Source organism: Bradyrhizobium sp. SUTN9-2, from assembly GCF_003122645.1.
Classification (GTDB): Bacteria; Pseudomonadota; Alphaproteobacteria; order Rhizobiales; family Xanthobacteraceae; genus Bradyrhizobium; species Bradyrhizobium yuanmingense.
Window position 1 is genome coordinate 5,351,005 of the sequence record NZ_LAXE01000001.1, and the last position, 56,325, is coordinate 5,407,329.

The window sequence follows — 56,325 nt, forward strand, 5'->3', positions numbered from 1 at the left end:
CGATGTCCCCGAGAAGAGTCGCATCGAGATTTCCCCGCGCAGCATCGAGCTGTTCGACCAGATCCGCGACGACGGCAAGCCGGCGCTGATCTTCGCCGCACATCTTGCGAACTGGGAATTGCCGGCGCTCGCCGCGGTCGCGCATGGCCTGGACACCGCGATTCTCTATCGCCGCCCGAACATCGCCTCGGCCGATCGCATCATCCAGGAGATGCGCCAGGTCAACATGGGCACGCTGATCCCGGCCGGCCGCGACGCGCCGCTGCGGCTCGCGCAGGCGCTGAAGGACGGCAAGCACGTCGCCATGCTGATCGACCAGTATCTGACAGCCGGCGTCGAGGTCACGTTCTTCGGCCGCAAGACCCGCGCCAATCCGATGCTGGCGCGCCTCTTGCGCCAGGTCGAATGCCCAATCCACGGCGTGCGCATCATCCGCCTGCCCGACGGCCGCTTCCGCGGCGAGCTGACCGAGGAGATCCCGCCGGTGCGCGATGCCGGCGGCAGGATCGACATCCAGGGCACCACGCAGGCGATCACGAGCGTGGTGGAAAGCTGGGTCCGCGAGCATCCCGAGCAGTGGCTGTGGCTGCATAGAAGGTGGCGGTAAATACTCCGTCATTGCGAGCGCAGCGAAGCAATCCAGAATCGTTCCACGGAAGCAGTCTGGATTGCTTCGTCGCTTCGCTCCTCGCAATGACAGGCGCTACTACCGCCCCGTCTTCACCTTCGTCCAGAGCCGGTTGATGATCCGTTGCGTGGCCGGCTCGCGCGCCGTGATGACGAACAGTTTTGCGAGCGTCGCTTCGTCCGGATAGATGTTCTTGTCGTTCAGGATTTTTGGATCCACCAGCTTCTGGCTGGCGAGGTTGCCGTTGGCGTAGGACAGGAAGTCCGAGTTCTTGGCGGCAACGTCCGGGCGATAGAGATAGTTGATCAGCTCGTAGGCTTCCCTAACATTCTTGGCATCCGCGGGGATCGCGAGATTGTCGAAGAACATCTGCGCGCCCTCCTTCGGAATGGTGTAGCCGATCTCGACGCCGCTTTTGGCTTCCGCGGCGCGGGCGCGGGCCTGCATGATGTCACCGGACCAGCCGACCACGAAGCAGATCTCGCCGGTGGCGAGCGCGCTTAGATATTCGGACGAGTGAAACTTGCGTACGGAGGGGCGGACTTTCGCCACGGCATCGGCGGCCTTTTCCAGGTCCGCCTGCTTGGTCGAGTTCGGATCGAGCCCGAGCCAGCTCAGCGCCGCCGGGAAGATGTCGTCGGCGGAGTCGAGCATGTGGACGCCGCAGTCCTTGAACTTGGCGAGGTTCTCCGGCTTGAAGACGATGTCCCAGCTGTCGATCTTGGCGTCGGGCCCGAGGATCTGCTTCACCTTGGCGATGTTGTAGCCGATGCCCGTCGTGCCCCACATGTAGTTGGCGGCGTAGACATTGCCGGGGTCGTAGGTGGCGAGGCGCTGCGTCACCACCGGCCAGGCATTGGCGAGGTTCGGGAGCTTCGACTTGTCGAGCTTCTGGAAGATGTTGGCCTTGATCTGGCGCTGCAGGAAATAAGCGGTGGGCACCACGACGTCATAACCGGACTTGCCGGCCATCAGGCGCGTCTCCAGCGTCTCGTTGGCGTCGAAGGTATCGTAGACGACCTTGATGCCGGTCTCCTTGGTGAAGGCCTCAAGGACGTCAGGCGCCATGTAGTTGGACCAGTTGTAGAAATTGACGACCCGCTCCTCGGCACCTGCGGGAGCGGAGAGCAACGTCAGCGCGGCGGCGATCGCGAAACCAAGGCCAAAGCCGGAGCGGCCGACGTTCGTCATCTCTGTCTACCTCTTGCGTCCACGCACCGCGTCCGACAGCCGCTCCAGTGCGGTGTCGAGCGTCTCGTCCTTCTTGGCAAAGCAGAAGCGCACCACTGATGTGACCGGGTCCTGCTCGTAGAACGCCGAGACCGGGATCGCGGCGACCTTGTAGTCTTTCACGATGCGCCAGCAGAACTCAGTGTCACTCTCGTTGAGCCCGAGCGGCGACAGGTCGACGGTGAGGAAGTAGGTGCCTTGCGACTTCAGCACGGGGAAGCCGAGGCTCTCCAGTCCCTTGGTCAGCCGGTCCCTGCTCCGCGTCAGGTCCTTGCGCATCGACAGGAAGTAGTCGTCGGACTTGCCGAGCCCATAGGCGACCGCGGCCTGCAGGTTCGGCGCGGTGGTGAAGGTCAGGAACTGGTGCACCTTGGCCGCGACGCGGAGCAGCGGTGGCGCCGCGCAGACGAAGCCGATCTTCCAGCCCGTCAGCGAGAAGATCTTGCCGGCCGAGCCGACCTTGATGGTGCGCTCGCGCATGCCGGGAATGGTGATCAGCGGGATATGCTTGTGCTCGTCGAAAGTGACGTGCTCCCAGACCTCGTCGCAGATCGCGATGACGTCGAACGCCTGGCAATAGCGCGCCAAGAGCTCGAGATCCTCGCGCGGATAGACCACCGCGCTGGGATTCAGGGGGTTGTTAAACAGCACCGCCTTGGTCTTTGAATTGAACACGCTTTTCAGCATGTCTTCATTCAGCCGCCAGTGCGGCGGCTCGAGACGCACCAAGCGCGGAATGCCACCGGCCTGGCGGATGATCGGCAGATAGGAATCGTACACCGGCTGGAAACAGACCACCTCGTCGCCGGGCTGGACCACCGCGAGGATCGCCGAGGTCAGCGCCTCGGTCCCGCCGGAGGTGACCATCACCTCGCTCATCGGATCGAGCTTGAGGCCGTGCCAATGGCCGTAATGGTTCGCAATCGCCTGGCGCAGCTCCGGCAGGCCCATCATCGAGGGGTACTGGTTGTAGCCGTTCAGCGAGGCCTCGGCCGCGGCGCGGCGGATGTCCTCGGGGCCGGGATCGTCGGGAAAGCCCTGGCCGAGATTAATCGCATTGTTGTCGCGCGCGGCCTGCGACATCGCCTCGAAGATGGTGACGGGAAGGTCGGCGAAGACCTTGTTCAGCGAAGAGCTCTTGGTCGTCATTGCGCGGTTAGCCACCGACCTTGCTGGGAAGCCCGGCCGCCTTCCAGCCCAGCATGCCGCCGGCCAGATGCTTGTCGTAAGGCAGGCCTGCCGCCTGCGCCGCCAGCGAGGCCGTCACCGAGCGCTTGCCCGAGCGGCAGGCGAACACGACCTCCTTGCCGGCGGGATCGGGGATCGCCTTCGGATCGAAGGTCGAGAGCGGAACCACGACGCCGTAAGGGTAAGCCTCGGCCTCGACCTCGTTTGGCTCACGGACGTCGACGAGCAGATAACGCCCTTCCGCGACACCCTTGGCGACCTCGTCCGGGGTCAGATCCTGCACTTGATTTGCCACATCATCCTCCAACGTCGCGGGCCGCGTACCGGGGCGATCCCGGCCGGCGGCAACCTCGCCTCTCGGGAGACGAAAATCAAGCGCCACAAAGGCTTGAGCCGCGCGGCGCAAGTTAAAGCTAAATCGCAGCGACTTGAAGTCCGCTTTGAATCCCAAGGCCTAGATCGTCTGCCCTAGATCGTCACCTGCGTGCCGACCTCGACCACACGGCCGGACGGGATCTGGAAATAGTCGGTGGCGTCGTTGGCGGAGCGGCTGAGCGAGATGAACAGCCGGTCCTGCCAGCGCGGCATGCCGGAATGGGCGGCGGGCTTGAGCGCCCTGCGCGACAGGAAGAACGAGGTCGACATGATGTCGAACTGCCAGCCCAGCTTGCGGGCGATCGCGAGCGCCTTCGGCACGTTGGGCGATTCCATGAAGCCGAACTTCAGCGTCACCTTGGAGAAGGTCGGTGAAATCTGCTCCAGCTTCACCCGTTCGGCCGGATCGATCCGCGGGGTTTGCGCGGTCTCAATGGTGAGAATGACGTTCTTCTCGTGCAGCACCTTGTAGTGTTTCAGACTATGCATCAGCGCGGTCGGCGCGCTGAGCGGGTCCGAGGTCAGGAACACCGCAGTGCCAGGCACCCGCTGCGGCGGCCGCTTCTCCAGCATCGCCACGAGATCGGCGAGCGGAAACTCGAGCTTGCGCGACTTTTCAAACAGCAGCCGGCTGCCGCGCCGCCACGTGTACATCAGGATGATCATGAGCGCGCCGAGCGCCAGTGGCACCCAGCCGCCCTCGAACACCTTCAACAGGTTCGCGCTCAGGAAGGTCAGATCGAGGAACAGGAACGGCGCAATCAGCGCGCCGGCAGCAAGCGCTGACCAGCGCCAGCCCTTCCAGACCACGACGAAGCCCATCATCGCCGTGACCACCATGGTACCGGTGACGGAGATGCCGTAGGCGGATGCGAGCGCGCTCGACGAGCGGAACAGCAGCACCAGCAGCACCACCGCGACCAGCAGCAGCTGGTTGATGCGCGGAATGAAGATCTGGCCGGAATGGGCTTCCGACGTATGGCGAATTTCAAAGCGCGGCAGCAGCCCGAGCTGGATCGCCTGACGCGTCAGCGAATAGGCGCCGGTGATGACGGCCTGGCTCGCGATGACGGTCGCCATGGTGGCGAGCACGACCATGCAGCCTCGGACGAAGCCTTGCGGGAACAGCTGAAAGAACGGGCTCACGATCGCGCCGGGGTCGCCGAGCACCAGCGCGCCCTGCCCCAGATAGTTCAGCGCCAGCGAGGGCAGCACGATGGTAAGCCAGGCGGTCTGGATCGGCCGCTTGCCGAAATGGCCGAGATCGGCATAGAGCGCCTCGGCGCCGGTCACCGCCAGGAACACCGCGCCCAGCGTCACGAAGCCGACGATGCTATGGTGCAGCATGAAGTTCACGGCGTAGAGCGGGTTGAGCGCAAGCAGCACCTGCGGCTGCTGGGCGATCTGAGGGATCGCCGCCACCGCCAGAACCGTGAACCAGACGCACATGATCGGGCCGAACAAGGCGGCAACGCGCGCCGTGCCGCGGGACTGCACGGCGAACAGGCCGACCAGGATCACAACCGTCAGCGGAACGATGTAGGGCTCGAACCTTAGCGTGACGTCCTTCATGCCCTCGATCGCCGACAGCACGGAGAGCGCCGGCGTGATCACGGCATCGCCGTAGAACAAAGCTCCGGAAATGATGCCGAGCAGGACGATGGTGGCCCCGCCGCGGCCGGTGCCAACCGCCCGCTGGGCCAGCGCCATCAGTGCAAGCGTGCCGCCCTCGCCGTTGTTGTCGGCGCGGAGCAGGATCACGACGTATTTGAGCGTCACCACCACGATGAGCGCCCACAGGATCAGGGAGAGCACGCCGAGGACCGCTGCCGGCGTCGGCAACCCGTCCGCGCCCGAGGCCGCCATCACCGCCTCGCGGAACGCGTAGAGCGGGCTGGTGCCGATGTCGCCGTAAACGACGCCGATGCTGCCGAGCGTCAGCGCGCCGAAACCGGCGGTGGTATGGGCATCGCCATGCCCATTTGCCGCCACCGTTTCCGGGGCGGGAACTGCTATGTCGCTTGTCATGGGAGAGCCCGATGGCCTCTAAAATGCTTCACTGCACAACGGCGGAAGAGCGCGCGGCTTATAGTCCTGCGCCACCGGCATGGCCTAGCCCGATTCCGGGCCATAGCCATGCAAATATGCATGGCTACGCCAGTTGCATTCTAGATGGTGACCTGGGTTCCGACTTCGACCACGCGGCCGGTGGGGATCTGGAAGTAGTCGGTGGCATCGTTGGCCGACCGGCTCAGCGCGATGAACACATGATCCTGCCAGAGCGGCATGCCCGACTGTGCCGAGGCCTTCAGTGACCTGCGCGACACGAAGAACGACGTCGACATGATGTCGAACTGCCAACCCTGCTTGCGCGCGATGGCGAGCGCCTTCGGCACGTTCGGCTGCTCCATGAAACCGAAGCGCAAGCGGACCTTGGAGAACTTTTCGCTGATCTTCTCCATCCTGAACCGCTCCGACAGATCGACCCGAGGCGTCTGCGCGGTCTCGATGGTCAGAATCACGTTGTGCTCATGCAGCACCTTGTTGTGCTTGAGATTGTGCAGGAGCGCGGTCGGCACGAATGCGGGATCGCTGGTCAGGAACACCGCGGTGCCCTTGACGATGTGCGGTGGCCGCTTCTCCAAACTGCGGATCAGATCGTCCAATGGCACCTCGATCCGGCGGGTCTTCTGGATCAGGATTGCGGAGCCCTTGCGCCAGGTCCAGATCGTCCCTGCCATGACGATGCCGAACAGCAGCGGCACCCAGGCACCTTCGAGCAGCTTGAGCAGGTTGGCGCTGAGGAAGCTCAAATCGACGATGACGAAGGGGACGATCACGGCTGCGGCCGTCGCGGCGCGCCAGTTCCACAACTTCCAGATCACGACGAAGCCCATGATGCCGTCGGCGACCATGGTGGTGGAGACGGCAATACCGTAGGCGGAAGCCAGATTGCTGGGGGTGTGGAACAGCAGCACCAGCAGCATCACGCCGATCAGCAGCAGGCGGTTGACGCGCGGCAGATAGATCTGGCCGGCATGGGATTCGGAGGTGTAACGCACCTCAAAACGCGGCAGGAGCCCGAGTTGCACGGCCTGGTGGACCAGCGAATAGGCGCCGGTGATCACCGCCTGGCTCGCGATCACGGTTGCGGCCGTCGCGAGTCCGACCAGCGGCAGGACCAGGCTCTCGGGCACCATGCGATAAAACGAATGCTCGATCGCGCTGGGATCGGACAGCACCAGCGCACCCTGCCCGAAATAGTTGACTAGAAGCGCCGGCAGCACGAAAAACATCCAGGCCGACTGGATCGGCTTGCGGCCGAAATGGCCGAGATCGGCATAAAGCGCCTCTCCGCCCGTCACCGCCAGGAACACCGCGCCGAGCGTTACGAGGCCGATCACACCGTGCGACAGCACGAACTGCACCGCATAGTACGGATTGATCGCCGCCAGCACCGTGGGATCGTCGGCGATGTGGACAGCCCCCATCACGGCGATGACGGTGAACCAGACCACCATCACCGGCCCGAAGGCCGAGGCGACCAATGCGGTTCCCTTGCTCTGCACGGCGAACAGCAGCACCAGAATGAGCACGGTGAGCGGCACGACATAGTGCTCGAGCGCGGGGGTCGCGAGCTTGAGGCCCTGCACCGCCGAGAGCACCGAGATCGCCGGCGTGATCATGGAATCGCCGATGAACATCGAAGCGCCGATCACGCCGAGCGCGAGCAGGACCCAGCTTCGCCGCCCGAGCGCGCGCTGGCCGAGCGCCATCAGCGAGAGCGTGCCGCCCTCCCCGTTATTGTCGGCGCGCAGCAGCAAGAGGACATATTTGGCGGTGACGACGATCAGGAGCGCCCACAGGATCAGCGAGAGCACGCCGAGCACGATGACGCGCGAGACGGGCTCGCCATGGGCGGCGGCCTTGACCGCCTCGTGGAATGCATAGAGCGGCGAAGTGCCGATATCGCCAAAGACGACGCCGACACTCCCGAGCGTAAGGGCCCAAAAACTTGCGGTGGGCCGACCGTCCTGGGTCTCGGCCTGTGTGATGCTCGCCGTCATGAAGGTGGAGAACGCTTCGTTCCTGAAATTGATCCGGCGCCTTTTGACGCTTCCGGTGCACCTGTCAATCGGCGCACCATCATAGCAGGCGCCGAGCCGGATGCTGTGACGCCACAGCCACGCTCATCGCCCGCGCGACGACATGCCTCAGGTAAGATGGTAGCGCAAGGGGGTTACGGCCTCAGATTCGGCGGCAGCGGCGGATCTTCGCGCATCAAGGTGATGGTCACCCGCCGGTTGGCTGCCAGCGAGGGATCGTCCGGAAACAGCGGCTGGGTATCGGCCTTGCCGGAGACGGCGAAGATGTGCGACGGCGGCAGGCCCTGGCGCTCGAGGATCTGGCGCACGGCGTTGGCGCGATCGGCCGACAGATCGAAGGCGCCATAGTCGCTGCGGGTCGGCACGAACCCCGCCGCGGTGTGGCCGGCGATGGAGACGCGGAGCGGCGTCGCCTTGAGCGGGATCGCGAGCTTCTCGACCAGGCGGCGGGTGCGGTCATAGGGCACCTTGGAGCCGTCGGCGAACATCGAGCGGCCGTCCTGGTCGACGATCTCGAGGTTCAGGCCCTGCTTGGTCTCCTCGAACATGATGTGCTTGGACATCTCGGTCAGTTCCGGCATGTCCTGCAACGCCTGGCGCAGCGAGGCTGCGGCCAGCGCGAAATTGCGGTCGACCTTGATCTTCGCGCCGGAGGTCTTTTCGCGGTCTTCCTGATCTGGCGTCGGCGTGTTGGAGGCATCTTCCGGCTGGATGTGGTCGACGTTCTTGAGCCGCGGGCGCGTCGGCAGGCCGTCGGATTCGACGATGCCGGAGTAGCGCGCCTCGGTCTGCACGCCGAACGCCTCGCGCATCGAGCCCGCGACGATCTTCAGCTTGTTGGCGTCTTGCGTGGAGAACGCGACCAGCATCACGAAAAACGCCAGCAGCAGCGCCATCAGGTCGGCGAAGGTCACGAACCAGCCGTGGCCGCCACCGTGAGCATTGCCGCGCTTCTTCTTGGCCATCTCTCAAAATCCAGGCGGCGGCCTCAAGCCGGCACCGGCTCGCCTTCGGTGTGACGATGCTTCTCCGGCAGATAGGCCAGCAGCATTTCGCGCACCAGGGTCGGGCTCTTGGAGTCGCGGATCATCAGGATGCCGTCGATGATCAAGGTGCGGTTGGTCTCTTCGTCCAGCAGCTTGCCGTGCAGCTTGTCCGCGATCGGCAAGCAGATCAGGTTGGCGACAACGGCGCCGTACAGGGTCGCCAGCAGCGCGGTGGCCATGAACGGGCCGAGCTTGGAGGGATCCGACATGTTGGAGAACATCTGCACCATGCCAAGCAGCGTGCCGATCATGCCGAACGCCGGGGCGCAGTCGCCGACGGCGCGGTAGATCTTGCTGCCTTCGTCGAGGTGCATCAGGAAGTTGTCCCGGTCGCGCTCCAGATTGTCGCGAATGAAATCGAGGTCGTAGCCGTCGGCAACATAGCGAATGCCCTTGGCGAGGAAGGGCTCGTCGGTCTCGACCTTTTCGAGTCCGACCGGGCCCTGCTTGCGGGCGATTTCCGCGATGCGGGCGAGCTCGTCGACAAGGTCGTGAGCCGACAGGCGGCTCAGGGTGAAAGCAAACTTCGCGCCCAGCGGCACGCCGTGGATCATCGCGGACAAAGGAAAGCGGATCATCGTCGCTGCGAACGAGCCACCGAAGATGACGATGACGGCGTGGATGTCGTAGAACATCCCGAACGTACCGCCCATCAGGATCAGCGACGACACAACAATGGCGCCTGCGACGAGGCCGACAAGTGTTGCGATATCCATGATCGACTCCAACGCCTACGCAACAACGGCCGTCCTGGCCGCTGGCGCGGCTCAACCCCGAACCGCATCGCAGACCCTAGAGCGCCGCCCTTAAAGGCGCGTAAAGGTTAAGTCTCGACGATGTGCCGCCTGCCGCCGCAATTTGTCCCGGTTGCCGTCCAGCGATAGGAATTTCAACCTTTCGCTAACCATAAGCAGGCGCCCACCACGTCACGTCGGCTGCGGCCCTCCGCCACATCGTGGACGGGGATCAGCTGGTGTCTGCTAGCGTTGCGACAGGGCCAATCGCGGAGCCAGCGCGATGTTGATGCTATTCGGTCTACTCACGGCGCTGCCCGCGGCGCTGGCGTTCCACCTGCTCGAGCCGGAACTCGTGCTTCCGGCGTTCAGCGTGCTGCTCTTTATCGAGGCCGCCTTCGCCGTGCTCGCGGCGCGGTTGATGCGCAGCGCCAACAGCGCAGACGATATCACCCTCTGGGACCTTGCCGGCGGCTTCACCCTGATCGGATGCGCAGCCGCCGTGCTCGGAGAACCGGATCAAGTCGCCCTGCTTCTGACCGAGCAAGGCGCCATTCGGCCGTCGCCCGGGCCGTAGATTGCCCTAAAACGCGATGCGATTAGGATCGATCGTCATCGCGCTTTAGGTTATTGTTTGAGCATGATCTTTTCGGAAAACCGCTACACACTTTTCCGGATCACGCTCCAGCAGCCGTCAATGGATCTCCGCAGAGCGCTTCAACGCGGCCTTGAGCTTCTCGAGCGAGAAGTCGGGACTGCGGGCGATCTCCAGGATCGGCGTCTCGCGGCGGCCGCACAGTTCGGCCGCCTCCGGCAGCTTTGCGGCAAGGTCGAGCGGGATCACGATGGCGCCATGCCGGTCGGCGTGGATGAGGTCGTCCGACTTCACGGTCATGCCGGCGACGCGCACCTCGCCGCCAAAGCTTTCCGCGTGCACCCAGGCGTGCGACGGGCCGATCGAGCCGGCTAGCGCCTGGAACCCTGGCGCCCATTGCGGGATGTCGCGGATCGAGCCGTCGGTGATGACGCCGAGGCAGCCGAGCGCCTTGTGCACGTTGCTCTGTACCTCGCCCCAGAACGCGCCATAGCCGACGTCGGGTCCGTCGATGTCCTGGATCACCGAGATACGCGGGCCATGGCCGGTGCCGACATATTCGTAATATGCGATTCGGCGCTTGGACTGCTCCTCGGCCGGAAGCGATGACTTCAGAACCGAGCGGATCGTCACCGTGCGGGCATAGCCGACGATCGGCGGCAGGTCGGGAAACGGACAGACCAGCTGCTTGGTGGTGTAGCCGATCAGCCGCCGCTCGGGCGCCACGATCTCCATGGCGTTGCAGATCGTCGGCGTATCGTAACGGCCCAGCGCTTCGAGGACGGAAGCGGGCAGCGGCCCGGTCGCGGAATTGGTCACGGCGTTCTCTCCCAGGTTGGCGGCGATTGATTGCGCGATGCCGCCGGCACAAGGGCGATATAGCCGAGATCGGACCTCGACCCAACTCAGGCAGGCTTCATGGCAGATATCCGCGAGGAGCGCTTTAGTGCAGTCGTCCGGGCCGATCGTCGTCTTGCGGCGGCTCCGACAAATTCGCCAGCGTCGGCGCCGAGGGCGGTGACGGGACCTCGCCTCCCGCCGGCGCGGTGGCTTCCATCGCGCGCGCCTGGTCGCGATAGGATTTGTAGCCGAGCGGCAGCGCGAGGAGGTACAGCACCGTGCCGATCGACAGCACGTGCCAGGGATAGGCGATCAGGAGCGCGATGAAGACGATCACGGCGACGAAGGCCGGCAGCACCAGCTCGGGCGGCACGCGCATCCGCTTGGTCTTGCCGGAGAACACGGGCAGGCGCGACACCATCAGAAACGCGATCAGAAGCGTGTAGGCCGCGGTCACCGCCGCAGGTGTGCGCCCGACGTCGAGGAACGCGACATAGATCGGCAGCAGCACTGTGATCGCACCGGCGGGCGCCGGCACGCCGGTGAAGAAATTGGCGGCGAAAGCCGGCTTGTTCGGATCGTCCATGGTGGCATTGAAGCGCGCAAGCCGCAGGCCGCCGGAGATCGCGAACACCATGGCGGCGATCCAGCCGGCATTGCCGAGCTCATGCAGCTGCCAGAAATACAGCATCAGGCCGGGCGCCACGCCGAAATTGACGAAGTCGGCGAGACTGTCGAGCTCGGCGCCGAACTTCGACTGCCCCTTGATCATGCGCGCGATGCGGCCATCGATGCCGTCGAGCGCGGCGGCGAACACGATGGCATAGACCGCGAGCGTCATCCGTCCTTCGATCGACAGGCGGATCGAGGTCAGGCCGGCGCAGATCGCCAGCAGCGTGATGACGTTGGGCACCAGCATCCGCACCGGGATCGGTCGGAACCGCCGGCGGCGGACGTCGAGATCCTTGAAATCGTAAGGCGTCATGGCTCGTCCTTATCTCGAGGCGAGATATAGCAAGCCGCGCCGCCCTCCGCCATTGCGGCGGAACGCCTGCGAGCACCGACTATTGGTTAATTGGCGCGGAACGCGCGGCCCGGGTCGTCGCCGGCAAGGTCGGCCAGGATCGTCTCTCCGGCGATCGCGGTCTGCCCTTCCGAGACCAGCGCCTTGGTACCCACGGGCAGGTAGACGTCGAGGCGCGAGCCGAAGCGGATCAGGCCGAAACGCTCGCCGGCGCCGATCGCCTGCCCCTCCTTGACGAAGCAGACGATGCGCTTGGCGACCAGGCCGGCGATCTGGACCACGCCGATCCGCGCCGTCGGGGTTGTGATCACCAGCGAGTTGCGCTCGTTGTCCTCGCTCGCCTTATCGAGCTCGGCGTTGATGAAGAGGCCGGGCCGGTAGGCGATACGATCCACCCTGCCCGCCACGGGCGCGCGGTTCACGTGGCAATTGAACACGCTCATGAAGATCGAGACGCGCGGCAGCGGCCGGTCGCCGAGCCCGAGCTCGGCCGGCGGCAGCGCCATGGTGATCATGGAGACACGCCCGTCGGCCGGCGACACCACGAGACCCTCGCGCGCCGGCGTCACACGGACGGGATCGCGGAAGAACAGCGCGCACCAAACGGTCAGGATCGTGCCGATCCACCCCAGCGGCGACCACAGCCAGAACAGGAGCAGGCTCGCCAGCGCAAAGGCGCCGATGAAGGGATAGCCCTCCTTGTGGATCGGCGGGATCTGACGCTGGATCGAATCGAGAATGGACATTGCTTTTTGCCGGTCGGGGTTAATGCCACGGGGTCGTCGCGCGGGCTTGTTTAGGCCAGACTTTGTTTAGGCCAGACTTTGTTTAGGCCAGACTTGGGACCGGAGACAAGGTCACTCCGCCGCCGCGGGCGTCGTCAGGCTATCATCGACCGGCGGCGGCTCCCGGTTAGGCGCGGCATTGGTGTCGGCCATCTTGGCCAGCTTCTCGCGGGCCTCCTCGGCCTCGCGCTGCCTGTTCCACATGCTGGCATAGAGCCCGCCCTGCGCGAGCAGGCTCGCGTGAGTGCCGCGCTCGGCGATGCGGCCCTGGTCCAGCACGATGATCTCGTCGGCGCCGACGATGGTGGAAAGCCGATGCGCGATCACCAGGGAGGTGCGGTTCTTCGCCACGCGGTCGAGCGCCCCCTGGATCTCGTGCTCCGTATGGGTGTCGAGCGCCGAGGTCGCCTCGTCGAGCACCAGGATCGGCGGCGCCTTGAGCACCGTGCGCGCGATCGCGACGCGCTGCTTCTCGCCGCCCGACAGCTTCAGGCCGCGCTCGCCAACCTGGGTCTCGTAGCCCTTCGGCGCCATGCGGATGAAGTGGTCGATCTGCGCCAGCCGCGCCGCCTCCTCGACCTCGGCATCGGTCGCGTCCCAGCGGCCGTAGCGGATGTTGTAGCGGATGGTGTCGTTGAACAGCACGGTATCCTGCGGCACCATGCCGATCGATGCGCGCAGGCTGGCCTGCGTGACCTCGCGGATGTCCTGGCCGTCGATCAGGATCCTGCCGCCGGAGACATCATAGAGGCGAAACAGAAGCCGCGAGATGGTCGATTTGCCGGCGCCAGAGGGGCCGACGATGGCAACCGTCTTGCCGGCCGGCACTTCGAAGCTGATGCCCTTGAGGATGGGGCGCGCCGGCTCATAGGCAAAGCGCACGTCCTCGAAGCGCACCGTGCCGGCGGAGATGACCAGCGGCTTCGCGCCAGGCGCGTCCTTGATCTCGGCCTCGCGGCTGAGCACGCCGAACATCTTCTCGATGTCGATGATCGCCTGCTTGATCTCGCGATAGACCATGCCCATGAAGTTCAGCGGCTGGTAGAGCTGGATCATCATGGCGTTGACCAGCACGAAATCGCCGACGGTGTTGGTGCCGTTGCGCACGCCGATCGCGCACATCAGCATGGTCGCGGTCAGGCCCAGCGTGAAGATCACCGCCTGGCCTGTGTTGAGCACCGCAAGCGAGGTGTAGGTGCGGACGCTCGCCTCCTCGTAGCGCTCGACCGATCTGTCGTAGCGCTGCGCCTCGCGTGCCTCGGCACTGAAATACTTCACCGTCTCGTAGTTGAGCAGCGAGTCGATCGCCTTGGTGTTCGCCTCGGTGTCGGAATCGTTCATCTTGCGGCGGATGCCGATCCGCCACTCGGTCGCGACGTAGGTGTAGTACATGTAGAGCGTGACCGTGATCAGGGTCGCGACCACGTAGCGCCAGTCGAATTGCCAGAGCAGCACCGCCAGCAGCAGCGAGACCTCGACGATGGTCGGGATCAGCTGCAGGATCACCATGCGCACGATGACCTCGATGCCCTCGCGGCCGCGCTCGAGCACGCGCGTGAGGCCACCGGTCTTGCGCTCGAGGTGAAAGCGCAGCGACAGCTCGTGCATGTGGATGAAGGTGAGGGTCGCGAGCTTGCGCACCGCATGCATGGCGACGCGGGCGAAGATGCCGTCGCGCCATTGCGTCAGCACCGCCATCAGGATGCGCATCACGCCGTAGCTCGCGGTCAGCAGCAAAGGCGAGGCGATCACCCAGAGATGCCAATTGTCGGCCGCTACCGGCGCGGTGTTGGCGCCGGTCAGCGCATCCGTCGCCCATTTGAAGCTGAACGGCACGGTGAGCGTGATCAGCTTGGCGGCGAGCAACAGCACCAGCGACCAGACCACCCTCATCTTCAGGTCGAAACGGTCGCCCGGCCAGATGTAGGGCCACAGATGTGCCAGCGTGCCCATCAGCGTGGCCCCGGCCTGCGGTCCTGCCACGGAAGGATCAGGAACGTCGGCGCCGTCGAACGATTGAGGTTGGTCCATCAACAAACCCGAAAGCCCGCCGGATGCGGGCGAAACTGCGATTAACGATTTTCGCCCGTCATATAGAGCCTTCCCGATGCCCGCGCACCCGCCAGATGGCGAATCTTCGATTGTTTGTCGCGATTTACCGGTAAATTCCCGGAAGTATCGAATCACCGTTTGGGCTTGACGCCACTTCGCTGCAATGCATCATGGCACCAATGAGCACGATCAAAACCGTCTGTGTCTATTGCGGCTCCGGCCCTGGAACAAATCCCAACTTCATTGAAGCGGCGAAGGCGCTCGGCAGAGCGTTGGCGGAAAACAAGATCCGTCTTGTTTATGGCGGCGGCTCGCTCGGCCTGATGGGCGCGGTTGCGACCTCCGTGCTGGATCACGGCGGCATGGTCACCGGCATCATCCCCGACTTCCTCCGGATGCGCGAGAATGCGCTGACGCGCGTGCAGGAGATGGTCGTCACGCCCGACATGCACGAGCGCAAGCGGCTGATGTTCGAGCGCTCCGACGCGTTCGTGGCCCTGCCCGGCGGGCTCGGCACGCTTGAGGAGCTGGTGGAGCAGCTGACCTGGCAGCAACTCGGCCGGCACGCCAAGCCGGTGCTGCTGGCCAATGTCGACGGCTTCTGGGAGCCGCTGTTCTCCCTGGTGGCCCACATGCGGCAGACCCAGTTCATCCGTGCCGGCCTCACCGTCGATATCCTGAAGGCGGACAAGGTCGAGGAGATCATCCCACGGCTGCGCGCCGCGGCGGCGCAGATCCCTGACGACCAGCGCGATCTCGCGCCCGACGTGGCCCGGCGGCTCTAAAGCATGATCCGGAAAAGTGTGAAGCGGTTTTCCGAAAAGATCATGCTCAAACAACAACCTAAAGCGCGATGACGATCCATCCTAATCGCATCGCGCTTTAGACCGACCCTATTCCTGCGGAAACGTCACCGCCTCGATCCGGTTGCCGTCGGGATCGGTGACGAAGGCGGCGTAGTAGCGCACGCGATCGTGCGGGCGGAGGCCCGGTGCGCCGTCGGAGGCGCCGCCAGCGGACAGCGCAGCTGCGTGAAACGCATCGACCTCGGCCGCGGTTTTCGCCCGCAGGCAGATGTGCACGCCGCTCTCCGGCGCGACACGCGGCATGCCCTCGCGCAGATTGATCCAGAACTCCGGATATGCCTTGCCAAACCCGATCGTCCGCGGCCGCGTGACGAGGCGCGCGAGGCCGAGTGCGGCGAGCGTCGCCTCGTAGAACTTTGCGGCGCGATCGAGATCGCTGACGCCGACGGAGATGTGGTCGATCATGGCCGTGCCCTTTCCCCATCCTCGGTGTCATCGCCCGGCTTGACCGGGCGATCCAGTACTCCGTGACAGCAGTAGATAAATCGATGGGCCGCAGCGTACTGGATTCCCCGCCTTCGCGGGGAATGACAGTCGTCGTGGGGGTTACGCCGGCGCGTCCGACTTCACGAGCTTGTAGATTACCGAATCCATCAGCGCCTGGAACGAGGCATCGATGATGTTCGGGGACACGCCGACGGTGGTCCAACGATCGCCGTTCTCGTCCTCGCTCTCGATCAGCACGCGCGTGACCGCGCCGGTGCCGCCATTGAGGATACGGACGCGATAGTCGATCAGTGTCAGGCCCTCGATGAACTTCTGGTACTTGCCGAGGTCCTTGCGCAGGGCGACGTCGAGCGCGTTGACGGGACCGTTGCCTTCGGCCGCCGAGATCAGATGCTCGCCGGCGACGTCGACCTTGACCACCGCGAGCGCCACCGTGACGCGTTCCCCGAGCGCGTTGTAGCGCTGCTCGACGTTGACGTCGAACTGCTCGACCTCGAAATAATGCGGCACCTTGCCGAGCGTGCGCCGCGCCAGGAGCTCGAACGAGGCGTTGGCGGATTCATAGGCATAGCCGGCCGCCTCGCGCTCCTTCAATTCCTCGACGAGACGCGTCAGCTTCGGATCGCTCTTCTCGTAAGGGATACCGGCGCGGTCGAGCTCGGCGATGACGTTGGAGCGCCCGGCCTGGTCGGACACCAGCACCTTGCGGTGATTGCCGACCAGCTCCGGCAACACATGCTCGTAGGTCTGCGGATCCTTCAGCACGGCGGAGGCATGGATGCCGGTCTTGGTGACGAAGGCGCTCTCGCCGACATAAGGAGCATGCCGGTTCGGCACGCGGTTGAGCATGTCGTCGAGCGTGCGCGACACCTTGACGAGCGTCGCCAGCTTCTCCGTGGTGACGCCGATCTCGAAGGCGTCGGCAAACCCGGTCTTCAGCTTCAGCGTCGGGATCAGCGAGCAGAGATTGGCATTGCCGCAGCGCTCGCCGAGGCCGTTCAGCGTGCCCTGGATCTGCCGCGCGCCGGCACGCACCGCGGCGAGCGAATTGGCCACCGCCTGCTCGGTGTCGTTATGGGCGTGGATGCCGACGTGATCGCCGGGGATGTGCCTGGTCACGTCTCTGACGATGACCTCGACCTCATCAGGCATGGTGCCGCCGTTGGTGTCGCACAGCACCACCCAGCGCGCACCGGCATCGAAGGCGGCCTTGGCGCAGGCAAGCGCAAAGGCGGCGTCTTCCTTGTAGCCGTCGAAGAAATGCTCGCAATCTAGCATCACCTCGCGGCCGGCCGCCTTCGCCGCCGCGACGCTGTCGCGGATCGAGGCGAGATTTTCTTCCTTCGTGGTCTCCAGCGCGACGCGGACCTGATAGGCCGACGCCTTCGCTACGAAGCAGATCGCGTCCGCCTTCGCTTCCAAAAGGCCCGCGACGCCCGGATCGTTGGACACCGACCGTCCCGCCCGGCGCGTCATGCCGAAGGCGGTGAAGCGCGCATGATTGAGCTTGGGCTTGGAGCCAAAGAACTCCGTGTCGAGCGGGTTGGCGCCGGGATAGCCGCCCTCGACATAGTCGATGCCGAGATCATCGAGCATCGCCGCGATGACCTGCTTGTCGGCCAGCGTGAAGTCGACGCCGTTGGTCTGCGCCCCATCGCGCAGCGTGGTGTCGAACAGATAGAGACGCTGCTTGCTCATTGCCCCGCTCCGAGCGTCTTCTTCATGGTGGTGTTGGCGAGCCATTCGTCGTTGATGGTGACGCTGTTGCGCTGCTGGGCGGTGTAGCCGCGCTTGGCGAAGAAGCCCTCCGCGGTATCGCTGGCGTCCACCGACAGACTCTTGGCGCCGCGGCCGCCGGCGAGCCTCTCCAATGCATCGACCAGCATGGTCGCGATGCCCTGCCCGGCCACGGCCGGATGCACATAGAGCATGCGGATGTGATCGTTGCCGCGCAGCGAAGCAAAACCAACCGGCGAGCCTTCCAGCGTCGCGATCAGCGTCAGGTCGGACGCAAGCCGCTTGCCGAACTCCTCGTCCTCGGCCGCCGCCATCCAGGCTTCCTGCTGCGCCTCGCTATAATCGTCGCCGGTCAACTCCTCGATGCTGGCGGCGAAGATCGCGGCGAGCATCGGCACATCCGCCGGCAGGAAGGGCCTCAGTGCGGGCTTTGGCAAAGTCTGTCCCATCGTCCTTACCACATCCCATAAAGCTTGAGCACGATCGCCACCGCGCCGGCGAGCAGCGCGATTTTCAGCGCGATGTAATAGAGCCAGTGCCGCGGAAACGGCGTCTCGGGGCGCTTCATCGGGCGATCTCCCAGGTGGTGCCTTCCTTGGAGTCCTTGATCGCGACGCCCATCGCAGCGAGCAGATCGCGAATGCGGTCGGACTCGCCAAAGTCCTTGCGGCTACGCGCAGCTGTTCGCTCCGCGAGCAGGCGCTCGACCTCCTTGGCGTCGATCCCGCTCGCCTGCTGCTTGCGCCCTTCCCACTGCGCCGCGTTCTCGGAGAGGAATCCGAGCAGCCGCAACGAGCCCGCAAGACCTGCGATATCGTTGCCGCGGAGGCCGTGCAGCGCCGCGATCGCCTGCGGCGTGTTGAGGTCGTCGAGCAGCGGTTCGACCACCGACGGAGCCGGCTCGCCGGACACGACATCGGCCGCGACGCGATACCAGTCGTCGAGCGTCTTGGCGCTCTCCTCCAGCGACTTCATGGTCCAGTCGATCGGCGAGCGGTAATGCGTCTTGAGCATGTTGAGGCGCAGCACCTCACCCGGCCAATCCCTGAGCAGCTCGTGGATCGTGATGAAGTTGCCGAGGCTCTTCGACATCTTCTCGCTCTCGACCTGCAAGAAGCCGTTATGCATCCAATAGTTCGCCATGCGCTCGCGATGGAAGGCGCAGCAGGTCTGCGCGACCTCGTTCTCGTGGTGCGGAAACACGAGATCGATGCCGCCGCCATGGATGTCGAAATGCTCGCCGAGATGCTTCCAGGCCATCGCCGAGCACTCGATGTGCCAGCCCGGACGCCCCTCCGCCTTGATGCCGGATGGCGACGGCCAGGACGGCTCGCCCGGCTTCGACGGCTTCCACAGCACGAAGTCGGTCGCATCGCGCTTGTAGGGCGCAACATCGACCCGCGCGCCGGCGATCATCTCGTCGAGCGAGCGCTTCGACAGCGCGCCATAGCGCGGCAGCGCGGAATTGGCCGCGTTCATCGCCTGCGGCGAGAACAGCACGTGGTCCTCGGCGACATAGGCAAAGCCGCCGGCGACCAGCTTCTCGATGATCTCGCACATCTCGCCGATATGCTCCGTGGCGCGCGGCTCGACGCTCGGCCGAAGCGCGCCGAGCGCATCGACGTCGGCATGGAACTGCTTGCCGGTCTGCTCGGTGACCTTGCGAATGGCCTCGTTCAGCGGCAGGCCGGGAAAGTCGCGCGCGGCGCGGTCGTTGATCTTGTCGTCGACGTCGGTGATGTTGCGGACATATTTGACGTGCGCCTCGCCGTAGATGTGGCGCAGCAGCCGAAACAGCACGTCGAACACGATCACCGGCCGCGCATTGCCGATATGGGCGAAGTCATAGACCGTCGGTCCGCAGACATACATGCGGACGTTGTTCGGATCGAGCGGCACGAAGGTGCGCTTTTCCCGGCTCAGCGTATCGTAAAGACGCAATTCCATGACAACCCATCCCTCTCGGCCGGGCGTCCAAGGCTCTCAATGTGTTTGAGAAAAGACGGCTCCAGCCAGCGAATCGCTAGCTCGTAATCTCGCGGCAAATGGCGCAAATGGCGAGGAGACCGTTCATGCGGCCACATATGGGCCACCACGGGCCCCGGCGTCAAGGGCCGCGAAAATGCCGTTTTTGCCCCCGCACGGGGCGCGGCCCGCCCGGAGGGTTCATGATCCCCTAACCATTTGAGCCCATTCTGAAACCCGCGGTTCCCTAGTTTTTTGCCCCCGGTAATTTCATGCGATCCCTGCTCGCGCTCATTTTCGGCGCCTCCCTCCTTGCAGCACCTCAGGCGTGCGCCGAGACCCGCGTCTTCATCATCGCCGACCAGTGCCTGGCCAAGAACGACATCAAGGGCGACACGTGCGGCGCCTCCGCGGCGCGCACCTATTGCCAGTCACGAGATTTTGCAAAGGCATCAAGCTATCGCCGGGTCGATCCCGATGAAATTACCGGCTCCGTCCCCAAATCCGGCACAAACTGCTCCCATGGCCATTGCGACGAATATATCGCAATCACCTGCCAGCGCTGAATTCCCTCGGAGCTGGCGGACCTTAGGACCAGCTCGGCCCCTGAAACGACGTGACGATGCCGCAGGAAGCGGCTATTGGGAGGGCGCGCTTCGGCCCCCACCCCACTTGGATGATCACGCTGGGCCGTGACCTCGCTAGAATGGCGGATATGCCTGAATTCTTCTCTCTCCTCCGTGCCCGCTCCCTCCTTGCCTGCACCGTGCTCCTCGGCACACTCGTGCTCGCCGATGGCGCTTTGGCGCAGGCCGGCCCGCCGCCCCAGCCCGGCCAGAACGGGCTCGGACCGAACCCGATGTGCGTGCGGCTGGAAGCCCAACTCGCCGCGCTCGATCGCGGCGGAGGTGATGCCGCGCGCGAAGAGCAGATCCGCCGCTACCAGGATTCCCAGGCCAAGCAGCAGGCCGAGCTCGACCGTGTCACCATGCAGGCCAAGCGCATGGGCTGTGATTCCTCCGGCTTCTTCTCGCTGTTCAACGGCCAGTCGGCGCAGTGCGGCCCGGTCAACACCCAGATCCAGCAGATGCGCGCCAATCTGGACCAGATTACCGGCAGCCTCGAGCGGCTGCGCGGCGGTCCCGGCGCCAACCCGGAGCGCGACAACCAGCGCCGCTCGGTGCTGATGGCGCTGGCGCAGAACAATTGCGGCCCGCAATATGCCAATGCCGTGCAGCAGCAGGGCGGCGGCAACTTCCTCAGCAATCTGTTCGGCGGCAACAATCCGAACAATCCGCAGGCCATGCCGCCCTCCGATCTCGGCCCGCAATCCGGCACCTTCCGCACCGTCTGCGTGCGCACCTGCGACGGCGCCTATTTCCCGATCTCCTTTGCCACCGTGCCGGCGCGCTTCCCTGACGATGAGAAGACCTGCAAGGCGCTGTGCCCGGCCGCGGAAGCCGTGCTCTACAGCCATCGCAATCCCGGCGAGGATATGAACGCTGCGGTCTCGATCGGCGGCCAGCCCTACACGGCGCTGCCGACCGCATTCAAATTCCGCAGCGAGTTCAACCCTTCCTGCTCCTGCAAGGCGGCGGGACAGACCTGGGCGGATGCGCTGAAATCGGCCGATGACAAGGCCGCGGCCGAGCAGCAGGGCGACATCATCGTCACCGAGGAAAGCGCCAGGAAGATGCAGCAGCAACGGCTCAACAAGGGCGCGCCGCAGCCTGCCAATGCCAAGAAAGGCGCGGCTCCTGCGCCAGCAACTGCCGCACCGGTCGCCACGCCACCCGCGGACGCGAGCCCCGCGTCGGAGAACAAGCCGATCCGCTCGGTCGGCCCGACCTTCCTGCCGCAGCAGCAGAAGTAGGCCGTCGCTCTGTCATGCTCCGCGCGGGCGTCCCAGCGCGGCCGTTCCGCTGTTACGGCTCGCCCTCGCGGCTCCACGGGAAGAGATTGGCCGGAAAGTCTGCTGCGTAGCGCCTACCCTTCCGGGGCGGCGGCGGTGCGTCCGGTGGGTTCGGATTGGGCTCGACCACCCGCCGATAGAGGTGCCAGGTGGCATGACCGAGCACCGGCAGAACGACGGCGAGACCGACGAAGAGCGGCAGCGAGCCGATCACGAGCAGCGCCGCCACGATGAGGCCCCATCCGGCCATCGCAACCGGATTCGCCGCCACCGCTCGGAGCGACGTGCGGATCGCGTCGATCGCCGTCGCATGACGGTCCAGCATCAACGGAAATGACACGACGCTAACGCACAATGCCACAACCGCAAACAGGAAGCCGACACCGCAACCGATGATGATGAGCGACCAGCCTTCGGGTGTCGTCAGCACGCGCGTTGCGAAGTCGGGTATGCTTGCGGCCGCAGCGTGACCGAAGATCGCGACATAGATTGCGTTCGCGGCACCGATCCAGGCCCCGAACAGGACCAGCAGGAGCACGCCGAGTTCGACCATGGCGCCGAACGACGGTGCGCGCAGCACCTTGATCGCATCCCATGCTTCGACCTCTTCGCCGCGCTCGCGACGACGGCTGAGTTCGTAGAGACCGATCGCGGCAAAAGGACCGATCAAGGCAAAGCCGGCGGCCAGCGGAAACAGTAGCGGCAGCACCGAATAGCCGAGCACCATCCTGAACAGGACGAGACCGAGAACGGGATAAATCAGGCACACGACGATCGCGTGACTCGGCATCGCCTGGAAATCACCCCAACCCAGGCGCAGGACCTCGGTCAGGTCGGACAAGCTGATCTTGCGAATGGGATAGGAGGTCGCTTCGCCGAATGCGCGCCGCCTGATGTCGTGGGAGTACAGAGTGGCCATGTACGGACCCTCCCGTGCTGAAAATCGCGGTTTTCGACAACACGCGCTCTTCAGCCACGCGTGTCCGCCTGACGAGCAGGAAACGCGAAGGGTCTGATACGGCAACCCAGGTTCAGTAACCGAGCCTGGCCGGACGGAACCCGTCGCGACCTGCCCAGCAAGCTTAGCGCGCGCGGAGCACGACTGCACTCACGGTTGGGTGAATTGCGCACCCGCACGGATTTGTGCGTTGCATCACCCAAACCGAACATAGGCGCCGGATGCTTGTCGGTTTGCCAGCACCGGCAATCACACCAATTCGGGCACCTCTATTGCTCTATTGACGCCGGATTAGGCTGGGATCATTTTAGACGCAGACGCCCTTAGAGTTGAAGGTCGCGAGCGTTCTCTTGATTTCGCGATCGGTGGACTGGGCGAAGCAAGAGGCCGGCGATGGCATATGCCAAGAAAGGCCAGCCATCGCGACCGACATGAGCTCCGCCCTGGATTCGTATCCGTAGCCTTCGATGGCAAGGATGGATCAGGATGGCTGTCGCACTGATACTGCTTCTGGTCGCGATCGGCTCGGTGCTGTTTCACATCTACAGCCCGTGGTGGTGGACGCCGATCGCCACGAACTGGGCCTATATCGACCACACGATCAACATCACATTCTGGATCACGGGCTTTGTTTTCGTCGCCGTGATCGCCTTCATGGCTTACTGCGTCTTCCGCTTTCGCCATAGAGAGGGAAGAAGGGCTGACTACAATCCGGAAAACAAAAGGCTCGAATGGTGGCTGAGCGTCGGGACCGGCGTCGGCGTCGCGGCCATGCTGGCGCCTGGCCTCGTGGTCTGGCACCAGTTCGTGACGGTGCCTGCGGATGCCACCGAGCTCGAGGTCATGGGCCAGCAATGGCAGTGGAGCTTCCGCCTTCCGGGCAAGGATGGGCAGTTGGGCACATCCGATGTCCGCAACATCGCTTCCGACAATCCGATGGGGCTCAATCGTGACGACCGGCACGCGCAGGACGATGTCGTGATCGAGAGCGGCGACCTGCACCTTCAAGTCGGAAAGCCGGTCAAGGTTCTCCTCCGCTCGGTTGATGTCCTGCACGATTTCTACGTGCCCGAATTCCGAGCCAAGATGGACATGGTTCCAGGCATGGTGACCTATTTCTGGATCACGCCGATCCGAACCGGAACGTTCGATGTCCTCTGTGCGGAGCTTTGTGGCACTGCTCACTATCAAATGCGGGCCAAGGTCATCGTCGACGAAGAGCGTGAATATCACGCTTGGCTGGAGCAACAAAAAACGTTCGCAGAATTATCGCCGGCAAAAGCCGTCGTGAAGACGACGTACCAATCCGGCAGCAAGTAGCAAGCTGCCGCCGAAGATAGATCGGGCGCAAGAGGCCAGCGCCTCCCCCCGATGGAACGACCGAGGAGGTTCTATGGTCGATGTTCCATATGAAGGGATCCCCGGCATCCCGCCTGCCGAAGTACCTGACGTCGAGCTCTATCATCCGCGGAGCTGGTGGACACGATATGTGTTCTCGCAGGACGCCAAGGTGATCGCCATTCAGTATTCGCTGACGGCCACGGCCATCGGGCTGGTGGCCCTGGTGCTGTCGTGGCTGATGCGGCTGCAACTGGGATTCCCCGGCACATTCTCTTTCATCGATGCCAACCAGTACCTCCAGTTCATCACCATGCACGGCATGATCATGGTGATTTACCTGCTCACTGCATTGTTCCTGGGCGGCTTCGGCAACTACCTGATCCCGCTGATGGTCGGCGCCAGGGACATGGTCTTCCCCTATGTGAACATGCTGAGCTACTGGATTTACCTGCTCGCAGTCCTGGTGCTTGCCTCGACATTCTTCGTGCCCGGTGGCCCCACCGGCGCCGGTTGGACGCTGTACCCGCCGCAAGCAATCCTTTCAGGAACGCCCGGGCAGGATTGGGGCATCCTTCTCATGCTCGCGTCCCTGATCCTGTTCATCATCGGCTTCACCATGGGCGGGCTGAACTATGTGGTCACTGTGTTGCAGGCGCGCACGCGCGGCATGACCTTGATGCGCCTGCCCCTGACGGTGTGGGGCATTTTCACGGCGACCGTTATGGCGCTCCTCGCGTTCCCTGCATTGTTCGTTGCCTCGGTCATGCTGCTGTTCGACCGTCTCTTGGGAACCAGCTTCTTCATGCCCGCTCTCCTCGAGATGGGCACGCTTTCGAAACATGGCGGCGGCAGCCCGTTGCTCTTCCAGCACCTGTTCTGGTTCTTCGGTCATCCCGAAGTCTACATCGTTGCCCTGCCCGCCTTCGGCATCGTCTCCGATCTGATCAGCACGCATGCGCGCAAGAACATCTTTGGTTATCGCATGATGGTCTGGGCGATCGTAGCCATCGGCGCGCTCAGCTTCATCGTATGGGCGCACCACATGTATGTGAGCGGCATGTTTCCGCAATTCGGGTACTTCTTCGCCACCACGACGCTCATCATCGCAATCCCCACCGCGATCAAGGTCTACAACTGGGTGCTGACCCTGTGGCGCGGCGACATTCATCTCACGGTGCCGATGCTGTTCGCCCTCGGCTTCATCGTCACCTTCGTGAACGGCGGGCTCACCGGCCTCTTCCTCGGCAACGTCGTCGTGGACGTGCCCCTCTCGGATACCATGTTCGTGGTCGCCCATTTCCACATGGTGATGGGCGTGGCGCCGATCATGGTCGTGCTCGGCGCGATCTATCATTGGTACCCAAAGGTCACGGGGCGGATGCTGAACGAGGCCATGGGCAAGTTTCACTTCTGGGTCACCTTCCTCGGCGCCTACCTGATCTTCTTCCCCATGCACTATCTTGGACTGCTCGGGGTCCCGCGCCGGTATTTCGAACTCCTGGATACGACGTTCATCCCGTCCTCGGCCCATTCACTCAACGCCTTCATCTCCGTGGTGGCCTTGATCGTCGGCTTTAGCCAGATGGTGTTCCTGTTCAACCTTGTCTGGAGCCTGTTCAAAGGTGAGGCCTCAGGCGGCAATCCGTGGCGGGCGACGACGCTGGAGTGGCAGACGCCGGAGACGCCCCCAGCGCACGGCAACTGGGGCAAGGAGCTCCCTGTCGTGTACCGCTGGGCCTATGATTACAGTGTGCCCGGTGCCGCGGAGGACTTCATTCCGCAGAACCAGCCGCCGCGTGCGACTCAGCTCGTTCAGGGAGCTGCTTCGTGAGCGCCATCATCCTGTTCCTGGCTGTGCTTGCGGTGATCGCCGGATGGTGGCTGTCGCAACAGCGCCTGACGGCCAAGCCCTGGCTGGAGGAAGGCCCGGCCGGTGACTTCCCCGGCGGCGATGCCATAACCTGGCCGGCAGCGAAGATCGGACTTGGCGTGTTTCTCGCGGTCGCGAGCGCCTTGTTCATCCTCTTCATCAGCGCCTACTCGATGCGCATGAGCGTGGTGGACTGGCGGCCGCTGCCGGTGCCGCGGCTGCTGTGGGTCAACACGGGCGTCCTGGTCCTGAGCAGTGTCGCGCTGCAATGGTCGTACGTGGCCGCGCGCCGACACGATACCGAAGGCGTCATGATCGGTCTGCTCGCGGGCGGAGCATCTGCCGTGATCTTCCTCGCCGGGCAGCTCCTGGCCTGGCAACGGCTCGGGGCTGCGGGATATTTCGTGGCGTCCAATCCATCGAATTCCTTCTTCTACCTGTTGACCGCAGTGCACGGGCTGCATCTGACGGGCGGTCTGGTGGCCTTGGGCCGAACCTCGGCCAAGATGTGGCGCGGCGCCGAGATCGCCGGCATGCGCTTGAGCGTGGAGCTGTGCGCCATCTACTGGCACTTCCTGCTGTTGGTCTGGCTTGTCCTGCTCGGTCTTCTCACCGGCTGGACCGACGATTTCGTCGACATCTGCCGCCAATTGCTGAGCTAGGGAGGCGAGACCAGATGGCTGAGACCGTGCTGACAAATCCGGGCCAATCGCCTGCGCGGCTTGAAGGCTGGCGCGGCATCGCCGCCGACTGGGCGTCCGATCAGCGCGCCTTCAAGAACGTGTCCTGGGGCAAGGCCATGATGTGGATCTTCCTCCTCAGCGACACCTTCATCTTCAGTTGCTTCCTGCTCTCCTACATGACGGCGCGCATGTCGACGACCGTGCCGTGGCCCAATCCCAGCGAAGTCTTCGCCCTCGATATCGGGGGCAACCACATGCCCCTGATCCTGATCGCCATCATGACCTTCGTGCTGATCAGCAGCAGCGGTACGATGGCGATGGCCGTCAATTTCGGCTACCGCCGCGATCGGGTGAGAACCGCAATCCTGATGCTGGTCACTGCAGCCTTCGGCGCGACCTTCGTCGGAATGCAGGCCTTCGAATGGACCAAGCTGATCATGGAGGGCGTCCGGCCCTGGGGCAATCCATGGGGCGCCCCGCAGTTTGGTGCGAGCTTCTTCATGATCACCGGCTTCCACGGCACCCATGTGACGTTCGGTGTGATCTTCCTGATCGCCATCGCGCGAAAGGTCTTTCGTGGCGACTTCGACGTCGAGAGGCGCGGCTTCTTCACGAGCCGAAGGGGGAATTACGAGATCGTCGAGATCACGGGCCTATACTGGCACTTCGTCGATCTCGTGTGGGTGTTCATCTTTGCATTCTTCTATCTTTGGTGAGGTCGGCGCATGACAAACGCGGCGGTACACATGGAAGAGCGGCTCCACGCTCCGGCGCACGGCGCAGTCGCAACGGAAGCCGTTCACGCCGAGGGGCAACAGCACCCGATCAAGCTCTACCTCGTGGTCTGGGGCTGGTTGTTCGTCCTCAGCACGTTCTCCTACCTCGTCGACTACTTTGGCCTGCATGGCTATCTGAGGTGGTCGCTGATCCTGCTGTTCATGATGTTGAAGGCCGGCCTGATCGTCGCCGTCTTCATGCACATGGCCTGGGAGCGGCTGGCCTTGACCTATGCCATCCTGCTGCCGCCGGTCGTGGTATTCGTATTTGTGGCGATCATGGCGCTCGAATCCGAATACACGCGCTTCCTGAGGGTGCTGTTTTTCGCAACCCCGTCATAGCGCCTGCCGTCGCTCAGGCCAGGCTTCACCCCTCGAATGCGTCGATTGACGCCGTGCTTCCACGTGACACCAGCGCCTCATCCGTCGCCGGCAACGGCTGGCCCTTGTCGCGAAAACGGTTGGTGATGGGATAACGGCGGTCGCGGCCGAAATTCTTCGGTGTCACCTTCACCCCAGGCGCGGCCTGGCGGCGCTTGTATTCGGCGACGTTGAGCAGATGATCGATCCGGATCACCGTCTCGCGGTCGAAGCCGGCGGCGATGATCTGGTCGAGCGGCTCCTCGCGCTCGACCAGGCGCTCCAGGATGGCATCGAGCACGTCGTAAGGCGGCAACGAGTCCTGATCGGTCTGGTTCTCGCGCAGCTCCGCGGTCGGCGGGCGCGTGATGATGTCGGGCGGGATCACCTCGCCGGCAGGGCCGAGCGCGCCCTCCGGCTTCCAGGAATTGCGCAGGCTTGCCAGGCGGAACACCTGCGTCTTGTAGATGTCCTTGATCGGGTTGAAGCCGCCGTTCATGTCGCCATAAAGCGTGGCGTAGCCGACCGACATCTCCGACTTGTTGCCGGTCGTCACCACCATCAGCCCGGTCTTGTTGGAGATCGCCATCAGCAGCGTGCCGCGGGTGCGGGCCTGGAGGTTCTCCTCGGTGATATCGGGCGGCAGGTTCTTGAAGATGCCGGACAGGATCGTCTCGAACCCGGTCACGGCTTCGGCGATCGGCAGCACCTCGTAGCGGATGCCGAGATGGCCGGCGAGCTCGCCGGCATCCGCGATCGAATGCGGCGCGGTGTAGCAGTAAGGCAGCATCACGCCATGCACCTGGTCGACGCCGAGCGCGTCGACCGCGATCGCCGCGCAGAGCGCCGAATCGATGCCGCCGGAGATGCCGAGCAGCACGCCTGGAAAGCCGTTCTTGGCGACGTAATCGCGTAAGCCCAGCACGCAGGCGGCGTAGTCGGCCTTGTCGCGCTCGGGCAGCTCGGCGATCGGCCCGCTGCAGCGCCAGTCGTCGCCGTTTCTGCTGAAGCGCAGCGTGACGATGCCTTCTTCGAAGGCCGGCAGCTGCGCCGCGAGCGAGAGATCGCCATTGAGCGCGAAGGATGCGCCGTCGAACACGAGCTCGTCCTGGCCGCCGACCTGGTTGAGATAGACCAGCGGCAGCCCGCTCTCTGTGACGCGCGCCACCGCGACCGACAGGCGCACGTCGTTCTTGTCGCGGGCGTAAGGCGAGCCGTTCGGCACCAGGACGATCTCGGCGCCGGTCTCGGCCAGCGTCTCGACCACGTTCTCGTAATCCTCGGACTCTTCCAGCCAGATGTCCTCGCAGATCGGCACACCGATGCGCACGCCGCGCACAGTGACGGGACCGGCGGCAGGGCCGCGCGAAAACAGCCGCTTCTCGTCGAACACGCCGTAATTCGGCAGGTTGCACTTGAAACGCAGGCTCGCGATGCGCCCGCCGTCGAGCAGCGCACAGGCATTGTAGAGCATGCCCTCCTCGACCCAGGGCGTGCCGACCAGCATCGCAGGCCCGCCATCGGCGGTCTCGCGCGCGAGGCTTTCGATCGCGGCGCGGCAGGCGGCCTGGAAGGCGGGCTTCTGCACCAGGTCTTCCGGCGGATAGCCGGCGATGAACAGTTCTGGAAACAACACGAGATCGGCGCCGTCGGACTTGGCCTGCGCCCGCGCCGCGCGCGCCTTGGCCGCATTGCCCTCCACGTCGCCCATGGTCGGATTGAGCTGGGCGAGCGTGACCGCGAATGTGTCGAGACGTTCGGTCATGGCCGCTTTATCCGATCCCGAGTTACAGGAACCCCAATCGCTCGATGATGGCAATGATCCAGAACGCGCCGGTCATCAAGAGCGCAACGCCAACCGCGGCCGAGCCCATGTCCTTGACTCGGCCGATCTGCTTGTCGTGATCCAAGGTCAGCCGGTCGGCGAGCTTCTCGATCGCGGTATTGAGCAACTCGACCGTCAGCACGAAAGCGACAGAGCACACCAATTCGACCGCGCGCATCGCGGTGGCGCCGATGAACCAGGCGAGCGGCACCGACAGCAGCAGCGCAAAGATCTCCTCGCGGACCGCCTGCTCCGACCGGAACGCAAAGGCCAGCCCGTTGCGGGAATTGATCGTGGCCTTCCAGATCCGCAGCAAGGTCTTACAGCCCCGCTGCGGCCGGAATCGGCTGAGCCTTGCCGGCGCGCTCCTGCTTGAGCAGCTCCGCGACCAGGAACGCCATATCGATGGATTGCTCGGCGTTGAGGCGGGGATCGCAGACCGTGTGGTAGCGATCGTTGAGATCCTCATCCGTGATCGCGCGGGCGCCGCCGAGACATTCGGTGACGTCCTGGCCGGTCATCTCCAGATGCACGCCGCCGGCATGGGTGCCCTCGGCGGCGTGGACCGCGAAGAACGACTTGACCTCGGACAGGATGCGGTCGAACGGGCGAGTCTTGTAGCCGGACGTCGAGGTGATGGTGTTGCCGTGCATGGGATCGCAGGACCAGACCACCACCCGGCCCTCGCGCTTCACGGCACGGACCATGTTCGGCAGATGCTCGCCGATCTTGTCGGAGCCGAAGCGGCCGATCAGCGTCAGCCGGCCCGGCTCGTTGTCGGGATTGAGCACGTCGATCAGCTTCAGCAGCTCGTCCACCTTGAGCGAGGGGCCGCACTTCAGCCCGATCGGATTCTTGATGCCGCGGAAATATTCGACATGGCCGTGATCGAGCTGGCGGGTGCGGTCGCCGATCCAGATCATGTGGCCCGAGGTCGCGTACCAGTCGCCGGTGGTGGAATCGACGCGGGTCATGGCCTGCTCGTAGCCGAGCAGCAGCGCCTCATGGCTGGTGTAGAAATCGGTGGCACGCAGCTCCGGATGGCTCTCGAGGTCGAGGCCGCAGGCGCGCATGAAGTTGAGCGCGTCCGAGATGCGGTCGGCCAGCTCCTTGTAGCGGCGTGACTGCGGGCTATCCTTGAGGAAACCCAGCATCCATTGATGCACGCTGCCGAGATTGGCGAAGCCGCCGGTGGCGAACGCGCGGAGCAGGTTCAGCGTCGCGGCGGACTGGCGATAGGCCATCAGCTGGCGCTGCGGATCGGGAATGCGCGCTTCGCTGGTGAAGGCGATGTCGTTGACGATGTCGCCGCGATAGCTCGGCAGCTCGACGCCATTCACCTTCTCGGTCGCCGACGAGCGCGGTTTCGCGAACTGGCCGGCGATGCGGCCGACCTTCACCACCGGCACCGCGCCGGCATAGGTCAGCACCACCGCCATCTGCAGCAGCACGCGGAAGAAGTCGCGAATGTTGTTGGCGCCGTGCTCGGCGAAGCTCTCGGCGCAGTCGCCGCCCTGCAGCAGGAAGGCCTCGCCGGCCGCAACGCGGCCCAAGGCCTTCTTCAGATTGCGCGCCTCGCCTGCGAACACCAGCGGCGGAAAGGTCGCAAGCTGCGCCTCGACGTCGGCCAGAGCCTTGGCGTCGGGATATTCGGGCACCTGTAGCACCGGCTTGCTGCGCCAGGACTCGGGCGTCCACCGCTCGGACATCGCAATCTCTCCGTGAAGCAAAAACCACAACCTGATCTAGGGGTTGCGAGGGCCGCCTTATACACAGGCCGGCCACGCCCCGCCAGTTGTAAATCCATTTCGCAGCGCAAACCCTTGCGGCCAAAGCCGAATTCGCATTTGCTTGGGCAGGCTTGAGGAATCCGACAGGACACCGACTGCCATGGGCGAGGCACTGGATGACGTTTTCATCGACGAGATCAGCTTCCCGGCAGCCGACGGCTATGCCCTGACCGGCACCCTGTTCCTGCCGCGCGGCGCCAAGCGCCATGCCGTCCTGATCAATTCGGCGACCGCCGTGCCGCGAAAGATCTATCGGGGCTTTGCCTCCTACCTCGCCCATCGCGGCTGCGCGGTGCTGACCTACGATTATCGCGGCATCGGCGATTCCCGCCTGCCGGCGATGGTCGGCTACAACCAGCCGAAATCGCTGGTCGGCTTCAAGGCCTCGATGTCGGACTGGGCGGCGCTCGACGTCACCGCCGCGGTCAGCTGGATGCGCGAGCGCTATCATGCCCTGCCGCTCGCCTATATCGGCCATTCCTTCGGCGGCCAGGCGCTCGGGCTGATCGCGAATAACAGCGATATCTCGCGCGCGGCCTTGGTGGCCTCGCAGGCCGCGACATGGCGGTTGATGACCTCGCCGGAAAAATACCGGGTCTACGCCTTCATGAATTTTGTCGGTGTGCCGCTGGTCAAAGCACTCGGTTACGCACCGGGCTGGGCCGGTATCGGCGAGGATTTGCCCAAGGGCGTCTTCCTGCAATGGACCGAATGGGTCTCGAGCCCGCGCTATCTGTTCGATTCAAAGCTGCCGGCACTCGAGAACTTCGCCAGGTTCAAGGGCGAGCTGCGCTCGCTATGTTTCTCCGACGATCCCTGGGCGACGCGGCCCGCGGTCGAGCTGCTCGCGAGCGGATTCACTGCGATCAAGCCGGAGGTGCTGATGGTCAAACCGTCCGACGTCGGCGCCAAGGGAATAGGCCATTTCGGCTTCTTCCGCCCCGAGCACCGCGACACGCTGTGGCGCGGCGTCGCGGAATGGATTCAGGGGGAATGAGGCTGCGTCAGCGGATGATCGTCGTCAGCGACGAGTAGCGGCGGTTCGGCTTGGCGTCGCTAGGTGCGAACTGCGCGAAGGCGTCGCTGACGCGCACCGCCGGCGGCGTGTCGCTTGCGAACCGAAACTCCTTCGGCCGCGGTGCGTAGAAGCTTGCGCGGTAATAAGCGTCGTCGAAGCGCGCCTCGCCGACGCCGAACAATGCGTCACAGACCAGCAGGAGCGCGTAGACTCCCGCGACCGCTGCGACGATCTCCCTGAGAATTGTCATGCCCGATGCCCTGCCCTTTGCGGGCAGGATGCAGATCGGTTCCAAAGGCCTGGTTTAAGGCGCCCGGCTTCTTGTCGGCAGCGTTTGCCGGCACTGAACCGATTGCAGACAATTTTATCGATCTCGAAAGAGAGCCCGCCCAACCGGACGATCAGGCGGGCTCCAGGATTGGCCGCTCGGGAGGTATTGGGCGGCCAGCTTATCAGCCGTGCTCGGCCGCCTTGCGATGGCCGCTCTCGCTGAGGCGGTCGACCCAGGCGATGCCGACCGCCGAGACGATGAAGGTCATATGAATCAGCACCTGCCACATTACCCCGCTCTCGGTGAAATTGCTGCGGGTCGTGCCGAGATTGCCGGCCTCGATGAAGGTCCTGAGCAGCGAGATCGAGGAGATGCCGATGATCGCCATTGCGAGCTTGATCTTGAGCACGCTGGCATTGACGTGACCGAGCCATTCCGGCTCGTCCGGATGGCCGCTGAGGTTCAGCCGGGAAACGAAGGTCTCGTATCCACCCACGATTACCATGATCAGAAGGTTCGAGATCATGACGACGTCAATCAGCCCGAGCACGACCAGCATGATCTGCTGCTCGCTGGCGTCGAACGAATGCAAGACGAGGTGCCAGAGCTCCTTCAGGAACAACAGCACATAGACGGACTGGGCGACAATGAGGCCAACATAGAGCGGCAGCTGCAGCCAGCGCGAGCCGAAGATCAGCTTCGGAAGCAGGCCGACCGGCGGCAACGGCGCGGCCCGCGCCGAAGGTGCTTTGGGTTCAGACGTCATTGATCACTCCGGACTGCGGTAGATTGTCGCCTCAGAGACTCGCAATCACCGGTGCAAGTTCCAGCGTGCCGCGATAGATCATCTCAAACGAGACGTAAAGGATGATGGCGAGGCCGACATAGGCCACCCAGCGCTGCTTCTGGAGCAAACGGCCAAGCAGATCCGCGGCAACGCCCATCATCCCAACCGACAAGAGCAGGCCGAAGGCCAGGATGTAGGGATGCTCCCGCGCGGCGCCCGCGACCGCGAGCACGTTGTCGAGCGACATCGACACGTCGGCGGCGACGATCTGCACCGCCGCTTGGCCGAAAGTCTTCTGCGTTACCGGCTGCTGTACCGGCGCAGCACCTGCGCCGTTACTATCGAATGCGAGTTCTTTCGAATGCGCGGCCTGCTCGCGCAGCTCGCGCCACATCTTCCAGCAGACCCAGAGCAGCAACACGCCGCCGGCGAGCAGAAGGCCGATCACTTGCAGAAGCTGGGTCGCAACGCCGGCGAAGGCGATACGCAGTGCGGTGGCAGCGGCGATACCGACGATGATGGCGCGGCGGCGCTGCTCGGCCGGCAGGCCGGCAGCCGCAAGGCCGATGACGACGGCATTGTCGCCGGCGAGCACGAGATCGATCAGGATGACTTGAAACAGCGCGGACAGCGCTTCGGCGGTGATGAGTTCAGTCATGATTGATCATTCCTAGAGGCAGACGGATCGAGCCAATGCGGCTTGCGCCGCTCGATCCAGTCGAAGACTTTTGAACGGGAGGAGCGCAGCGCAGGCACGTCCTCGGCGAGCAGAGCAAGGCCGAGCGGCAGCATCCAGACGCCGAGCACCGGGAGGATGGAGAGCACACCGCCGACGACCAGCAGCGTGCCCGAGGGGATCCTGACCCAGCGGCTGGACGGCTTGAGCAGATAGGTCAGGGTGTCGCTCATGCGCGGCGGCAGGCGGTCGACGAGCTTGGCCAGGCGCGGGTCTCCACCAGCGATCTGCTCGGTGTTCCCCTCGGTTTGCCTGGCGCGCTCGTTCGAAATCGTGCTCATGCTTACCCCTTCGAGGCGGCCTGCAGCTTGGGGCCCGGCGCACTCGCCCCGACCGGCTTCGCGCGCGGCAGCACCAGCGTCAGCAAGCGCAACAATTTAATCGCCTGGACTTCGTGGGGATGTACGTCCTCGTCTGCGGCAGCAACGCGCTCCGACAGCTCCACCAGATGCGACGACAGCGGCAGGTTCGAAACCGGTCGCAGCGTATCGATCACGACGTTGGCAAAATCCGGCTCTTCGAGCCGTTCGGCGAGTTCGTCGAACATCGCACGGAGCCGTTCGTCGCCGATGTGCGGCGCCAGCTTGCGGTCTCTGATGAAACGGATCACCTCGTCGCGTTCGACGGGTGAGACGCGCCGGTCAGCAACCGCTACCAGGGCGCCCACGATCACCACGGCCGCCGCGGCCTGCTCATTCAGGCTGGACGGTTCCGTGATCTCGATCGAATTTGAGGACTTGGTTCCGGACATCGTAGCTCCCTTAACTTGCGAAATAGCCGCACGGAGCTGCGATGGGGACGAATGGTCGGAGAAAACGAAACAGGGGGCCCGACAATCGGCCGATCCATCGCATTCGCGCGGGACTGGTCATCCGACATCGCGAGGTTTGCCGACGAACGTCGACGTCCTCGCCAGAGGGGCCCGGATTCTTGTTCGCTTCAGAATTATAGGTACGCCTGTCGGAATCAAGGCGGACCGGCTGCGACCAGCCGCCGCATCCGTTCGGCGTTGCGGGATCGGTCATGCAACCCTTTCGCAGCTGGAACCATGCGTCCGTGACAGGTGTTGATGCACCTCGCGACGCATCAAACCGCCTGGCAGGAACCCGCATGTGCCGCTGGATCGCATACCGGGGCGAAACCACCTCGTTCGAGCCTTATGTCACCGAACCCGAGCATTCGCTGATTGCGCAGAGCATCCGCTCGCTTCAGTCCACGGCGGGCTCGAACGGAGACGGCTTTGGTCTCGGCTGGTATGGCGAGCACCCCGAGCCGGGCCTTTATCGCGAGACGCGCCCGGCGTGGTCGGACGAAAACCTGCGCTACCTCTGCCGGCATCTGCACTCGCATCTGTTCTTCGCTCATGTGCGTGCCGCAACCGGCACGGCCGTGACGCGGCAGAATTGTCACCCCTTTGCCTGCGGGCACTGGATGTTCATGCACAACGGGTTCGTCGGGAGCTGGAATCGGCTGCGGCGCAAAGTCGAGGCGCTGATTCCCGATGCCTACTATCCGTCGCGGCTGGGCACGACGGATTCGGAAGCCGTGTTCCTGGCCATGATGGGGGGCCGGTCTCGAGCACGATCCGCTCGGCGCGACACAGTCCGTGCTGCAATCCCTCATCGGATTCGTCAATGAAGGCGGGCTTCGCGAACGGCTGCGCTTTACCAGCGCGATTGCCAACGGCCGCGACCTCTACGCATTTCGGGTCTCGGTGAACGATGCCGCGAACACGCTCTACTTCCGCGAGGACGGCGGGCAAGTCATCGTCGTCTCCGAGCCGTTCGATAAGGAATCGGACTGGGCGGAAGTCCCGCCGAACCACGCCCTGATCGCGCGAGCGTCCGAAGCCGTCAAAATTGTTCCGTTCGACCCTGCAATTTCCAGTACATTGGGTGCGGAACCGGCCACAATCAGACGGATTATCGCCCGCAGGTAATGACCGCGCCGGTGGCCAATGACATTTGCTTCAGACGTTTCAAAGCTGCTGCGTCTTGCCCCCTCCGAGGACAAGCAGCATGTCGTCATCCGTTCTGCCGGCGGCGGCGGCAATCCGGCGGAATATTCCTTCGGCATGGAGGAGGAATACTTCCTCGCTGACCGCCGCAGCTTCGAGGTCGCGATCCGCACGCCCAACGAGCTGTTCGAATCGGCAAACTGGTCGACCGGCGGCCAGGCCATGCGCGAGATGCTGCAATCGCAGCTCGAGGTCGCAACCAACGTTCATGTCGACGTGAACGACGCGCGCGAGGAGTTGCGCTTCCTGCGACGCGAGGTCGCGAACGTCGCTGCGCAATACGGCTTCGTGATCATGGCCTGCGGCACGCACCCGAGCGCAGTCTGGCGCATGTCGCAGCCCAGCCCGAAACCGCGCTACGAGGAGATGATCGAGGATCTGCGCAGCATCGGTCACCGCAACATGATGTGCGGCATGCACGTGCATGTGCAGTTGCCGGATCCCGAGAAGCGCATGGCGGTGATGCGGGCCATGCTGCCGCATCTGCCGCTGTTCATCGCGCTGTCGGCGTCCTCGCCCTTCTGGAATTCGCACAAGACCGGATTGAAGGGCTACCGCCTCGCGGCTTATTCCGAGCTGCCGCGCACCGGCCTGCCCGAATTGTTCGAAGGCAAGCAGGATTTCGACGCTTATGTCGGCGCGTTGCAGCGCTCCGGCGTGATCCCGGACGAAAGCCACATCTGGTGGGCAATGCGCCCCTCCATGAAGCATCCGACGCTGGAGCTTCGCGCGCCCGACACCTGCACCTTCGTCGACGACGCGGTTGCCATCGCCTCGCTCTACCGCTGCCTGACGCGGCATCTCTATCTGCGCCCTCAGCTGTCCCGGGAGGTCACTGCGGTCGAGCGCGCGATCGCGGTCGAGAACAAATGGCGCGCCCAGCGCTACGGCACCGACTGCATCTTCGCCTCGAAGGACGGACCGGTGACGATCTCGGAGCTGCTCACCGGGGTGATCGACGACATTGCGGAGGACGCAGCCGCACTGAACTGCTCCGCCGAGATCGAACACTGCCGCACCATCGTCGCGCGCGGCAGCTCGGCGGAATTCCAGCTTCGCGCCTATCGCGACAGCGGCGACGACATCGCAGCCGTGTCACAATGGATCGCTACATCTACGCTGTCGGGAACGAGCGCGCTTATCCAACGCAGCGCTTCTGCGCCGTCATAGCGCCCCCGCAAGCTTGCGCGACGAAAATGCCATTCCTGAATTGCGGAGATCGTGGAGAAGCGCATGAACCGCACCACACCCTGCCCCGGCTGCGGCCATGCGCTTGTGCCGATGCTGACGGCCCACGGCCACACGGAGCCGAGCTGCCTCTGGTGCGAAGGCTTCGACGCGCGCGCCATGGACATGGCGAAATGGGCAGGCAGCCCGTCCGGCAAGCCCGAGCCGGCGCTTTCGCGATCATTCGACTGAACCGTGCCGGGCGCCCGTCGCGGGGGCCGGCTGCATGCGCTTTTGCAGGGCATGCCGACAAATTAGACAAGACAAGCCGCTGCGCCCACTGACGCTTGTCCGGAGAAGTCGGGCGAGTTCGGCGCCACCCATTGTCTAACCTCAGGTGCAATCTCGATTATTTGCGCGTCGCGTGCAGCCGGCGGACCAGCGCGCCGCATTGCGCTCCGGCTGGCCTGAAATTCGCAAGACTGCATCAGGCCAAGTCCCTGCCCGGCCAGATGAGGAGCGGCCAGTCACGTGCGCTCGGCTTCCGGGATGAATGGCCTCAGATCGGAGAATGCCATGAACGTGCATGCTGCCGGAGACATCAAATTCACCGGTCTCACCCATCCGAACGGCGCCCGGCTGCGCCTCAACGATCAGGACTTCGTGGCGATCGATCGCGACAAGAATGCGAATTTCGAGGCGACCTACCGGCCGCAGGCGCTCTACAACCGCGCCCACGAAGGCTTCCACGCCAACAACGAAACCTTCCTGCTGCACGAGGTGGCCACCAATCTGCCGATTTATCGGCCCGACACCGGCCCTACCGACTTCCATCTGCATCTGCCGCCGGGCGGCTTTCAGCTCGTGCTGGTCACCTCGGGCGCGTTCACCTTCGACTATGACGGCCGCTGGTACAATGTCGGCCCGGGCGCGGTGATGCTGCAAAGCGCGATCGTGCATCGCCAGCTGTTCTACACCTGGTCAGGCCTGTCGACCGAAGAGAATTTGAAGACGCCGCAGACGGTGGTGCCCGATCCGATCTCGATGGGCTATTCCGGCAAATTTCTCGAAGCCTTCATCACCGATCCCGCCACCTTTCCGAACCCGACCATTGTCGGCCCGGATCAGATCAATGAGGACGAAACGCCGCGCGTGGCCTGGAGCCATCCGCTGCATGACCGCCCGGCCGATGCCGGCTTCTGGCTTCAGGATCCCCTGGCGCTCGACGCGCTGTTCAAGCCGCTCACCGATGGTTCCGTCAGATCGGCGATGCCGGTTTACATTCGCGACATCGGCATCGAGATTCCGAGCGGGCATCTCGTCACCGGCCACATCATCGCGACCGACCCGCGTGGCCACGCGCTCTTGCCGAAGAGCACGTCTGCCGCGGCGGACGCGACCCGCTTTGCCAAGGGCGAGGTCGTGATCTATCGCGTCATTCGCGGCACGGCCGAGTTCAAGAAGAAGTCCGGCGAGAGCTTTGAACTCTCTGCCGGCGACGTGGTGACGGCGGGCAAGGATTCCATCAACCTGATCGGCGTCGGCGAAAACACGCAGGTCCTCCGCCTCGGCCTGCTCAAGGGCATGAACGAGCTGCGCAGCTGGACGGCGACACAGCGCGACGAGATCGACGGCCTCGCCGGTCAGATCATCACCCAGAAGGACGTGCGTCCCCTGCGCACCGAAGGCAAGCCGGTCGGGTATTTGTACGGCTAGGCCGGTTCGCAGCTAGGCTGCCGTTGTCTTCCGACGCAGGAATCGTACTTGAGACCAACAGCAGGCCGTTTGAGAAAAATACGTGATGCCGGCCTCGTTAGGTAACACCTCTGTAGGTGCTCCAGCTCGCAAGTCGCTTCGCTGTATCGGCGATCTCCTCTGGAGCCGTGAGTCCCAGCTTCCCCAACAATCGCACTCGCTGTTCCGCGATTTGCTTGCGGCTGCCTCCAAGCCGGACAGCGATCTCCGCGTCCGTTTTCCCGGCGGCCAAGCGCCTGAGAAAGCGCTTCTCGTGAGGGCTGAGCAAAATGTCGGTCATTTGCGCCTTGTCCTGTCTCGTGACTCCTCCGCTGCGACAGCAGTCAGAAGTTCGAACTGGCTCGCGAGGCCGCTTAGGCTGTTTGCGATGTTTTTGAACAGGTTCGCCATTCTCGGTGACACTCCATCTTCCTCGGCCCTTCTTCGATAGTCGCTCGCGAGTTTGCGGCACTCCTCGGCGCTCCGCATGGGTCACTCTCCCAAGCCAAATGTTTGGCAGATGAGATCGCTCTCGAAAACATAAGGGTCGCGTTCAAAAGGGGCGGCCCGGTTCGGCTTTGATGCGCCAATTGGGAATCGAAAACCAAGGGCGAGGAGAGAAACGGCCGTGATCGTGAATATGCTGGCTGAGACGGCGAGCGCTAGGTAACGCGGTCTCGCATGAATTACGTCCTCTCCGGCCCGACAATCCTACATCGAACCTTAGCGGACAACAGTGCAAAAGTGAACGTTGGGCCTCATGAGGTAGAGCTGGTTTGCGCTCGCTGAGCCTCGATCCGCCCGCATTCGCGCACGGATTCGGGATCCCACCGGCCCATGGCCGAAATTTACTTCGGAAGGCATTCGACGTTGTATGCAATGATGAGCTGCGTCGGATCGGCTTTCCCGAGGCTCTTCAAATCTTCCAAACCGCTTCTAAGCTTGGCTCCTGCCTCGCTCAAGCTGCCTTCAAGTGTCGTCTTGGCCTTCCGGCATCGCTCTTCACTCGTGAACTCCTGAAACACGACTGTCGGGAGGAGCCTCCATTCCGCCTTGTCACTGGTGGCGGCCGGGCTGACTGAGTAGGAGAAGACGTACATCAGGACCCACATCCTCTTGCTCCGTACGCGATGAGCACTGCTAGCTGGCCCCCCGACTGAGCCGCTCATGTCCTGCCGCTCGTTGATGTAGATCAATTTCCTGCGGTTCTGATTGGCAAAATGGAGCACAGGGAAGAAGTCGACCTTTTGGGGCGATAGGCATGAAACGCTGGATGGGGCTTCTCATCACAATGCTCATGTTTGCTGGATCATGCGCAAGCGAGGCGGCCGTGCGGATCGCAGACGACCCCGGTGGACGGATCGGGAAATATATCTATCGGTATGAGCGGCTGCGCGCTTCAGGCCAGCACGTAATTATCGATGGTTTCTGCGCATCTGCATGCACGATTGTCTTGGCGACCTTACCCTCCAACAGGATTTGCGTCACTTCACGTGCAGAATTAGCCTTTCACGCCGCTTGGGACATTGGGCATCGAGGGCGGCCCGTGACAAACCCAGGCGCGACCCGCATGATCTATTCGATGTATCCGGGGCCGGTGCGTCGCTGGATCGCACAACGTGGCGGGCTAACGCGGCGAACGATATTTCTGAGCGGAGGCCCGCTGCAGGCCATGTATCGCTCATGCCCAGTCTGAGCCAGCAAGAGGGATAAGCTTCCTGCCTGGCCCAGGGCAAGGCGCCGCGAAGAAGTTTGCACCTTGTCTGCAGCGATCGCGAAAGAGCGAGGAGCGCCGCCGCTCCCGCTCCCTCGCTCGGCTCAATACTGATACGGATATTGACCTGGGCAGATATACCTGCCGTAGGCATCGTAGTAGCAACTATTGTTGTAGTAACCGTACGCTCCCGCCGCAGCAGCGGCGCCTACAGCGGCAGCACCGTAGCCCCAACCCGGTCGATAATAGCCACCACCGTATCCGGGGTAACCCGCGATCGGTCGCCCCGGACGGCCGGCGATCGGACCACCTGGATAACCCGGCCGACCGGGACGTCCAGCTATTGGATGCGAAGGCCGAGGACCTCCGGCCACGCGATAGCCGCGACCACCGTGAATGCGTCCCGCGTGAGCGGCGCCGCTCCGAACGTGAGCTGTTCTCATGCCGCCGCCGTGAAAGCCTCCCGCGCGCATGCCGCCACCGTGAAATCCTCCCCCACCGCGAATGCCGCCACCTCCACCGCGGCGTGCCGATGCATCATCAGGAACAAGGCTGGCAGCGACGAGGATCGCGGCCGCAAAGCCGATCAGACCGTATCGAACCATAGCATCCTCCCGGGGAGTAATGTGCCGACGGCTGCTGTCTTCAGAACTTGAACGCTTGCGCCAGCGGCACAGGTGGCAATCAGTTCTCTTCCTTCACCTTGCGCGCTTGATTTAAATCAATCGAGCAAGGTCGCACTCAATCGGCGCGCACGTTCCCGTCGGGAACTTCCGCCCTCGTATTGCTCAGAAAGGTGGACCAAGGTGCGGCTCCGCGTCTTGCGAAGCATGGGCATACCTGCCCGCCTCCTCGCGGAGCGGCGGGCGAGCAAGCAAAAGCCCGCTCGTGCAGCTACTCCGCCGCCTGCCGCACGTGCCGTGCGGTCGGGGTGCGCATGGTGACGAGCTCTTCGGCCGCGGTCGGATGCAGCGCGATGGTCGCGTCGAAATCGGCCTTGGTCGCCTTCATCTTCACCGCGATCGCGACGGCCTGCGTGATCTCGGCGGCGGCATCGCCGACGATGTGACAGCCGAGCACGCGGTCGGTCGCGCCGTCGACCACGAGCTTCATCAGCACGCGGGTGTCGCGGCCGGACATCGTCGCCTTGATGGGCCGGAACGTCGTCTTGTAGATGTCGACGTGGCTGAATTGCGCGCGCGCCTCGGTTTCCGTCAGGCCGACAGTCCCGACCTCCGGCTGCGAGAACACGGCCGTCGGGATATTGGCGTGGTCGACCTGCACCTCGCGCTTGCCGAACACCGTGTCGGCGAAGGCATGGCCCTCGCGGATCGCGACCGGCGTCAGGTTGAAGCGGTGGGTGACGTCGCCGATGGCATAGATGCTGTCGACCGAGCTCTTGGAGAAATGGTCGACCGCGATGCCGCCGTTGGCGGGATTGATGGCGACGCCGGCATTCTCCAGGCCGAGATTGGCGACGTTCGGATGGCGGCCGATCGCGAACATCACCTGGTCGGAGGCGAGGCTCGAGCCGTTCGACAGATGCGTGGTGAAGTCCTCGCCGTGGCGGTCGACCTTGGTCACGGTGCAGCCGGTGAGAATGGTGATGCCCTGCTTCTCCATCTCGGCGCGGACATGGGTCCGGACATCCTCGTCGAAGCCGCGCAGAATGTTGTCGCCGCGATAGATCACCGTGACGTCGGACCCGAAGCCGGCGAAGATGCCGGCGAATTCCAGCGCGATATAGCCGCCGCCCTGGATCACGATCCGCTTCGGCAGCCTCGCAAGATGAAACGCCTCGTTGGAGGAGATCACGTGCTCGATGCCGGGGATCGCCGCGCCATGGTTGGGCGCGCCGCCGGTGGCGATCAGGATGTACTTCGCCGTGACCTTCTTGTCGTTCTCGAGCAGGCGGACGGTGTGCTTGTCCTCGATCACCGCGCGGCTCTTGACGATCTGCGCGCCTGATTTCTCGACGTTGGCGGTGTAGGCCGCCTCCAGCCGCGCGATCTCCTTGTCCTTGTTGGCGATCAGCGTCGGCCAGTCGAAGCTGGCGGGCGGCACGGTCCAGCCGAAGCCGGCGGCGTCCTCGAGCTCGTGACGGACGTGCGAGCCGATCACGAACAGCTTCTTCGGCACACAGCCGCGGATCACGCAGGTGCCGCCCATGCGGTACTCTTCCGCGATCATGACGCGGGCGCCGTAGCCGGCCGCGATGCGGGCGGCACGGACGCCGCCCGAGCCGCCACCAATGACGAAGAGGTCGACGTCGAAATCAGCCATTATCCACTCCGACCCCTTATCAGGAACGACCTTTCAGATAGGTGCGCTCAGATCTCCTTGCCACGCTTGCGCATCTCGGCACGGAAGGCGCCCATCACGGTTTCCGAGAAGTTCTGGGCCCAGCTGTTCATGAACGCCATGCTCTGCCCGATCGCGCGCGGCTCGGCATCGATCAGCTTCTTGCCCAGCGGCGACTTGTAGAAGGTGACGAGGTCCTTCAGCTCCTGCTCGGTGAACTCGCTGGCATAAATCTGCGCCATGCCTTCGCCGATCTCGCTCTGGCGGCCGTTGAGCTGCTGGGCCACGATCGGCGCGACCTCGTTGAGGTCCTTCTGGTAATTCAGGTTCTGCTGGATCAGCGCGCCCTTGGTCTTCTCGACCATGCCCGGCACGGCGCCCGCATACATCCCGGCGGCGTTCTTGATCTGCAGAATTTCCTTCGCTGCCGCAATCGCCGCGGGCGACGCCTTCGGCAGGGCCGGCGCCGCGGGAGCCTTCTGGCCCGCCTGCTGCGCGGCGACCGGGGCGGCCGAAAGGGCCAATCCCGCAGCGAGAGCCGCAGCCGGCAAGAATTTCAACACGTTCTTCATTCCTGGTCTCCTTTCGGCTTACGCCGTTCAATCACGCGGATTCCGCCGCCGCCCGCCAGAACGGCGGAGCTGGCCAAGCCGATGAACAGCCCGTGCTCGACCACACCGGGAATGGCGCTCAACGCCTTGGCGAGACCGGGGGGATCCGTAATACGTCCGAGCTGGGCATCGACGATCCAGTGGCCGCCATCGGTGACGAAAACGTGGCCGTCCTTGTCCCCGCCTTTGCCCTTGCGGACCGCCATTTGCCCGGAAACGCCGCATTCGGCAAATGCCTTTTCGATCGCGCGGCGCGTCGCACCGAGCCCGAACGGGATGACCTCGATCGGCAGCGGAAACTTGCCGAGCGTCGGCACCCATTTGCTGTCGTCGGCAATCACGATCATGCGGTCCGAGGCGGCCGCCACGATCTTCTCGCGCAACAGCGCGCCGCCGCCGCCCTTGATCAGATTGAGCTCGGGATCGATCTCGTCGGCGCCGTCGATCGTGAGGTCGAGATGGTCGATCTCGTCCAGCGTCGTCAGCTTGACGCCGCAGCGTTCCGCATCGGCCCGCGTCGCCTCGGAGGTCGGCACGCCGATCACCTTGAGCCCGGCGGCAACGCGTTCGCCGAGCAGCTCGACGAAGTGCTTGGCGGTCGAGCCGGTGCCGAGCCCGAGCTGCATGCCGTCGCGCACCTCCTCCAGCGCACGCGCCGCAGCCTGCCGCTTCAACTGGTCCATGGTCACGTGTGCGCCTGCCTTGTGAAGTCTCGAACATGCGGCCGATTCCGGCCGGTTTCGGGCGCCTATGTAGCCTCGTTTTTCCCAGGAGAACAGGGCCTGGAACAGGGTCTGGGAACAGGCCTATAAGGTGATCTTATGGGCCCGCCCCTTGCGCGGATAGGACCGGGCCGGTAGCGCTTGGGAATCATGACCTCCTTCAAGACGACTTCCCCTCACACCATCGTCTTCGATCTCGACGGCACGCTGGTGGATACGGCACCCGACCTGATCACGGCCCTCAATTACGTGCTCGACCGCGAAGGCCTGCCGCCGGTGCCGATGGCCTCGGCCCGCAACATGATCGGCGCCGGTGCCCGCAAGCTGATCGAGCGGGGGCTGGAAGCGGAGGGCCGCACCGTCACGCCCGCGGACATGGACCGGATGACTGCGGATTTCATCGCGTACTATGCCGACCATATCGCGGTGGAATCCCGCCCCTTCGAGGGTCTCGAGGCCGCGCTCGACCAGTTTTCGGCGCAAGGCCACCGCCTCGCGGTCTGCACCAACAAGCTGGAATGGCTGTCGAAGCGCCTGCTGGACCAGCTCGACCTCAGCCGCCGCTTCGCGGCGATCTGCGGCGCGGACACTTTTGGCGTCCAGAAGCCCGATCCGACTATTTTTCGGGAGACGGTGGCCCGGGCCGGCGGCGACGTGAAGGCCAGCATCATGGTCGGCGATGCCGGAACCGATGTCGGTGTCGCCCGGCGGGCCGGCGTGCCCGTGATCGGGGTCAGCTTCGGCTACACCGACGTGCCGATCGCCGAGCTGAAGCCGGACCGCCTGATCCACCACATGCGCGACCTGCCGGCGGCCGCGATCAGCCTGATGACGGCAAGCGAAACAGCAATGCTTTGATAGGATTGCCATTTTCGCCGCCTCACATCCCGAATGGATGCATAGAGGGCTGACTTCACCGGCGCCGCGGGCGTTGCCGGCCGTACGCGGAACCCAGCTGCGAGCCGCACCGAACGAGCCGAAATCCCGCGCCGAGGGGGTCACATGCGTCAGTGCTGCACTCACGTATACCACCCGATTGTCCTTGCCGCGTCCGATGCTTAGATTGCGTCGACCGCACCGCTGCAGCAAAGGTGCGCCCGTCGCCATAAGTGAAGGCCTCTCGCATGACCGGATCCGCCGCATTGTCGACCCCGATGACCGATCCGTTCGGGCGGACCATCACCTACTTGCGCGTCTCCGTCACCGACCGCTGCGACCTGCGCTGCTTCTACTGTATGTCCGAAGACATGACGTTCCTGCCCAAGGCGGACCTGCTGACGCTGGAGGAGCTCGATCGGCTCTGTACGGCCTTCATCGCCAAGGGCGTGAAGAAGCTGCGCCTCACCGGCGGCGAGCCCTTGGTCCGCCGCAATGTGATGTCGCTGGTGCGCTCGTTGTCGCGGCATCTGTCGAGCGGCGCGTTGAGCGAGCTGACGCTGACCACCAACGGCACCCAGCTTGCGAAGCACGCGCGGGAGCTCGCCGATTGCGGCGTCCGCCGCATCAACGTCTCGCTCGACACCCTCGATCCCAAGAAGTTTCGCGAGATCACCCGCTGGGGCGAGATCTACAAGGTGCTGGAGGGCATCGAGGCCGCGCGCGCCGCAGGGCTCGCCGTGAAGATCAACGCCGTGGCGCTGAAGAACCTCAACGAGGACGAGCTGCCTTCGCTGATGCGCTGGGCCCACGGCAAGGGCATGGGCCTGACGCTGATCGAGGTGATGCCGATGGGCGAGATCGGATCGGACCGCATTGACCAATATCTGCCGCTGTCGCTGGTGCGCGCCCGCCTCGCCCAGCAGTTCACGCTGACGGATCTGGCCGAGAGCACCGGCGGTCCGGCCCGCTATGTCGGCGTCGCCGAGACCGGCGGCAAGCTCGGCTTCATCACGCCGATGACCCATAATTTCTGCGAATCCTGTAATCGGGTACGCATCACCTGCACCGGAACGCTGCACACCTGCCTCGGCCATGAGGATGCCTCCGATTTGCGCAAACCTCTGCGTGCATCGAGCGACGATCTATTGCTTGCGGATGCGATCGACCGCGCCATCGGGCTGAAGCCCAAGGGCCACGATTTCATCATCGACCGCCGCCACGACCGGCCCAGCGTCTCCAGGCACATGAGCGTCACCGGCGGCTAACTCCGTATAGTTGCGGCCCTATTCCCCTTAACTATCAACAAACTTCCGATTGACTGGCGGCACGCCCGCTGGTTTGGTGCGGCGGCCTCATGCCTGCGCGGCGAGATAAGCCACGCGCCATCTCGGCGCAGTCAAGACGGCCGGGGCACAATCGGGGGAGGACCTATCGTTGCAAGCGCTCCTTAAGCTGAGCAGCAGGATCGACGCGTTCACGCGCTGGACCGGCAAACGTATTGCGTGGCTGATCGTGCTCGCCGTTGTCATTTCGGCGGTCAACGCGATCATCCGCAAGACGTTCGACACCTCGTCCAATTCGTGGCTCGAGCTGCAATGGGTGCTGTTCAGCATCGTCTTCCTGCTCTGTTCGCCCTGGACGCTGCTCGACAATGAGCACATCCGCATCGACATCGTAAGCAACACGATGCCCAAGAAGGCGCGCAACGTCATCGACATCGTCGGTCACGTGTTCTTCCTCATTCCGATCTGCATCGTCATGATCGTCACGGGCGTGCCGTTCTTCCTGCGCTCCTTCCAGATCAACGAGCAATCCGGCAATGCCGGCGGCCTGCCGCAATGGCCCGCCAAAGCCCTGATCATGGTGGGGTTCGCCTTCCTTCTGGTCCAAGGCATTTCCGAGCTGATCAAGCGGATCGCGGTGATGCGCGGCTTGATACCGGACCCGCACGAATCGCAGGTGTCGGCGCTCGAAGCGGAAGTCGAGCATCTCGTTGAAGCGATCGAGAAGAAGTAGCCGTTGGCGACGGTGTAGGGGGAATCCATGACCGCATTCATCATCGCCAATATGGCGCCCATCATGTTCGTATCGCTGGTCGTCATGCTGCTGCTCGGCTATCCGGCGGCATTCTCGCTCGGCGCCGTCGGCCTGTTCTTCGCCATCATCGGCGTCGAGCTCGGCCAGTTTCACCCCGACTTCCTCCAGGCCTTGCCGGAGCGCGTCTATGGCGTGATGAACAACGACACGCTGCTCGCGATCCCCTTCTTCACCTTCATGGGATTGGTGCTGGAGCGGTCGGGCATGGCCGAGGACCTGCTCGACACGATCGGCCAGCTGTTCGGCACGATCCGCGGCGGCCTCGCCTATGCCGTGATCTTCGTCGGCGCGCTGCTCGCTGCGACCACCGGCGTGGTCGCGGCGTCCGTGATCTCGATGGGCCTGATCTCGCTGCCGATCATGCTGCGCTACGGCTATGATCGCCGCGTGGCCGCCGGTGTCATCGCCGCCTCCGGCACGCTCGCGCAAATCATTCCGCCCTCCCTCGTCCTGATCGTGATGGCCGACCAGCTCGGCAAGTCCGTCGGCGACATGTACGAAGGCGCCTTCATCCCGGGCCTCGTGCTTGCCGCCCTCTACGCCGGATACGCTTTCCTCGTCAGCATGATCTGGCCGAAGGCGGCGCCCGGCCTGCCGAAGGACGCCATCGGCTTCCGCGAAGAGAACGGCGATCGCGGCCTTGTATCGCTCGGTGTGCTGTTCCTCGCGAGCTGCGCATTCGGATGGCTCATGATGCGCAATTCCAGCACTCGTGGCGCCGATTACGTGGTGCTCAGCATGTTCTACGGCATCATCTTCGCATTCGCCGTCGCCGTGCTGAACTGGGTGGTGGATAAGCTGACCGGATTCCGTTTCCTCTCGAAGATGGCGCAGCAGACCACCTTCGTGATGGTGCCGCCGCTGTTCCTGATCTTCCTGGTGCTGGGCACGATCTTCATCGGCATCGCCACGCCGACCGAAGGCGGTGCGATGGGTGCCGCCGGCGCCCTCATTCTCGGTGCCGTGAAGCGGCGGCTGAGCTGGGACCTGATCCGGCAGGCCACGGAATCGACCGCCAAGCTGTCGGCCTTCGTCGTGTTCATCCTGGTCGGCGCCCGCATCTTTTCGCTCACCTTTTACGGGGTCAACGGTCACGTCTGGGTCGAGCACCTGCTCACATCGCTGCCGGGCGGCCAGATCGGCTTCCTGATCTTCGTCAACGCGCTCGTATTCGTACTGGCCTTCTTCCTCGACTTCTTCGAGCTGGCCTTCATCGTGATCCCGCTACTGGGACCGGCCGCCGAGAAGCTCGGCATCGACCTGATCTGGTTCGGCGTCATTCTCGGCGTCAATATGCAGACCTCGTTCATGCACCCGCCGTTCGGATTCGCGCTGTTCTATCTCCGGTCCGTCGCGCCGAAGGAGCGATACACCGATCGGGTCACTGGCAAGCGGATGGACCCCGTCACCACCGGCCAGATCTATTGGGGTGCGGTGCCCTTCGTCGTCATCCAGATCATCATGGTCGGCCTCGTGATCGCGTTCCCGTCGATGGTGATGCACTACAAGGGCGTGCAGACGAACATCGATCCCAGCACGATCAAGATCGAGGTGCCGCAGATCGAGCTGCCTCCGCTGGATCTCGGCCCTCCGCAGAAGTAGCGGGAACGAGGCTCGCCGTCATGCTCCGCTGAAGCGGCGCATGACGCGCCTCGGCGCGTGACAAGCACCGAAATCGGAGGCATACCGGCCGTCCCCCCACTCGCATGGATGGCCGCTCATGCCCCGATCGCACCCCGCTTCCACGTTCTTTGGAACGTTGATCGCCTCACTCTGGCTGGCATCTGCCGCAACGCTGGTGCACGCCGAGCCGATCGCCAACGTCCATGCGCTGGCGCAGAAGGAACAGCAGCCGCTGCTCGACACGCTGCGCGATCTCGTCAACATCGAATCCGGCAGCAAGGACATCGAAGGCCTGAACCAGATCGCCGAGCGCATTGCCGGTCAGCTCAAGCAACTCGGCGGCACGGTGGAGATCCTGCAGCCGACTGACATCTATCGACTCGACGACACCCCCGAAAAGATCGGGCCGGCCGTGCACGCCGTGTTCAAGGGCACGGGGTCCAAGAAGATCATGCTGATTGCTCACATGGACACGGTGTACCTGAAGGGCATGCTGAAGGACCAGCCGTTCCGCATCGACGGCGACAAGGCGTACGGGCTCGGCATTGCCGACGACAAGCAGGGCATCGCGCTCATTCTCCATACCGTGGCATTGCTGCAGAAGCTGAACTTCAGGGATTACGGCACGCTCACGGTGCTCACGAACGGCGACGAGGAGGTCTCCTCGCCCGGCTGGCGCAGCACCATCACCAAGCTCGCATCGGATCAGGACGTGGTGTTCTCGTTCGAAGGCGGCGGCACCGACGGCACGCTGCGCCTCGCCACCAGCGGCATCGGCTCGGCCTATCTCACCGTGCATGGCAAGTCGTCACATGCCGGCGCACGGCCCGAAGGCGGCGTGAATGCGCTGTACGAGCTCTCGCACCAGGTGCTGCAGATGAAGGACTTGTCCAAGCCCGAGCAGGGCCTGAAGCTGAATTGGACGGTGTCCAAGTCAGGAACCAACCGCAATGTGATCCCTGCCGAGGCGACGGCCCAGGCCGACGCGCGCGCCCTCAAGGTGTCCGACTTCGACGAGTTGCAGAAGGCGCTGCAGGACAAGATCAAGAATCGCCTGCTGCCCGATTCCAGAGTCGAGCTGAAGTTCGAGGTGCGGCGCCCGCCGCTCGAACCCAGTGAGGCCTCGCGCCGGGTGGCGGCCTATGGCAAGACGATCTATGGGGAGATCGGACTATCCCTCAAGGTCGACGAGAAGGCCATCGGCGGCGGCACCGACGCGGCTTTCGCCGCGCTGCAATCCAAAGGAGCCGTGGTGGAAGGCATGGGCCTGTCGGCCTTCGGCGCGCACTCCAACGATGCCGAATATGTGCAGGTGGGCAGCATCGTGCCGCGGCTGTATCTGACGACACGCATGATCATGGACCTGTCCACCGGCAAGCTGAAATAGCGGCTCGGTCGCCGCGTTTCACTTTCAGGCTTGCCGCCCTCCACGGCGAACGAGACCGAGCGAAGCTGTTTCGTCAGGAACAGGAAGCGTTCAGAGATCGTCTTCGACATGACGTCCGGCATATGCGATTGTGACAATCTCGACCTCTGTCTTCAGGACACGGAACGCGATCGTCACGCGCCGCTCGAATCCGAGGTACGCAGACCTGGAAGAAGATCGTCGCGACTGGTCCCACGTTTGGGAAAGGTGGCGAGAGCCATGCATGCCTTCTCGATACGGTCGATATAGCCGCCTGCAATTCGGTAGCCGGCACGTTCTGCGATGTACTCGTAAAGGCCGACCAGATCGGCCTCCGCCTCCGGTCGGAATACGACCTTAAGTGCCCCGCTTGGCTGCCTTCACGTTTCTGGCGTGACGAGTCCGCAGGCGCTTGAAAACGTCGCTCGCAGCAACGCTTGGGCGGGGATCCTGGACCGAAGCTTGGACCTTGGCGGCCAGATATTCGTCAAGCGCGGCATCCTGACGATCGAGGGCGCGGAGGGCCGAGCGCATGACTTCGCTGGCAGAGGCATATTCGCCTGACTTCAGGCGGGCTTCCAGGCTCGCGCGCTGCGGGCCAAGAGTCACGGTGATCGGCTTGCTGGTCCGCATGTGGTTCCCCTTCAGTGCTCTACAACGCAAGATATGACAGTGTCATACATACCTTAAGCGCCATCCGGGCCTCCCTGCTCCGCGCACGGGAAAAGGTGCATTGTCATTGCCGGGCCAGTTCCTCCCCTATCGTGACCTTGTCCGCCAGCCGAAACCGCAGCGTGAACTCCGCACCGCCGCCGGGCAGGTTCTCCACCGACACCGTGGCGGCGTGATCATCCGCCACGGCGCGCACGATCGAGAGCCCCAGCCCCGCGCCGTCACTGCGCCGGCGGTCGGCGCGCCAGAAGCGCTGGAAGATCAGCTCGCGCTCAGCCTCCGCGATCCCCGGGCCGGAATCGCGCACCCGCACCGAACCGTCCTCCCCCACCTCGACCTCGACGGTGGTGCCCTCCGCCGTGAACTTGATGGCGTTTTCGGCAAGATTGAACACCGCGCGCTGCAGCATCTCCGAATTGCCGTGTATCAGGACCGGTGCGTCGGTGCCCTTCAGCGCGATGTCCTTGCGTTGCGCGATCGCGAACGGAGCGATCGAGCCGACCACCTCGGCACAGACGGCGCGCAAATCCGCGGTCTCGCCGGGATCGAGCACCAGGGTGTCGAGCTCGGCGATCTCAAGCAGTTGGGCGACGATCCGGCTCATCGCCTCGATGTCGGCATGCAGCGCCCGCCGTTCCGCGCCGTCGCCGAGCGTCTCGATCCGCGTGCGCAGGATCGCCAGCGGCGTGCGCAATTGATGCGCGGCATCCGCCGTGAACTGCCGCTGCACGCGAAAGCCGGCCTCGAGGCGGTCGAGCGCCTGGTTCACGGCGGTGACCAGCGGCACGATCTCGCGCGGAATCTGCTCGGTCGGCAGGCGAATGTCGGTGCGTGCAGGGCCGATGTTGCTGGCCTCCTGGGAGGCCTTCCACAACGGCGCGATCGCGCGGCGGAAGATGATGATGTCGATGGCAAGCAGGACCAGGAGGATCGGGACGGTGATCCACCCGACCCGCCGAAAAAAGTTCGAGACGATATCGTCGATGATGACGTCCCGGTGGGCCAGATCCTCGGCAACCTGGATGCGCACCGTCTTGCCGGCAACGTCTCGCGTGACGCTGGCGCCGGAGACGGTGTCGGAGAAACGGGAGGGCGCCGTCGCGGCGGAACGCCGGTGGGAGGAGAACAGCAACCTTCCGTCGGCATCGCGAATGTCGAACTGGTAGCGGCCGTAGGCGTCCGAATAAAGCCCCTTGAGGCTGTCGGGCAGGTTGAAGGTCAACGTGCCGTCCGGCTGCGCGACGATGCGCTCCGCCAGCACCTCGGCCTGCGCGCGCATGGCATCGCGATGCAGCTGGTCGATCTCGGAGTTGAGCAGCCAGAACAACACCAGCGGCAGGAAGATCGCGACCATCGCGACCGCGACGATGTGCAGAAACACGATGCGCGAGATCAGCGATTTGAAGGTCAGCGATCCGGCACGGCCCGCGGCGGGCACGCTATTTCTCCTCGGTCATGAGATAGCCGACGCCACGGATCGTATGGATCACGACCTTGGCGCCGTGTTCAGTCAGCTGCTTGCGCAGCCGCGACACGTAGACCTCGATCGCATTGGAGGCGACGTCGCCTTCGAGACCGAAGATGTGGTCCTCGACGTTCTTCTTCGGTACCACCCGCCCCTGCCGGCGCAGCAGGATCTCGAGCACCGAGGTCTCGCGCGCGGAGATGATCCGCGGCTGGTCGTCGACGAAGATCTGCCGGCTCTCGGTGTCGTAGACGAGGTTGGCGAGAGTGAGCGAGCGGCCGAGCAACTGGCCGGGGCGGCGCAGGATGGCCTCCAGCCGCGCCACCAGCTCCTCCATCGCAAACGGTTTTGCCAGATAATCATCGGCGCCGCTGCGCAGGCCGGTGACGCGGTCCTGCAAGCCGCCGCGCGCAGTCAGCACCAAGACCGGCAGCGGCTCCATCTGGTGACGCAACTCGCGCAGCACCGACAGGCCGTCGGCATCGGGCAGACCGAGGTCGAGGATCATCGCGGCATAGCTGACGCTGTTCACCGCCTCGCGCGCCTCGGCCGCGCTGCCCACGATGTCGCTCTCATAGCCGGCTGCGGCCAGCCCACCGGCCACGAGCCGCGACAGCTCAGCATTGTCCTCAACGATCAGAAGGCGCATCGCATATCCGCTGGACGTTCCTGATACCGCACCGCTCGCGCCGCATCTGCGCTCTTTTCCAGCATTCGGGGCGCCGCGGCCAGCGAAAAAGCGCCGAATAGCCTCTCCTTGTCAGGTCGGTGTAAGCCAGCGCTGCGCATGAACCCGGTCATCGACCACATGATCATCGCCGGCCGAAGATTGACCCACGGAACATTCGTTTTGGCGTGTCGTTAAATCCAAGCGCTCAGGATGAGCGCCTGGAGGAGCCCGATGTCGTATTTTCCATCTGGCGAAGACCAAGCCTTCCGCATTTGCAAGGTGCTCGCCGACGTCTTCTGCGCGATCCTGCTCGGCACCTTTTCGATCGTGTTCTTCGGCTGGATCGGCGGAATTGTCGCCTTCGTCATTCTCGAAGCTGCCCTGCTCGGGCTCGACTGGCTCATGCCAAGCGCAAGAGACGCAGCAGGCGTCGTTCGCTAGCCGCGCTTCCGATGCTCGGCAGCCGACCGATGGTCCGCCTCTGGCGGCAAATAAGCTCGGCTGCTACGACTCAGCTTGCCCCAACGCGCGGACCTTTCCATTACGACGCGCGCCGGCACTAACGGAAAAGGACTCGACCAGGCCTTGCGCAGCGCTCTTTGAATTTCATCGGGATCGAAGCGCATCGGGGGCATCGTTCAGCGCCACGATTTCGGATCGGGCGATGATGCATGTCTACCACTGTTTTGCCCGACGGGTCAAAAATTTCGGTAATTTCGCAATCGCTCGTGGTAACGAAGTCAAGTCATTGATATCGCTGCCCCGGTCTACTGTGCATGGGGTTGTTTTCGATGTTTTGGTTGGACGCCCTCCCAACAGCAGCGACAACGCCCCGGAGTCTTTCGCTCCGGGGCGTGCCGCATTCGATCGGGGCGCGATCAGCTCTGCGAGCGCCGCGCCATGAAGATGTCGTAGCCGACCTCGGCCACCTGGAACCAGGAATAGCCGTCGCTCGTGAACTTGGCGAGCGAGTCGTTCACCTTCTTGAAGTTCGGATTGGTCGCAGCGACTTCGGCGTGCAGCTCCTTGGCCGCCTTGTAGCAGGCGTCCATGATCGCGGGCGAGAAGGCGTGCAGCTTGGTGCCGCCCGCGAGCAGCTTCCTCAGCGCCAGCGGATTGGCGTTGTCGTAGCGCGCCATCATGTAATTGTTGGCGTAGTGGCCGGCCTGCTCCAGCACGCTCTGGTAATATTTCGGCAGCGCGTTCCACTTGTCGAGGTTGACGAAAGCCATCAGCATCGGACCGCCTTCCCACCAGCCGGGGTAGTAGTAGTGCGGCGCGATCTTGTAGAAGCCGAGCTTCTCGTCGTCATAGGGCCCGACCCATTCGGCGGCGTCGATCGTGCCCTTCTCCAGCGCCGGATAGATGTCACCGCCGGCGAGCTGCTGCGGCACCACGCCGAGCTTCTGGAGCACGCGGCCGGTGAAGCCGCCGATGCGGAACTTCATGCCTTTGAGATCGTCGGGCGTGTTGACCTCTTTCCTGAACCAGCCGCCCATCTGGCAGCCGGTGTTGCCCGCGAGCAGCGAGACGACGTTGTAGCTCTTGTAGAACTCGTTGAGCACGTCGCGGCCGCCGCCCAGCATGTACCAGGCCTGGTTGATGCGCATGTTGGGACCGAACGGCACGGCCGAGCCGAAGGTGAAGGTCGGGTCCTTGCCGAAATAATAATAGGACGCGGTGTGGCCGATCTCGCAGGTGCCGTTCTGCACGGCGTCGAGCACCTGCAGGCCCGGCACGATTTCGCCGGCCGCGAAGATCTGGATCTGGAATTTGTTGTCGGTCGCCTCGGCAACCATCTTGCACATCATCTCGGCGCCGCCAAACAGCGTGTCGAGCGATTTCGGCCAGCTCGTCGGCATGCGCCATTTGATTTCCGGCATCGACTGCGCGATCGCGGGAGCCGCGAGCGTGGCGGCGCCGGCCGCACCAAGTCCTGTGACCTTGATGAAGTCTCTTCTCTTCATGATTTCCTACCCTAATGGATCTAATTGTGGAGCCTTCTTTGCGAGGCTTGCCGACAGAATGGAGCATCACGGGACCGAATGCCATCCCGATCGCAAAGAAAAAGCCCGGCCTCCTGGGGAGGCCGGGCTAGTGGTCTTACGACCTGAGCCGTAGATCAGCCGCGGGTGCGCGAGCGGATCATGAAGCTGTCGTAGGTATATTCGGCAACCTGCCACCACAGATATTCGTCGGAGCGGTAGGCCTGCATGGCGTCGATGGCCTTCTTGAAGTCGGCGTTCTTGCCGGAGACCTCGGCCCACAGCTCGTTGGTCGCCTTGAGGCAGGCTTCCAGCACCTCGTTGGTGAACGGACGCAGCTGGGTGCCGCCGGCGACCAGGCGCTTCAGCGCCGCCGGGTTCTGCATGTCGTAGCGCGCAGCCATCCAGCTGTTGGCGTTCGCCGTCGCGTTGGTGAGGATCGCCTGGTAGTTCTTCGGCAGCGCATTGAACTTTTCCAGGTTGGCGAAGGCGTGGACGGTCGGACCGCCCTCCCAGAAGCCCGGATAGTAGTAGTACTTGGCGACCTTGGCGAAGCCGAGCTTCTCGTCATCGTAGGGACCGACCCACTCGGCCGCGTCGATGGTGCCCTTTTCCAGCGCCGGATAGATGTCGCCGCCGGCGAGCTGCTGCGGCACCACGCCGACCTTCTGGAGCACCTGGCCGGCAATGCCGCCGATGCGCATCTTGAGGCCGGAGAGGTCGGCAACGGTCTTGATCTCCTTGCGGAACCAGCCGCCCATCTGGGTACCGGTGTTGCCGCATGGGAAGCCGATCACGTTCGACTTCTTGAAGAACTCGTTGGCGAGCTCGTTGCCGCCGCCCTGATAGAGCCACGAGTTCTGCTGGCGCGCGTTGAGGCCGAACGGCACCGAGGCGAAGATCGCGAAGGTGGGGTCCTTGCCGACGTAATAGTACGAGACGGTGTGGCACATATCGACCGTGCCGTTCGAGGTCGCATCGAGCGCCTGGAGGCCGGGGACGATTTCGCCGGCGGCGAACACCTGAATCTGGAACTTGTTGTCAGTCATCTCGGCGACGTACTTCGCCACCTGCTCGGCGCCGCCATAGATGGTGTCGAGCGACTTCGGGAAGCTCGAAGTCAGGCGCCACTTCACCTCGGGCGAGGACTGTGCGATCGCCGGCGAGGCCACCGCGGTCGCCGCCGCGCCTGCTGCCGACACTTTGAGAAAATCACGACGCTTCATCTTCAGGTCTCTCCTTGCTGGGGCGTTTCCCCTTGACTTCTCTTCTTGCCGCCGCTCGTTCCGGCGACGCGTGGAGGTCGCGTCGAACCGAA

General features: G+C 64.0%; 56 protein-coding genes and 1 pseudogene. 22 read left to right on the forward strand and 35 right to left on the reverse strand.

Going from position 1 to position 56,325, the window contains the following annotated elements; translation table 11 throughout:
- Positions 1–607 (forward strand): lipid A biosynthesis lauroyl acyltransferase (locus XF30_RS24925; RefSeq protein WP_244609015.1); only part of this gene is annotated, 607 nt, incomplete at its 5' end.
- 99 nt (positions 608–706) lie between these two features.
- Here the strand turns inward: XF30_RS24925 and XF30_RS24930 are convergent.
- From XF30_RS24930 to XF30_RS24960, 7 genes are all read right to left on the reverse strand, one after another.
- Positions 707–1,819 carry a polyamine ABC transporter substrate-binding protein gene (locus XF30_RS24930; protein WP_109144128.1) on the reverse strand — a complete coding sequence of 371 codons (1,113 nt, stop codon included), beginning with the start codon at positions 1,817–1,819 and terminating at the stop codon, positions 707–709.
- A gap of 6 nt (positions 1,820–1,825) precedes the next feature.
- Positions 1,826–3,007, reverse strand: a complete 1,182-nt coding sequence (locus tag XF30_RS24935) for an aminotransferase (protein WP_109144129.1) — start codon at positions 3,005–3,007, stop codon at positions 1,826–1,828.
- Between the two features lie 7 nt (positions 3,008–3,014).
- Positions 3,015–3,341 carry a rhodanese-like domain-containing protein gene (locus XF30_RS24940; protein WP_025035596.1) on the reverse strand — a complete coding sequence of 109 codons (327 nt, stop codon included), beginning with the start codon at positions 3,339–3,341 and terminating at the stop codon, positions 3,015–3,017.
- 173 nt (positions 3,342–3,514) lie between these two features.
- The gene (locus tag XF30_RS24945; protein ID WP_109144130.1) at positions 3,515–5,449 is read right to left on the reverse strand and encodes a potassium transporter Kup; all 1,935 of its coding nucleotides are present in this window, start codon (positions 5,447–5,449) and stop codon (positions 3,515–3,517) included.
- Positions 5,450–5,589: 140 nt separating this feature from the next.
- Positions 5,590–7,488, reverse strand: a complete 1,899-nt coding sequence (locus XF30_RS24950) for a potassium transporter Kup (RefSeq protein WP_036001442.1) — start codon at positions 7,486–7,488, stop codon at positions 5,590–5,592.
- Between the two features lie 173 nt (positions 7,489–7,661).
- Positions 7,662–8,492, reverse strand: coding sequence for an OmpA/MotB family protein (locus XF30_RS24955; protein WP_036001445.1), 831 nt, complete (start codon positions 8,490–8,492; stop codon positions 7,662–7,664).
- Between the two features lie 23 nt (positions 8,493–8,515).
- Entirely contained in the window at positions 8,516–9,289 is a 774-nt protein-coding gene (locus XF30_RS24960; RefSeq protein ID WP_036001447.1) for a motility protein A, read from the reverse strand.
- A gap of 301 nt (positions 9,290–9,590) precedes the next feature.
- On the opposite strand from XF30_RS24960, the gene XF30_RS24965 reads away from it, so the two are divergent.
- Positions 9,591–9,884, forward strand: a complete 294-nt coding sequence (locus XF30_RS24965; RefSeq protein ID WP_109144131.1) for a hypothetical protein — start codon at positions 9,591–9,593, stop codon at positions 9,882–9,884.
- Positions 9,885–10,001: 117 nt separating this feature from the next.
- Here XF30_RS24965 and XF30_RS24970 read toward each other — a convergent pair whose 3' ends face one another.
- The 4 genes from XF30_RS24970 to XF30_RS24985 all read right to left on the reverse strand — a co-directional run bounded on the left by XF30_RS24970 (position 10,002) and on the right by XF30_RS24985 (position 14,582).
- Positions 10,002–10,721 carry an RraA family protein gene (locus tag XF30_RS24970; RefSeq protein WP_036001451.1) on the reverse strand — a complete coding sequence of 240 codons (720 nt, stop codon included), beginning with the start codon at positions 10,719–10,721 and terminating at the stop codon, positions 10,002–10,004.
- A gap of 124 nt (positions 10,722–10,845) precedes the next feature.
- The gene (locus tag XF30_RS24975) at positions 10,846–11,727 is read right to left on the reverse strand and encodes a CDP-alcohol phosphatidyltransferase family protein (RefSeq protein ID WP_109144132.1); all 882 of its coding nucleotides are present in this window, start codon (positions 11,725–11,727) and stop codon (positions 10,846–10,848) included.
- Positions 11,728–11,813: 86 nt separating this feature from the next.
- Positions 11,814–12,536, reverse strand: coding sequence for a phosphatidylserine decarboxylase (locus XF30_RS24980; protein ID WP_225112817.1), 723 nt, complete (start codon positions 12,534–12,536; stop codon positions 11,814–11,816).
- Between the two features lie 87 nt (positions 12,537–12,623).
- On the reverse strand, positions 12,624–14,582 hold the full coding sequence (locus tag XF30_RS24985; protein WP_057028837.1) for an ABCB family ABC transporter ATP-binding protein/permease: 1,959 nt from the start codon (positions 14,580–14,582) through the stop codon (positions 12,624–12,626).
- 200 nt (positions 14,583–14,782) lie between these two features.
- Here XF30_RS24985 and XF30_RS24990 point away from each other — a divergent pair, with 200 nt between their 5' ends.
- Positions 14,783–15,388, forward strand: coding sequence for an LOG family protein (locus XF30_RS24990; protein WP_036001463.1), 606 nt, complete (start codon positions 14,783–14,785; stop codon positions 15,386–15,388).
- A gap of 108 nt (positions 15,389–15,496) precedes the next feature.
- Here XF30_RS24990 and XF30_RS24995 read toward each other — a convergent pair whose 3' ends face one another.
- The 4 genes from XF30_RS24995 to cysS form a co-directional block, all read right to left on the reverse strand.
- On the reverse strand, positions 15,497–15,874 hold the full coding sequence (locus tag XF30_RS24995) for a VOC family protein (protein WP_036001466.1): 378 nt from the start codon (positions 15,872–15,874) through the stop codon (positions 15,497–15,499).
- Positions 15,875–16,015: 141 nt separating this feature from the next.
- Positions 16,016–17,614, reverse strand: a complete 1,599-nt coding sequence (gene cimA / locus XF30_RS25000; protein ID WP_109144134.1) for a citramalate synthase — start codon at positions 17,612–17,614, stop codon at positions 16,016–16,018.
- On the reverse strand, positions 17,611–18,102 hold the full coding sequence (locus XF30_RS25005; RefSeq protein WP_192893244.1) for a GNAT family N-acetyltransferase: 492 nt from the start codon (positions 18,100–18,102) through the stop codon (positions 17,611–17,613). Before XF30_RS25005 ends, cimA begins: the two co-directional genes overlap by 4 nt.
- 115 nt (positions 18,103–18,217) lie before the next feature.
- Positions 18,218–19,600: a cysteine--tRNA ligase gene (gene cysS, locus XF30_RS25010; protein ID WP_109144136.1), complete on the reverse strand. Its 1,383-nt coding sequence runs from the start codon at positions 19,598–19,600 to the stop codon at positions 18,218–18,220.
- A gap of 290 nt (positions 19,601–19,890) precedes the next feature.
- On the opposite strand from cysS, the gene XF30_RS25015 reads away from it, so the two are divergent.
- Both XF30_RS25015 and XF30_RS25020 read left to right on the forward strand, forming a co-directional pair.
- Positions 19,891–20,184 (forward strand): hypothetical protein, encoded by a 294-nt coding sequence (locus tag XF30_RS25015; protein WP_109144137.1) that lies wholly within the window; start codon positions 19,891–19,893, stop codon positions 20,182–20,184.
- 140 nt (positions 20,185–20,324) lie between these two features.
- On the forward strand, positions 20,325–21,491 hold the full coding sequence (locus tag XF30_RS25020) for a DUF2865 domain-containing protein (RefSeq protein WP_109144138.1): 1,167 nt from the start codon (positions 20,325–20,327) through the stop codon (positions 21,489–21,491).
- A 52-nt stretch (positions 21,492–21,543) separates the two neighbouring features.
- Here the strand turns inward: XF30_RS25020 and XF30_RS25025 are convergent, their stop codons facing one another.
- Positions 21,544–22,449: a DUF2189 domain-containing protein gene (locus XF30_RS25025; RefSeq protein ID WP_109144139.1), complete on the reverse strand. Its 906-nt coding sequence runs from the start codon at positions 22,447–22,449 to the stop codon at positions 21,544–21,546.
- 525 nt (positions 22,450–22,974) lie between these two features.
- Here XF30_RS25025 and XF30_RS25030 point away from each other — a divergent pair.
- The 5 genes from XF30_RS25030 to XF30_RS25050 all read left to right on the forward strand — a co-directional run bounded on the left by XF30_RS25030 (position 22,975) and on the right by XF30_RS25050 (position 27,500).
- Complete coding sequence (locus tag XF30_RS25030) at positions 22,975–23,808, forward strand: cytochrome c oxidase subunit II (RefSeq protein WP_109144140.1); 834 nt, start codon at positions 22,975–22,977, stop codon at positions 23,806–23,808.
- A 73-nt stretch (positions 23,809–23,881) separates the two neighbouring features.
- Complete coding sequence (locus XF30_RS25035; RefSeq protein ID WP_036001499.1) at positions 23,882–25,660, forward strand: cbb3-type cytochrome c oxidase subunit I; 1,779 nt, start codon at positions 23,882–23,884, stop codon at positions 25,658–25,660.
- Complete coding sequence (locus XF30_RS25040; protein ID WP_036001502.1) at positions 25,657–26,361, forward strand: cytochrome c oxidase subunit 3; 705 nt, start codon at positions 25,657–25,659, stop codon at positions 26,359–26,361. Before XF30_RS25035 ends, XF30_RS25040 begins: the two co-directional genes overlap by 4 nt.
- 14 nt (positions 26,362–26,375) lie before the next feature.
- On the forward strand, positions 26,376–27,098 hold the full coding sequence (locus tag XF30_RS25045; RefSeq protein ID WP_036001504.1) for a heme-copper oxidase subunit III family protein: 723 nt from the start codon (positions 26,376–26,378) through the stop codon (positions 27,096–27,098).
- Positions 27,099–27,107: 9 nt separating this feature from the next.
- The gene (locus XF30_RS25050) at positions 27,108–27,500 is read left to right on the forward strand and encodes a cytochrome C oxidase subunit IV family protein (protein WP_036001507.1); all 393 of its coding nucleotides are present in this window, start codon (positions 27,108–27,110) and stop codon (positions 27,498–27,500) included.
- A 25-nt stretch (positions 27,501–27,525) separates the two neighbouring features.
- On the opposite strand, the gene XF30_RS25055 is transcribed toward XF30_RS25050, so the two are convergent.
- Genes XF30_RS25055 through XF30_RS25065 form a run of 3 tightly spaced genes read right to left on the reverse strand, consistent with a single transcriptional unit; the run spans position 27,526 to position 31,052 of the window.
- On the reverse strand, positions 27,526–29,283 hold the full coding sequence (locus XF30_RS25055; RefSeq protein ID WP_109144141.1) for an NAD+ synthase: 1,758 nt from the start codon (positions 29,281–29,283) through the stop codon (positions 27,526–27,528).
- Positions 29,284–29,305: 22 nt separating this feature from the next.
- On the reverse strand, positions 29,306–29,659 hold the full coding sequence (locus tag XF30_RS25060) for a diacylglycerol kinase (RefSeq protein ID WP_036001513.1): 354 nt from the start codon (positions 29,657–29,659) through the stop codon (positions 29,306–29,308).
- Positions 29,660–29,663: 4 nt separating this feature from the next.
- Positions 29,664–31,052 carry a class II 3-deoxy-7-phosphoheptulonate synthase gene (locus XF30_RS25065; protein WP_036001515.1) on the reverse strand — a complete coding sequence of 463 codons (1,389 nt, stop codon included), beginning with the start codon at positions 31,050–31,052 and terminating at the stop codon, positions 29,664–29,666.
- Between the two features lie 181 nt (positions 31,053–31,233).
- On the opposite strand from XF30_RS25065, the gene XF30_RS25070 reads away from it, so the two are divergent.
- Positions 31,234–32,130 (forward strand): alpha/beta hydrolase family protein, encoded by an 897-nt coding sequence (locus tag XF30_RS25070; RefSeq protein ID WP_109144142.1) that lies wholly within the window; start codon positions 31,234–31,236, stop codon positions 32,128–32,130.
- A 7-nt stretch (positions 32,131–32,137) separates the two neighbouring features.
- On the opposite strand, the gene XF30_RS25075 is transcribed toward XF30_RS25070, so the two are convergent.
- The 5 genes from XF30_RS25075 to XF30_RS25095 form a co-directional block, all read right to left on the reverse strand.
- Positions 32,138–32,401 carry a hypothetical protein gene (locus XF30_RS25075; protein ID WP_036001521.1) on the reverse strand — a complete coding sequence of 88 codons (264 nt, stop codon included), beginning with the start codon at positions 32,399–32,401 and terminating at the stop codon, positions 32,138–32,140.
- A 202-nt stretch (positions 32,402–32,603) separates the two neighbouring features.
- Positions 32,604–33,188 (reverse strand): TIGR00645 family protein, encoded by a 585-nt coding sequence (locus tag XF30_RS25080; RefSeq protein ID WP_036022249.1) that lies wholly within the window; start codon positions 33,186–33,188, stop codon positions 32,604–32,606.
- Positions 33,189–33,219: 31 nt separating this feature from the next.
- Positions 33,220–33,867 (reverse strand): TerC family protein, encoded by a 648-nt coding sequence (locus tag XF30_RS25085; RefSeq protein ID WP_036022248.1) that lies wholly within the window; start codon positions 33,865–33,867, stop codon positions 33,220–33,222.
- Entirely contained in the window at positions 33,864–34,226 is a 363-nt protein-coding gene (locus XF30_RS25090) for a hypothetical protein (protein ID WP_036022245.1), read from the reverse strand. Before XF30_RS25090 ends, XF30_RS25085 begins: the two co-directional genes overlap by 4 nt.
- Before the next feature lie 2 nt (positions 34,227–34,228).
- Complete coding sequence (locus tag XF30_RS25095) at positions 34,229–34,696, reverse strand: tellurite resistance TerB family protein (protein ID WP_109144143.1); 468 nt, start codon at positions 34,694–34,696, stop codon at positions 34,229–34,231.
- Positions 34,697–35,055: 359 nt separating this feature from the next.
- Between XF30_RS25095 and XF30_RS25100 the strand changes: the two are divergent.
- The 4 genes and pseudogenes from XF30_RS25100 to XF30_RS25115 all read left to right on the forward strand — a co-directional run bounded on the left by XF30_RS25100 (position 35,056) and on the right by XF30_RS25115 (position 38,845).
- A pseudogene (locus XF30_RS25100) lies at positions 35,056–35,884 on the forward strand (class II glutamine amidotransferase).
- 18 nt (positions 35,885–35,902) lie between these two features.
- Complete coding sequence (locus XF30_RS25105) at positions 35,903–37,132, forward strand: carboxylate-amine ligase (RefSeq protein ID WP_109144144.1); 1,230 nt, start codon at positions 35,903–35,905, stop codon at positions 37,130–37,132.
- Positions 37,133–37,195: 63 nt separating this feature from the next.
- Complete coding sequence (locus XF30_RS25110; RefSeq protein ID WP_109144145.1) at positions 37,196–37,381, forward strand: hypothetical protein; 186 nt, start codon at positions 37,196–37,198, stop codon at positions 37,379–37,381.
- A gap of 324 nt (positions 37,382–37,705) precedes the next feature.
- The gene (locus XF30_RS25115; protein ID WP_109145840.1) at positions 37,706–38,845 is read left to right on the forward strand and encodes a hypothetical protein; all 1,140 of its coding nucleotides are present in this window, start codon (positions 37,706–37,708) and stop codon (positions 38,843–38,845) included.
- Between the two features lie 866 nt (positions 38,846–39,711).
- Here the strand turns inward: XF30_RS25115 and XF30_RS25130 are convergent.
- Positions 39,712–39,963, reverse strand: a complete 252-nt coding sequence (locus tag XF30_RS25130; protein WP_225151078.1) for a hypothetical protein — start codon at positions 39,961–39,963, stop codon at positions 39,712–39,714.
- 161 nt (positions 39,964–40,124) lie between these two features.
- Between XF30_RS25130 and XF30_RS39485 the strand changes: the two genes are divergently transcribed.
- Positions 40,125–40,559: a hypothetical protein gene (locus tag XF30_RS39485; protein ID WP_036001546.1), complete on the forward strand. Its 435-nt coding sequence runs from the start codon at positions 40,125–40,127 to the stop codon at positions 40,557–40,559.
- Between the two features lie 122 nt (positions 40,560–40,681).
- Here the strand turns inward: XF30_RS39485 and XF30_RS40200 are convergent, their stop codons facing one another.
- The 4 genes from XF30_RS40200 to rpiA form a co-directional block, all read right to left on the reverse strand.
- Entirely contained in the window at positions 40,682–41,182 is a 501-nt protein-coding gene (locus XF30_RS40200) for a hypothetical protein (RefSeq protein ID WP_036001549.1), read from the reverse strand.
- A gap of 289 nt (positions 41,183–41,471) precedes the next feature.
- Complete coding sequence (gor, locus tag XF30_RS25145; protein WP_109144146.1) at positions 41,472–42,860, reverse strand: glutathione-disulfide reductase; 1,389 nt, start codon at positions 42,858–42,860, stop codon at positions 41,472–41,474.
- A 47-nt stretch (positions 42,861–42,907) separates the two neighbouring features.
- Positions 42,908–43,450: a DUF2059 domain-containing protein gene (locus XF30_RS25150; RefSeq protein WP_036001556.1), complete on the reverse strand. Its 543-nt coding sequence runs from the start codon at positions 43,448–43,450 to the stop codon at positions 42,908–42,910.
- Complete coding sequence (gene rpiA, locus XF30_RS25155) at positions 43,447–44,178, reverse strand: ribose-5-phosphate isomerase RpiA (RefSeq protein WP_109144147.1); 732 nt, start codon at positions 44,176–44,178, stop codon at positions 43,447–43,449. The genes XF30_RS25150 and rpiA overlap by 4 nt, the downstream gene beginning before the upstream one ends.
- A 183-nt stretch (positions 44,179–44,361) precedes the next feature.
- Between rpiA and XF30_RS25160 the strand changes: the two genes are divergently transcribed.
- The 5 genes from XF30_RS25160 (at position 44,362) to XF30_RS25180 (ending at position 50,197) form a co-directional block, all read left to right on the forward strand.
- Complete coding sequence (locus XF30_RS25160; protein ID WP_109144148.1) at positions 44,362–45,069, forward strand: HAD family hydrolase; 708 nt, start codon at positions 44,362–44,364, stop codon at positions 45,067–45,069.
- A gap of 266 nt (positions 45,070–45,335) precedes the next feature.
- On the forward strand, positions 45,336–46,355 hold the full coding sequence (gene moaA / locus XF30_RS25165; RefSeq protein WP_109144149.1) for a GTP 3',8-cyclase MoaA: 1,020 nt from the start codon (positions 45,336–45,338) through the stop codon (positions 46,353–46,355).
- 169 nt (positions 46,356–46,524) lie between these two features.
- On the forward strand, positions 46,525–47,106 hold the full coding sequence (locus XF30_RS25170) for a TRAP transporter small permease subunit (RefSeq protein ID WP_036001566.1): 582 nt from the start codon (positions 46,525–46,527) through the stop codon (positions 47,104–47,106).
- 27 nt (positions 47,107–47,133) lie between these two features.
- Positions 47,134–48,789: a TRAP transporter large permease gene (locus XF30_RS25175; RefSeq protein ID WP_109144150.1), complete on the forward strand. Its 1,656-nt coding sequence runs from the start codon at positions 47,134–47,136 to the stop codon at positions 48,787–48,789.
- Positions 48,790–48,907: 118 nt separating this feature from the next.
- Positions 48,908–50,197, forward strand: coding sequence for a M20/M25/M40 family metallo-hydrolase (locus XF30_RS25180; protein ID WP_109144151.1), 1,290 nt, complete (start codon positions 48,908–48,910; stop codon positions 50,195–50,197).
- Between the two features lie 173 nt (positions 50,198–50,370).
- Here XF30_RS25180 and XF30_RS39495 read toward each other — a convergent pair whose 3' ends face one another.
- The 4 genes from XF30_RS39495 to XF30_RS25200 all read right to left on the reverse strand — a co-directional run bounded on the left by XF30_RS39495 (position 50,371) and on the right by XF30_RS25200 (position 53,001).
- Complete coding sequence (locus XF30_RS39495) at positions 50,371–50,541, reverse strand: type II toxin-antitoxin system RelE/ParE family toxin (RefSeq protein ID WP_349644206.1); 171 nt, start codon at positions 50,539–50,541, stop codon at positions 50,371–50,373.
- Between the two features lie 31 nt (positions 50,542–50,572).
- Positions 50,573–50,848, reverse strand: coding sequence for a ribbon-helix-helix domain-containing protein (locus XF30_RS25190; protein WP_036022224.1), 276 nt, complete (start codon positions 50,846–50,848; stop codon positions 50,573–50,575).
- Between the two features lie 103 nt (positions 50,849–50,951).
- Positions 50,952–52,325 (reverse strand): sensor histidine kinase, encoded by a 1,374-nt coding sequence (locus tag XF30_RS25195; protein ID WP_109144152.1) that lies wholly within the window; start codon positions 52,323–52,325, stop codon positions 50,952–50,954.
- A 1-nt stretch (position 52,326) separates the two neighbouring features.
- A complete protein-coding gene (locus XF30_RS25200) occupies positions 52,327–53,001 on the reverse strand; it encodes a response regulator (RefSeq protein ID WP_057028815.1) in 675 nt (224 codons plus the stop codon).
- A 252-nt stretch (positions 53,002–53,253) separates the two neighbouring features.
- Between XF30_RS25200 and XF30_RS25210 the strand changes: the two genes are divergently transcribed.
- Positions 53,254–53,463 (forward strand): hypothetical protein, encoded by a 210-nt coding sequence (locus tag XF30_RS25210; RefSeq protein WP_036001583.1) that lies wholly within the window; start codon positions 53,254–53,256, stop codon positions 53,461–53,463.
- A 437-nt stretch (positions 53,464–53,900) separates the two neighbouring features.
- On the opposite strand, the gene XF30_RS25215 is transcribed toward XF30_RS25210, so the two are convergent.
- A complete protein-coding gene (locus XF30_RS25215) occupies positions 53,901–54,989 on the reverse strand; it encodes a TRAP transporter substrate-binding protein (RefSeq protein ID WP_036001586.1) in 1,089 nt (362 codons plus the stop codon).
- A 155-nt stretch (positions 54,990–55,144) separates the two neighbouring features.
- Positions 55,145–56,233, reverse strand: coding sequence for a TRAP transporter substrate-binding protein (locus XF30_RS25220; RefSeq protein WP_109144154.1), 1,089 nt, complete (start codon positions 56,231–56,233; stop codon positions 55,145–55,147).
- Between the last annotated feature and the right edge of the window lie 92 nt (positions 56,234–56,325).

Coding starts and splice junctions, on each gene's coding strand:
- XF30_RS25110 (WP_109144145.1), top strand. CDS start 37,196: ATGAACCGCACCACACCCTGCCCCGGCTGCGGCCATGCGCTTGTGCCG.
- XF30_RS25105 (WP_109144144.1), top strand. CDS start 35,903: ATGACATTTGCTTCAGACGTTTCAAAGCTGCTGCGTCTTGCCCCCTCC.
- cysS (WP_109144136.1), bottom strand. CDS start 19,600: ATGGAATTGCGTCTTTACGATACGCTGAGCCGGGAAAAGCGCACCTTC.
- XF30_RS25050 (WP_036001507.1), top strand. CDS start 27,108: ATGACAAACGCGGCGGTACACATGGAAGAGCGGCTCCACGCTCCGGCG.
- XF30_RS25160 (WP_109144148.1), top strand. CDS start 44,362: ATGACCTCCTTCAAGACGACTTCCCCTCACACCATCGTCTTCGATCTC.
- XF30_RS25075 (WP_036001521.1), bottom strand. CDS start 32,401: ATGACAATTCTCAGGGAGATCGTCGCAGCGGTCGCGGGAGTCTACGCG.
- XF30_RS25220 (WP_109144154.1), bottom strand. CDS start 56,233: ATGAAGCGTCGTGATTTTCTCAAAGTGTCGGCAGCAGGCGCGGCGGCG.
- XF30_RS25025 (WP_109144139.1), bottom strand. CDS start 22,449: ATGGCCACTCTGTACTCCCACGACATCAGGCGGCGCGCATTCGGCGAA.
- moaA (WP_109144149.1), top strand. CDS start 45,336: ATGACCGGATCCGCCGCATTGTCGACCCCGATGACCGATCCGTTCGGG.
- XF30_RS24960 (WP_036001447.1), bottom strand. CDS start 9,289: ATGGATATCGCAACACTTGTCGGCCTCGTCGCAGGCGCCATTGTTGTG.
- XF30_RS25085 (WP_036022248.1), bottom strand. CDS start 33,867: ATGACTGAACTCATCACCGCCGAAGCGCTGTCCGCGCTGTTTCAAGTC.
- XF30_RS24975 (WP_109144132.1), bottom strand. CDS start 11,727: ATGACGCCTTACGATTTCAAGGATCTCGACGTCCGCCGCCGGCGGTTC.
- XF30_RS25190 (WP_036022224.1), bottom strand. CDS start 50,848: ATGCGGACCAGCAAGCCGATCACCGTGACTCTTGGCCCGCAGCGCGCG.
- XF30_RS25115 (WP_109145840.1), top strand. CDS start 37,706: ATGAACGTGCATGCTGCCGGAGACATCAAATTCACCGGTCTCACCCAT.
- XF30_RS39485 (WP_036001546.1), top strand. CDS start 40,125: ATGAAACGCTGGATGGGGCTTCTCATCACAATGCTCATGTTTGCTGGA.
- XF30_RS25070 (WP_109144142.1), top strand. CDS start 31,234: ATGGGCGAGGCACTGGATGACGTTTTCATCGACGAGATCAGCTTCCCG.
- XF30_RS25180 (WP_109144151.1), top strand. CDS start 48,908: ATGCCCCGATCGCACCCCGCTTCCACGTTCTTTGGAACGTTGATCGCC.
- XF30_RS25090 (WP_036022245.1), bottom strand. CDS start 34,226: ATGAGCACGATTTCGAACGAGCGCGCCAGGCAAACCGAGGGGAACACC.
- XF30_RS25020 (WP_109144138.1), top strand. CDS start 20,325: ATGGCGGATATGCCTGAATTCTTCTCTCTCCTCCGTGCCCGCTCCCTC.
- XF30_RS24985 (WP_057028837.1), bottom strand. CDS start 14,582: ATGGACCAACCTCAATCGTTCGACGGCGCCGACGTTCCTGATCCTTCC.
- cimA (WP_109144134.1), bottom strand. CDS start 17,614: ATGAGCAAGCAGCGTCTCTATCTGTTCGACACCACGCTGCGCGATGGG.
- XF30_RS40200 (WP_036001549.1), bottom strand. CDS start 41,182: ATGGTTCGATACGGTCTGATCGGCTTTGCGGCCGCGATCCTCGTCGCT.
- XF30_RS24995 (WP_036001466.1), bottom strand. CDS start 15,874: ATGATCGACCACATCTCCGTCGGCGTCAGCGATCTCGATCGCGCCGCA.
- XF30_RS25030 (WP_109144140.1), top strand. CDS start 22,975: ATGGCTGTCGCACTGATACTGCTTCTGGTCGCGATCGGCTCGGTGCTG.
- XF30_RS25210 (WP_036001583.1), top strand. CDS start 53,254: ATGTCGTATTTTCCATCTGGCGAAGACCAAGCCTTCCGCATTTGCAAG.
- XF30_RS25015 (WP_109144137.1), top strand. CDS start 19,891: ATGCGATCCCTGCTCGCGCTCATTTTCGGCGCCTCCCTCCTTGCAGCA.
- XF30_RS24945 (WP_109144130.1), bottom strand. CDS start 5,449: ATGACAAGCGACATAGCAGTTCCCGCCCCGGAAACGGTGGCGGCAAAT.
- XF30_RS25045 (WP_036001504.1), top strand. CDS start 26,376: ATGGCTGAGACCGTGCTGACAAATCCGGGCCAATCGCCTGCGCGGCTT.
- XF30_RS24955 (WP_036001445.1), bottom strand. CDS start 8,492: ATGGCCAAGAAGAAGCGCGGCAATGCTCACGGTGGCGGCCACGGCTGG.
- XF30_RS25080 (WP_036022249.1), bottom strand. CDS start 33,188: ATGACGTCTGAACCCAAAGCACCTTCGGCGCGGGCCGCGCCGTTGCCG.
- XF30_RS25175 (WP_109144150.1), top strand. CDS start 47,134: ATGACCGCATTCATCATCGCCAATATGGCGCCCATCATGTTCGTATCG.
- XF30_RS24965 (WP_109144131.1), top strand. CDS start 9,591: ATGTTGATGCTATTCGGTCTACTCACGGCGCTGCCCGCGGCGCTGGCG.
- XF30_RS25095 (WP_109144143.1), bottom strand. CDS start 34,696: ATGTCCGGAACCAAGTCCTCAAATTCGATCGAGATCACGGAACCGTCC.
- XF30_RS25065 (WP_036001515.1), bottom strand. CDS start 31,052: ATGTCCGAGCGGTGGACGCCCGAGTCCTGGCGCAGCAAGCCGGTGCTA.
- XF30_RS25005 (WP_192893244.1), bottom strand. CDS start 18,102: ATGGGACAGACTTTGCCAAAGCCCGCACTGAGGCCCTTCCTGCCGGCG.
- XF30_RS24930 (WP_109144128.1), bottom strand. CDS start 1,819: ATGACGAACGTCGGCCGCTCCGGCTTTGGCCTTGGTTTCGCGATCGCC.
- XF30_RS25200 (WP_057028815.1), bottom strand. CDS start 53,001: ATGCGCCTTCTGATCGTTGAGGACAATGCTGAGCTGTCGCGGCTCGTG.
- XF30_RS25215 (WP_036001586.1), bottom strand. CDS start 54,989: ATGAAGAGAAGAGACTTCATCAAGGTCACAGGACTTGGTGCGGCCGGC.
- XF30_RS25035 (WP_036001499.1), top strand. CDS start 23,882: ATGGTCGATGTTCCATATGAAGGGATCCCCGGCATCCCGCCTGCCGAA.
- XF30_RS25130 (WP_225151078.1), bottom strand. CDS start 39,963: ATGTACGTCTTCTCCTACTCAGTCAGCCCGGCCGCCACCAGTGACAAG.
- XF30_RS24950 (WP_036001442.1), bottom strand. CDS start 7,488: ATGACGGCGAGCATCACACAGGCCGAGACCCAGGACGGTCGGCCCACC.
- XF30_RS24990 (WP_036001463.1), top strand. CDS start 14,783: ATGAGCACGATCAAAACCGTCTGTGTCTATTGCGGCTCCGGCCCTGGA.
- XF30_RS24935 (WP_109144129.1), bottom strand. CDS start 3,007: ATGACGACCAAGAGCTCTTCGCTGAACAAGGTCTTCGCCGACCTTCCC.
- gor (WP_109144146.1), bottom strand. CDS start 42,860: ATGGCTGATTTCGACGTCGACCTCTTCGTCATTGGTGGCGGCTCGGGC.
- XF30_RS25055 (WP_109144141.1), bottom strand. CDS start 29,283: ATGACCGAACGTCTCGACACATTCGCGGTCACGCTCGCCCAGCTCAAT.
- XF30_RS25150 (WP_036001556.1), bottom strand. CDS start 43,450: ATGAAGAACGTGTTGAAATTCTTGCCGGCTGCGGCTCTCGCTGCGGGA.